Source organism: Pontibacillus salipaludis, assembly GCF_014642405.1.
GTDB lineage: Bacteria > Bacillota > Bacilli > Bacillales > BH030062 > Pontibacillus > Pontibacillus salipaludis.
Genome location: NZ_BMIN01000008.1, coordinates 57,672 through 114,822, shown reverse-complemented (window position 1 = coordinate 114,822; position 57,151 = coordinate 57,672). Strand labels below are relative to the sequence as shown.

Annotated in this window: 66 protein-coding genes and 2 riboswitches (1 of these 68 running past the window's edge); of the genes, 11 read left to right on the top strand and 55 right to left on the bottom strand. The window is 41.8% G+C overall.

The window, feature by feature from the left end; translation table 11 throughout:
- Nucleotides 1-609: 609 nt before the first annotated feature.
- From IEW76_RS10610 to trxA, 8 genes are all read right to left on the bottom strand, one after another.
- Nucleotides 610-993: a hypothetical protein gene (locus tag IEW76_RS10610; RefSeq protein ID WP_188653616.1), complete on the bottom strand. Its 384-nt coding sequence runs from the start codon at nt 991-993 to the stop codon at nt 610-612.
- Between the two features lie 147 nt (nt 994-1,140).
- Nucleotides 1,141-1,326, bottom strand: coding sequence for a hypothetical protein (locus IEW76_RS10605; protein ID WP_188653614.1), 186 nt, complete (start codon nt 1,324-1,326; stop codon nt 1,141-1,143).
- A gap of 17 nt (nt 1,327-1,343) precedes the next feature.
- The gene (locus IEW76_RS10600; RefSeq protein WP_188653612.1) at nt 1,344-2,306 is read right to left on the bottom strand and encodes a sensor domain-containing diguanylate cyclase; all 963 of its coding nucleotides are present in this window, start codon (nt 2,304-2,306) and stop codon (nt 1,344-1,346) included.
- A 467-nt stretch (nt 2,307-2,773) separates the two neighbouring features.
- Entirely contained in the window at nt 2,774-3,232 is a 459-nt protein-coding gene (locus IEW76_RS10595) for a nucleoside deaminase (RefSeq protein ID WP_188653610.1), read from the bottom strand.
- Between the two features lie 85 nt (nt 3,233-3,317).
- Nucleotides 3,318-4,847, bottom strand: coding sequence for a histidine ammonia-lyase (gene hutH, locus IEW76_RS10590; protein ID WP_188653608.1), 1,530 nt, complete (start codon nt 4,845-4,847; stop codon nt 3,318-3,320).
- A 1,175-nt stretch (nt 4,848-6,022) separates the two neighbouring features.
- Nucleotides 6,023-6,463, bottom strand: a complete 441-nt coding sequence (gene hutP, locus IEW76_RS10585) for a histidine utilization transcription antiterminator HutP (protein WP_188653606.1) — start codon at nt 6,461-6,463, stop codon at nt 6,023-6,025.
- A 159-nt stretch (nt 6,464-6,622) separates the two neighbouring features.
- Nucleotides 6,623-7,495: a DMT family transporter gene (locus IEW76_RS10580; RefSeq protein ID WP_188653604.1), complete on the bottom strand. Its 873-nt coding sequence runs from the start codon at nt 7,493-7,495 to the stop codon at nt 6,623-6,625.
- A 285-nt stretch (nt 7,496-7,780) separates the two neighbouring features.
- On the bottom strand, nt 7,781-8,095 hold the full coding sequence (gene trxA, locus IEW76_RS10575) for a thioredoxin (RefSeq protein ID WP_188653602.1): 315 nt from the start codon (nt 8,093-8,095) through the stop codon (nt 7,781-7,783).
- A gap of 113 nt (nt 8,096-8,208) precedes the next feature.
- Here trxA and IEW76_RS10570 point away from each other — a divergent pair, with 113 nt between their 5' ends.
- Complete coding sequence (locus IEW76_RS10570) at nt 8,209-8,769, top strand: CGNR zinc finger domain-containing protein (protein WP_188653601.1); 561 nt, start codon at nt 8,209-8,211, stop codon at nt 8,767-8,769.
- Between the two features lie 591 nt (nt 8,770-9,360).
- On the opposite strand, the gene IEW76_RS10565 is transcribed toward IEW76_RS10570, so the two are convergent.
- From IEW76_RS10565 to IEW76_RS20845, 14 genes are all read right to left on the bottom strand, one after another.
- Nucleotides 9,361-9,660 (bottom strand): hypothetical protein, encoded by a 300-nt coding sequence (locus IEW76_RS10565; RefSeq protein WP_188653599.1) that lies wholly within the window; start codon nt 9,658-9,660, stop codon nt 9,361-9,363.
- 703 nt (nt 9,661-10,363) lie between these two features.
- Nucleotides 10,364-10,729 carry a hypothetical protein gene (locus tag IEW76_RS10560; protein ID WP_188653597.1) on the bottom strand — a complete coding sequence of 122 codons (366 nt, stop codon included), beginning with the start codon at nt 10,727-10,729 and terminating at the stop codon, nt 10,364-10,366.
- 40 nt (nt 10,730-10,769) lie between these two features.
- Nucleotides 10,770-10,985 carry a hypothetical protein gene (locus IEW76_RS20860; RefSeq protein ID WP_229721203.1) on the bottom strand — a complete coding sequence of 72 codons (216 nt, stop codon included), beginning with the start codon at nt 10,983-10,985 and terminating at the stop codon, nt 10,770-10,772.
- 91 nt (nt 10,986-11,076) lie between these two features.
- Nucleotides 11,077-11,553 carry a hypothetical protein gene (locus IEW76_RS10555; protein ID WP_188653595.1) on the bottom strand — a complete coding sequence of 159 codons (477 nt, stop codon included), beginning with the start codon at nt 11,551-11,553 and terminating at the stop codon, nt 11,077-11,079.
- Between the two features lie 569 nt (nt 11,554-12,122).
- Complete coding sequence (locus IEW76_RS10550) at nt 12,123-12,713, bottom strand: hypothetical protein (protein ID WP_188653593.1); 591 nt, start codon at nt 12,711-12,713, stop codon at nt 12,123-12,125.
- A gap of 121 nt (nt 12,714-12,834) precedes the next feature.
- On the bottom strand, nt 12,835-13,032 hold the full coding sequence (locus IEW76_RS10545; protein ID WP_188653591.1) for a hypothetical protein: 198 nt from the start codon (nt 13,030-13,032) through the stop codon (nt 12,835-12,837).
- A 46-nt stretch (nt 13,033-13,078) separates the two neighbouring features.
- On the bottom strand, nt 13,079-13,423 hold the full coding sequence (locus IEW76_RS10540) for a hypothetical protein (RefSeq protein WP_188653589.1): 345 nt from the start codon (nt 13,421-13,423) through the stop codon (nt 13,079-13,081).
- A gap of 173 nt (nt 13,424-13,596) precedes the next feature.
- Nucleotides 13,597-13,890 carry a hypothetical protein gene (locus tag IEW76_RS10535; RefSeq protein ID WP_188653586.1) on the bottom strand — a complete coding sequence of 98 codons (294 nt, stop codon included), beginning with the start codon at nt 13,888-13,890 and terminating at the stop codon, nt 13,597-13,599.
- A 96-nt stretch (nt 13,891-13,986) separates the two neighbouring features.
- Nucleotides 13,987-14,196 (bottom strand): GNAT family N-acetyltransferase, encoded by a 210-nt coding sequence (locus tag IEW76_RS20855; protein WP_268235060.1) that lies wholly within the window; start codon nt 14,194-14,196, stop codon nt 13,987-13,989.
- A 9-nt stretch (nt 14,197-14,205) separates the two neighbouring features.
- Complete coding sequence (locus IEW76_RS20850; protein WP_229721201.1) at nt 14,206-14,505, bottom strand: acetyltransferase; 300 nt, start codon at nt 14,503-14,505, stop codon at nt 14,206-14,208.
- Between the two features lie 189 nt (nt 14,506-14,694).
- Nucleotides 14,695-15,453, bottom strand: a complete 759-nt coding sequence (locus tag IEW76_RS10525; RefSeq protein WP_188653584.1) for a kanamycin nucleotidyltransferase C-terminal domain-containing protein — start codon at nt 15,451-15,453, stop codon at nt 14,695-14,697.
- A 342-nt stretch (nt 15,454-15,795) separates the two neighbouring features.
- Complete coding sequence (locus tag IEW76_RS10520; RefSeq protein ID WP_188653582.1) at nt 15,796-16,839, bottom strand: Gfo/Idh/MocA family protein; 1,044 nt, start codon at nt 16,837-16,839, stop codon at nt 15,796-15,798.
- A gap of 15 nt (nt 16,840-16,854) precedes the next feature.
- Complete coding sequence (locus tag IEW76_RS10515) at nt 16,855-17,835, bottom strand: Gfo/Idh/MocA family protein (RefSeq protein ID WP_188653580.1); 981 nt, start codon at nt 17,833-17,835, stop codon at nt 16,855-16,857.
- 733 nt (nt 17,836-18,568) lie between these two features.
- Complete coding sequence (locus IEW76_RS20845; protein WP_268235061.1) at nt 18,569-18,706, bottom strand: DUF3953 domain-containing protein; 138 nt, start codon at nt 18,704-18,706, stop codon at nt 18,569-18,571.
- A gap of 847 nt (nt 18,707-19,553) precedes the next feature.
- Nucleotides 19,554-19,662: riboswitch (TPP riboswitch) on the top strand.
- Nucleotides 19,663-19,780: 118 nt separating this feature from the next.
- On the opposite strand from IEW76_RS20845, the gene IEW76_RS10505 reads away from it, so the two are divergent.
- From IEW76_RS10505 to IEW76_RS10490, 4 genes are read left to right on the top strand one after another with little or no spacing between them, the layout of a single operon-like run.
- Nucleotides 19,781-20,770, top strand: a complete 990-nt coding sequence (locus tag IEW76_RS10505; protein ID WP_229721200.1) for an ABC transporter substrate-binding protein — start codon at nt 19,781-19,783, stop codon at nt 20,768-20,770.
- 5 nt (nt 20,771-20,775) lie between these two features.
- Nucleotides 20,776-21,069, top strand: coding sequence for a thiamine-binding protein (locus tag IEW76_RS10500; RefSeq protein WP_188653578.1), 294 nt, complete (start codon nt 20,776-20,778; stop codon nt 21,067-21,069).
- Nucleotides 21,066-21,836, top strand: coding sequence for an ABC transporter permease (locus tag IEW76_RS10495; protein ID WP_188653576.1), 771 nt, complete (start codon nt 21,066-21,068; stop codon nt 21,834-21,836). Before IEW76_RS10500 ends, IEW76_RS10495 begins: the two co-directional genes overlap by 4 nt.
- Entirely contained in the window at nt 21,829-22,569 is a 741-nt protein-coding gene (locus tag IEW76_RS10490; RefSeq protein ID WP_188653574.1) for an ABC transporter ATP-binding protein, read from the top strand. The genes IEW76_RS10495 and IEW76_RS10490 overlap by 8 nt, the downstream gene beginning before the upstream one ends.
- Before the next feature lie 318 nt (nt 22,570-22,887).
- Here the strand turns inward: IEW76_RS10490 and IEW76_RS10485 are convergent, their stop codons facing one another.
- Together IEW76_RS10485 and IEW76_RS10480 are read right to left on the bottom strand one after the other, a co-directional pair.
- Nucleotides 22,888-23,238, bottom strand: coding sequence for a hypothetical protein (locus IEW76_RS10485; RefSeq protein ID WP_188653572.1), 351 nt, complete (start codon nt 23,236-23,238; stop codon nt 22,888-22,890).
- Between the two features lie 121 nt (nt 23,239-23,359).
- Complete coding sequence (locus tag IEW76_RS10480) at nt 23,360-23,584, bottom strand: hypothetical protein (RefSeq protein ID WP_188653570.1); 225 nt, start codon at nt 23,582-23,584, stop codon at nt 23,360-23,362.
- 732 nt (nt 23,585-24,316) lie between these two features.
- Here IEW76_RS10480 and IEW76_RS10475 point away from each other — a divergent pair.
- A complete protein-coding gene (locus tag IEW76_RS10475) occupies nt 24,317-25,102 on the top strand; it encodes an SDR family oxidoreductase (protein WP_188653568.1) in 786 nt (261 codons plus the stop codon).
- 245 nt (nt 25,103-25,347) lie between these two features.
- Nucleotides 25,348-25,995 (top strand): peroxiredoxin-like family protein, encoded by a 648-nt coding sequence (locus IEW76_RS10470; protein ID WP_188653566.1) that lies wholly within the window; start codon nt 25,348-25,350, stop codon nt 25,993-25,995.
- Nucleotides 25,996-26,218: 223 nt separating this feature from the next.
- Here the strand turns inward: IEW76_RS10470 and IEW76_RS10465 are convergent, their stop codons facing one another.
- The 3 genes from IEW76_RS10465 to IEW76_RS10455 are packed head-to-tail and all read right to left on the bottom strand — an operon-like array spanning nt 26,219 to nt 28,084.
- A complete protein-coding gene (locus IEW76_RS10465) occupies nt 26,219-26,584 on the bottom strand; it encodes a GntR family transcriptional regulator (RefSeq protein ID WP_188653564.1) in 366 nt (121 codons plus the stop codon).
- Nucleotides 26,584-27,237 carry an ABC-2 transporter permease gene (locus IEW76_RS10460; RefSeq protein WP_188653562.1) on the bottom strand — a complete coding sequence of 218 codons (654 nt, stop codon included), beginning with the start codon at nt 27,235-27,237 and terminating at the stop codon, nt 26,584-26,586. Before IEW76_RS10460 ends, IEW76_RS10465 begins: the two co-directional genes overlap by 1 nt.
- Nucleotides 27,230-28,084 carry an ABC transporter ATP-binding protein gene (locus IEW76_RS10455; RefSeq protein ID WP_188653560.1) on the bottom strand — a complete coding sequence of 285 codons (855 nt, stop codon included), beginning with the start codon at nt 28,082-28,084 and terminating at the stop codon, nt 27,230-27,232. Before IEW76_RS10455 ends, IEW76_RS10460 begins: the two co-directional genes overlap by 8 nt.
- A 374-nt stretch (nt 28,085-28,458) precedes the next feature.
- Here IEW76_RS10455 and IEW76_RS10450 point away from each other — a divergent pair, with 374 nt between their 5' ends.
- Complete coding sequence (locus IEW76_RS10450; protein WP_188653558.1) at nt 28,459-28,932, top strand: DUF4830 domain-containing protein; 474 nt, start codon at nt 28,459-28,461, stop codon at nt 28,930-28,932.
- A gap of 271 nt (nt 28,933-29,203) precedes the next feature.
- Here the strand turns inward: IEW76_RS10450 and IEW76_RS10445 are convergent, their stop codons facing one another.
- Both IEW76_RS10445 and IEW76_RS10440 read right to left on the bottom strand, forming a co-directional pair.
- Nucleotides 29,204-29,512: a putative quinol monooxygenase gene (locus tag IEW76_RS10445; protein ID WP_188653556.1), complete on the bottom strand. Its 309-nt coding sequence runs from the start codon at nt 29,510-29,512 to the stop codon at nt 29,204-29,206.
- A 165-nt stretch (nt 29,513-29,677) separates the two neighbouring features.
- Nucleotides 29,678-29,836, bottom strand: a complete 159-nt coding sequence (locus tag IEW76_RS10440; RefSeq protein ID WP_188653554.1) for a hypothetical protein — start codon at nt 29,834-29,836, stop codon at nt 29,678-29,680.
- A gap of 225 nt (nt 29,837-30,061) precedes the next feature.
- Between IEW76_RS10440 and IEW76_RS10435 the strand changes: the two genes are divergently transcribed.
- Nucleotides 30,062-31,303 (top strand): dicarboxylate/amino acid:cation symporter, encoded by a 1,242-nt coding sequence (locus IEW76_RS10435; protein ID WP_229721199.1) that lies wholly within the window; start codon nt 30,062-30,064, stop codon nt 31,301-31,303.
- A gap of 352 nt (nt 31,304-31,655) precedes the next feature.
- On the opposite strand, the gene IEW76_RS10430 is transcribed toward IEW76_RS10435, so the two are convergent.
- From IEW76_RS10430 to IEW76_RS20840, 6 genes are all read right to left on the bottom strand, one after another.
- On the bottom strand, nt 31,656-31,898 hold the full coding sequence (locus IEW76_RS10430; protein WP_188653552.1) for a hypothetical protein: 243 nt from the start codon (nt 31,896-31,898) through the stop codon (nt 31,656-31,658).
- A gap of 188 nt (nt 31,899-32,086) precedes the next feature.
- The gene (gene lysA / locus IEW76_RS10425) at nt 32,087-33,373 is read right to left on the bottom strand and encodes a diaminopimelate decarboxylase (protein WP_188653550.1); all 1,287 of its coding nucleotides are present in this window, start codon (nt 33,371-33,373) and stop codon (nt 32,087-32,089) included.
- Between the two features lie 100 nt (nt 33,374-33,473).
- Nucleotides 33,474-33,649, bottom strand: a riboswitch (Lysine riboswitch).
- 272 nt (nt 33,650-33,921) lie between these two features.
- Nucleotides 33,922-34,371: a YkvA family protein gene (locus tag IEW76_RS10420; RefSeq protein ID WP_188653547.1), complete on the bottom strand. Its 450-nt coding sequence runs from the start codon at nt 34,369-34,371 to the stop codon at nt 33,922-33,924.
- Nucleotides 34,372-34,934: 563 nt separating this feature from the next.
- Nucleotides 34,935-35,150: a hypothetical protein gene (locus IEW76_RS10415; RefSeq protein ID WP_188653545.1), complete on the bottom strand. Its 216-nt coding sequence runs from the start codon at nt 35,148-35,150 to the stop codon at nt 34,935-34,937.
- 69 nt (nt 35,151-35,219) lie between these two features.
- A complete protein-coding gene (locus tag IEW76_RS21085; protein WP_373285976.1) occupies nt 35,220-35,282 on the bottom strand; it encodes a hypothetical protein in 63 nt (20 codons plus the stop codon).
- Nucleotides 35,258-35,404 (bottom strand): hypothetical protein, encoded by a 147-nt coding sequence (locus IEW76_RS20840; protein ID WP_229721198.1) that lies wholly within the window; start codon nt 35,402-35,404, stop codon nt 35,258-35,260. The genes IEW76_RS21085 and IEW76_RS20840 overlap by 25 nt, the downstream gene beginning before the upstream one ends.
- 148 nt (nt 35,405-35,552) lie before the next feature.
- Between IEW76_RS20840 and IEW76_RS10405 the strand changes: the two genes are divergently transcribed.
- A complete protein-coding gene (locus IEW76_RS10405) occupies nt 35,553-36,110 on the top strand; it encodes a DJ-1/PfpI family protein (RefSeq protein ID WP_188653542.1) in 558 nt (185 codons plus the stop codon).
- A gap of 40 nt (nt 36,111-36,150) precedes the next feature.
- Here the strand turns inward: IEW76_RS10405 and rbsB are convergent, their stop codons facing one another.
- The 6 genes from rbsB to IEW76_RS10375 are packed head-to-tail and all read right to left on the bottom strand — an operon-like array spanning nt 36,151 to nt 41,806.
- On the bottom strand, nt 36,151-37,083 hold the full coding sequence (rbsB, locus tag IEW76_RS10400; RefSeq protein WP_188653540.1) for a ribose ABC transporter substrate-binding protein RbsB: 933 nt from the start codon (nt 37,081-37,083) through the stop codon (nt 36,151-36,153).
- Nucleotides 37,084-37,093: 10 nt separating this feature from the next.
- Nucleotides 37,094-38,050 carry a ribose ABC transporter permease RbsC gene (rbsC, locus tag IEW76_RS10395; protein ID WP_052115123.1) on the bottom strand — a complete coding sequence of 319 codons (957 nt, stop codon included), beginning with the start codon at nt 38,048-38,050 and terminating at the stop codon, nt 37,094-37,096.
- The gene (locus IEW76_RS10390) at nt 38,043-39,533 is read right to left on the bottom strand and encodes a sugar ABC transporter ATP-binding protein (RefSeq protein ID WP_188653538.1); all 1,491 of its coding nucleotides are present in this window, start codon (nt 39,531-39,533) and stop codon (nt 38,043-38,045) included. The genes rbsC and IEW76_RS10390 overlap by 8 nt, the downstream gene beginning before the upstream one ends.
- 16 nt (nt 39,534-39,549) lie before the next feature.
- Nucleotides 39,550-39,936: a D-ribose pyranase gene (gene rbsD / locus IEW76_RS10385; RefSeq protein WP_188653536.1), complete on the bottom strand. Its 387-nt coding sequence runs from the start codon at nt 39,934-39,936 to the stop codon at nt 39,550-39,552.
- Entirely contained in the window at nt 39,933-40,823 is an 891-nt protein-coding gene (gene rbsK, locus IEW76_RS10380; protein ID WP_188653534.1) for a ribokinase, read from the bottom strand. Before rbsK ends, rbsD begins: the two co-directional genes overlap by 4 nt.
- Before the next feature lie 5 nt (nt 40,824-40,828).
- Nucleotides 40,829-41,806 (bottom strand): LacI family DNA-binding transcriptional regulator, encoded by a 978-nt coding sequence (locus IEW76_RS10375; RefSeq protein ID WP_188653532.1) that lies wholly within the window; start codon nt 41,804-41,806, stop codon nt 40,829-40,831.
- Nucleotides 41,807-41,998: 192 nt separating this feature from the next.
- On the opposite strand from IEW76_RS10375, the gene IEW76_RS10370 reads away from it, so the two are divergent.
- Nucleotides 41,999-42,184 (top strand): hypothetical protein, encoded by a 186-nt coding sequence (locus IEW76_RS10370; protein WP_188653530.1) that lies wholly within the window; start codon nt 41,999-42,001, stop codon nt 42,182-42,184.
- Between the two features lie 81 nt (nt 42,185-42,265).
- Here IEW76_RS10370 and IEW76_RS10365 read toward each other — a convergent pair whose 3' ends face one another.
- The 14 genes from IEW76_RS10365 to IEW76_RS10300 form a co-directional block, all read right to left on the bottom strand.
- On the bottom strand, nt 42,266-42,466 hold the full coding sequence (locus IEW76_RS10365) for a hypothetical protein (protein ID WP_188653528.1): 201 nt from the start codon (nt 42,464-42,466) through the stop codon (nt 42,266-42,268).
- 68 nt (nt 42,467-42,534) lie between these two features.
- On the bottom strand, nt 42,535-42,717 hold the full coding sequence (locus tag IEW76_RS10360) for a hypothetical protein (RefSeq protein WP_188653527.1): 183 nt from the start codon (nt 42,715-42,717) through the stop codon (nt 42,535-42,537).
- 93 nt (nt 42,718-42,810) lie between these two features.
- The gene (locus tag IEW76_RS10355; RefSeq protein ID WP_188653525.1) at nt 42,811-43,155 is read right to left on the bottom strand and encodes a hypothetical protein; all 345 of its coding nucleotides are present in this window, start codon (nt 43,153-43,155) and stop codon (nt 42,811-42,813) included.
- A 303-nt stretch (nt 43,156-43,458) separates the two neighbouring features.
- Entirely contained in the window at nt 43,459-43,884 is a 426-nt protein-coding gene (gene arsC, locus IEW76_RS10350) for an arsenate reductase (thioredoxin) (protein WP_188653523.1), read from the bottom strand.
- A 14-nt stretch (nt 43,885-43,898) separates the two neighbouring features.
- Nucleotides 43,899-44,048, bottom strand: coding sequence for a hypothetical protein (locus tag IEW76_RS10345; protein ID WP_188653521.1), 150 nt, complete (start codon nt 44,046-44,048; stop codon nt 43,899-43,901).
- A gap of 28 nt (nt 44,049-44,076) precedes the next feature.
- Nucleotides 44,077-45,369, bottom strand: coding sequence for an arsenic transporter (locus IEW76_RS10340; RefSeq protein ID WP_188653519.1), 1,293 nt, complete (start codon nt 45,367-45,369; stop codon nt 44,077-44,079).
- Between the two features lie 15 nt (nt 45,370-45,384).
- Entirely contained in the window at nt 45,385-45,729 is a 345-nt protein-coding gene (locus tag IEW76_RS10335) for an ArsR/SmtB family transcription factor (RefSeq protein WP_188653517.1), read from the bottom strand.
- A gap of 442 nt (nt 45,730-46,171) precedes the next feature.
- On the bottom strand, nt 46,172-47,677 hold the full coding sequence (locus tag IEW76_RS10330) for a glycoside hydrolase family 32 protein (RefSeq protein ID WP_229721197.1): 1,506 nt from the start codon (nt 47,675-47,677) through the stop codon (nt 46,172-46,174).
- Between the two features lie 25 nt (nt 47,678-47,702).
- Nucleotides 47,703-48,308 (bottom strand): YesL family protein, encoded by a 606-nt coding sequence (locus IEW76_RS10325; protein ID WP_188653512.1) that lies wholly within the window; start codon nt 48,306-48,308, stop codon nt 47,703-47,705.
- A gap of 32 nt (nt 48,309-48,340) precedes the next feature.
- Nucleotides 48,341-49,369, bottom strand: coding sequence for a LacI family DNA-binding transcriptional regulator (locus IEW76_RS10320; protein WP_229721196.1), 1,029 nt, complete (start codon nt 49,367-49,369; stop codon nt 48,341-48,343).
- 250 nt (nt 49,370-49,619) lie between these two features.
- Nucleotides 49,620-52,670 (bottom strand): GH32 C-terminal domain-containing protein, encoded by a 3,051-nt coding sequence (locus IEW76_RS10315; RefSeq protein ID WP_188653510.1) that lies wholly within the window; start codon nt 52,668-52,670, stop codon nt 49,620-49,622.
- On the bottom strand, nt 52,671-53,660 hold the full coding sequence (locus IEW76_RS10310; RefSeq protein WP_188653508.1) for a hypothetical protein: 990 nt from the start codon (nt 53,658-53,660) through the stop codon (nt 52,671-52,673).
- Nucleotides 53,661-53,698: 38 nt separating this feature from the next.
- Nucleotides 53,699-55,888: a LamG-like jellyroll fold domain-containing protein gene (locus IEW76_RS10305; RefSeq protein WP_188653506.1), complete on the bottom strand. Its 2,190-nt coding sequence runs from the start codon at nt 55,886-55,888 to the stop codon at nt 53,699-53,701.
- An 80-nt stretch (nt 55,889-55,968) separates the two neighbouring features.
- Nucleotides 55,969-57,151, bottom strand: the 3' portion of a protein-coding gene (locus IEW76_RS10300) for an ABC transporter substrate-binding protein (RefSeq protein WP_188653504.1). The gene runs 416 nt beyond the window's last position; the window shows 1,183 of its 1,599 coding nt (coding positions 417-1,599); its start codon lies beyond the right edge, outside the window; the stop codon is at nt 55,969-55,971.

Genomic DNA, 57,151 nt, shown 5'->3' with positions numbered 1-57,151 from the left:
GGACAACTCGCTTTCCTGCGGGGAGCTGGGGAGCCTCCTCAATCGCTACGCGCTTTCCGGGGTCTCCCCTAGGCTCCTTTTCCCGCGGGAGTCTCGCAGTCCCCAAGCCTGCCCTGACGCTAATGAGGTGAACGGATCCGTTAATTTAAGTTGCTCTTAAGCCCCCCACCTCACAAATATGGCGCGTTTCCGTCTCTCCTCATATGGCAGAGGTGGGCCTGGAAATTGCGAGACTCCTGCGGGAGAAAGAGGTAGACGAGACCCCGCAGGGTGGTTTTCCCGAGGAGGCTTTTAAAGATAGAGGAAGTTCGACTAAGATCGTCACGTCGTGTGACAACGTCGAACGACCCCACGTCGTGTGGGGCCGCGGAAAGCGAGTGATTTCCAGGCCCACCTTACACTCTATTCAAGCTGACGGAAATGTCTCTATCTATCGCAATGCGAACCATCTCGGATCCAAGTGTTCCATATAAGGTGGGCTTATATGGAACAAAATAAACACTAAACATTAACAGCGCCTAACATATAAAAAAGTAGCTCAATCCATTGGATACAGGTGGTGCTTTGTACCTCAACAGTTGAACTACTTATTAGATTCATAGTGTTCTATTATAATGGAAATCCTCTGAAGTCATAGGTGTCCTCGAATACATTCATATCGACTTCTTCCTCGTCAGCATTAGTAAAGGTGATCGTTTCTTCACCTGTCCACTTGATAGGATGATCTTCTTTCATCCAAATCACATTCCGAACGAACGTGTCCTCTTCATACAAGGCTCCAATGTACGTCAGCTTTTCGTTCACTGGCGCTCCATTCTTTTCTAAAATTCTTATGGTTAAGTTACCCTTATCTGATTGGTACTCAGCCACTTTCTCCATGCGATCAATCGGCATATCATCAAATCCGAACGGCCCACGGAACATGACAGCAAATGTATAGAGTCCAAGTAGTAGTAAAGGGATTAGTACAAGAATCGTTATATATTTCTTCAAAGCTCTACTCCTCCTACAGCTTACTTCCACACTTATCTTATCATGTTTAATTATAAAACCGTAAGAGCTCGTTTAGCAACGTATAGACTGAACTGAGCGGAGGAACGATCCAGGAAACAAAAAAAGTTATTCAGACAGTATGTACCTTCAATTATTAGGTTTTTGAGTTCCAAGATGAAGAATCAAACCTATTGCACTTGTCAGATTGAGTATCAGAGCAATAATGATTAATACCCAATCCAGCGCTTCTGGCAAAGGTGTATTTTGACTAACCAGTAATGACCCAAGACCAATCAAAAGCATCGATATGAGTAAAGGAACGTTTTTTACCAAAAATAATCCTCCTTCCGTTATGAATACGTATAAACATCTTTTTTTGAACGCTTATGCTGATACATTCTTTGATCCGCTTCGATAAATAGACTCTCCATTTTTCCTGTTGAATGGGTTGTGAACGCATACCCCATAGATAAGGACAAGCGAGAATTTGGATGACACTCATTGTGATCATGAACGTGCTTTTGTATCCGATCAAAAACGGACTCAACCTCTTCTGGTGTGGTGTCATTCAGCAAAATGGTAAATTCATCTCCACCAACCCTTGATACAGCCGCATTAAGAGGGGTAGATTCAAGGAATACTTCAGAAGCTTTCTGAATGTAGGAATCCCCATGCTTATGGCCATACTGGTCATTCATATCCTTCAATTTATCCAGGTCACATAAAATCATCCCAACTGCACAATTGATCTCTTGATCATATTTCTCCATCAATCCGTCAAAATAATCGCGATTATAGAGGCCTGTCAAAGCATCATGTGTACTTCGATACTCTAAGTTTTGCTGTAGTTGAACTTTTTCATCAATATTTCGCAAGATGCCATGCAGCTCCACCAAATCTCCATCATCATTATAGATAGGCGAAGCATACTCCTCAAACCACCGGTATTCCCCTAACCGATTGCGCCAGCGTTGAACAAACGGCTTTGAATAATCAAGCTGATCTGTTATCTTCTTTTCTAACGTGTCTAGATCATCAGGGTGAATGAGTTGTAATGGAAAATACGGGTCTTCTAATGAGGCTTCTACGATACCCTTGCCTAAATAAGAATCAAGCGCTGGACTGATGTATATGTGCTTCTGTTCCGGTTGAAGTTGAACAATATAAATAATGTCTCTTGAATTTTCAACAAGCTGATAAATTTGCTTTTCCTTCTCATTCTTTTCTTTCCAACGATGTTTAACATATGAGGTATATACACTAAATAAGAAAAGTCCGACGGCGAGACCTGCTACAAAATATAATTCCTCCATCGTATAACCCCTAGCTTTTTGAATATCCTCTTATTTTACTATAAAAACAGAGACTTTTGGCTCATTCGACAGAATATTCTATTATATTTTTAACTATGTTCCCACATGCATCATTGATTTTATAAAGAGAGGTTCCGTCATCTATGGTGAAGCGGAAGGTGGGCCTGGAAATCACTCGCTTTCCGCGGGCGAGCTGTCGAGCCTCCTCGGGAAAACCACCCTGCGGGGTCTCGTCTACCTCTTTCTCCCGCAGGAGTCTCGCAATTTCCAGGCCCACCTTTGCCCAATTGAGAGAGACGGAAACGCGAAAAAATTGGAGGAAAGGCTTAAGAAATGCGCTTTAAGTCATTTTTACTACCCCCATTTATTGAAAACACCTATGTAAATACCGACTCTAAACGTGAACAGAGCAAGTAAAAAAGAGCAGTTCAGTATCGAACTGCTCAAATCATTATTTAAGTTGTGTGTTATGAGAAAGAATATCCTTCAAATACCTTTAGCCCTTCTTCATTTAACACTTCCCCAACAACATCAGGTTTGTTCGGACTTTTGGCAAAGACCTCTTCACATGAAATCATAATATTATCTCCTGCAATCTCAGCTAATTGGTCATGGCTTACGCTATAGACGACTTTGCCGAGGTTCGCCCAGACCATTCCGCCTGAGCACATCACGCAAGGTTCACAGCTCGTGTAAAGCGTGTATTCGCTTAAGTCGAATAGGTTCTGTTCTGAGCAAAATTTTCGGATCAGGCCGATTTCTGCGTGGTGAGTTGGGTCACAAAGGGAATTGATCTGATTTTCTCCAATCATGGCAATCTCGTCATCTTTCACAAGAATCGCCCCGAATGGTTCGTTCCCCTCTTCACGCGCCTGTTTCGCCATCTCAATCGCCTTTTTCATAAACTGTTCATCTGTATGCTTCATTCATAATCCCTCCATCCAATGCTACTATACAGCATTAGGATGAGATTCACGAACCAGAATCATACAGTTAAATCGCCGTCTCTCATTATTCTTTATAATGTGTTAGATCGTTCGCTTTTACCATATCCCACTCAAAAGGAGTGCGCTCAAGCCAGCCAGTTAACGCTTCAATATCACGGGCAAACACCCGATCTTCTTTAATGGAAGCAACTACTTTTCTTGCCTCTTGATATACTTCTTGTATCGCTTTAGATGCTTTTTTTACCCCTCTGTATTCCAAAGCCTGGAGAGCGCATATGAGTTCGATTGCGAGCACCTTTTCTGCATTAAGGATCATTTGATAAGCGTGCCGCGCTCCAATTGTGCCCATGCTGACGTGGTCCTCTTGGTTTGCAGATGAAGGGATCGAATCGACACTCGCCGGATGAGCGAGTGTTTTGTTTTCTGATACGAGAGAAGCCGCGGTATACTGCAAAATCATCGCCCCAGACTGGAGACCTGGGTCAGGACTTAAGAATCCAGGCAGATCATTAAGCTGCGGATTGACGAGGCGCTCGATTCTGCGCTCTGAAATGTTCGCAAGTTCCGCTACTGCAATCTTCATAAAGTCCATCGCCAACGCAATGGGCTGACCGTGAAAGTTCCCACCTGATACAACGGTTGCTCCGCCGTCTAGTATAAGCGGGTTATCGGTGGCTGCATTCATTTCAATCTCGAGCTTTTCTTTTACATAGGCCAAACTCTGCCGTGATGCTCCATGAACTTGCGGGATGCAGCGGAGAGAGTAAGCATCTTGAACACGCTTCTCCCCTTGCCTTGTTATGAGTTCACTCCCGTTTATAATGGTACGAATTCGCTCTGCAACCTCTATTTGTTCAGGATACCCACGGGCTTCGTGAATAGCAGGATGAAAAGCGTCGATAATCCCCTCAAGTGCTTCTAACGTCATTGCCGCAATCCAATCACACTGTTCAATAAGTCGCTCTGTCTTTAAATAATTCAGCACCCCCATCGCCGTCATGGCTTGGGTTCCGTTAATGAGCGCTAAGCCCTCTTTTGCCTTTAATTCAAGCGGCTCCATTCCTTTTTCTTCGTAAACTTCAGCCGTCGGTTTTATATGTTCCCCATCATAGACCTCCCCCTCTCCCACGAGCACAAGAGCAAGATGAGATAAAGGCGCAAGATCTCCAGAAGCACCTAGTGAACCTTGGGACGGAATAACAGGAATCATGTCTTCATTAACCAGATCCCTCAACCGTTCAACAAGACAAGGACGAACCCCTGACACACCTTTTAACAAAGCATTTAACCGCAAGACCACCATCGCTTTGCAAACAAGTTTCGGAAATGCCCCCCCCACTCCGCACGCATGCGATCGGATCAAATGAAGTTGGAGTGAATTCACATCTTTCTCATGAATTCGCACATCACTAAACTTCCCAAATCCCGTATTAATCCCATAAACCGTCTTCCCATCCGCCACAATCTTCTCCACCACCGCACGACTCTTTTTTACGTTCTTTAAGCTTTCAGGAGCAATTTGAATCTTCTCTCCGTGGAAGCATATATCTCGCATATCTTTTAAGTTTAACGTTGATCCTGTTAATTCAATCATGCTGATCGACTCCTTTCTTTTGATTGATTTTGTCTAATTTCTATTTGAACCTGTTGAATCGAGGTGGGGTGGGTTCATGTTTTTCGAAAACTGGCTCAAGTACGAGTTAGCGGATCTGGCCAGGGCGGGAACTGGCTCAAGTTAGGCATAAGCGACTCATGTCTACCTCGAAACGGCTCATGTTTTCTTGAGACTGGCTCAAGACGTGAAAAAAGCGGCTCCACTTGACTGTGATCGGCTCAAGTTGAAGGATTGCGGCTCAAGTACGCTCGTTCTGGCTCATGTTTTCCGAAAACCGGCTCAAGTACGAGCGAGCGGATCTGGCCAAGGCGGGAACTGGCTCAAGTTACCCATAAGCGACTCATGTCTACCTCGAAACGGCTCATGTTTTCTTGAAACTGGCTCAAGACTTGAAAAAAGCGGCTCTACTTGACCGTGATCGGCTCAAGTTGAAGGATTGCGGCTCAAGTACGCTCGTTCTGGCTCATGTTTTTCGAAAAACGGCTCAAGTACGAGTGAGCGGATCTGGCCAGGGGCGGGAACTGGCTCAAGTTACCCATAAGCGACTCATGTCTACCTCGAAACGGCTCATGTTTCCTTGAAACTGGCTCAAGACGTGAAAAAAGCGGCTCCACTTGACCGTGATCGGCTCAAGTTGAAGGATTGCGGCTCAAGTCCGTTGGTACTGGCTCATGTTTTCCGAAAACTGGCTCAAGAACGAGTGAGCGGATCTGGCCAGGGGCGGAAACCGGCTCAAGTTAGGCATAAGCGACTCATGTCTACCTCGAAACGACTCATGTTTTCCGAAAACTGGCTCAAGAACGAGTGAGCGGATCCGGCCAGGGCGGGAACTGGCTCAAGTTAGGCATAAGCGACTCATGTCTACCTCGAAACGGCTCATGTTTTCTTGAAACTGGCTCAAGACGTGAAAAAAGCGGCTCCACTTGACCGTGATCGGCTCAAGTTCAACGATTGTGGATCAAGTCCGCTCGTTCTGGCTCATGTTTTTCGAAAATCGGCTCAAGTACGAGTGAGCGGATCCGGCCAGGGGCGGAAACCGGCTCAAGCCAAGCAAAACCTCTCCATACTAACCCATTTTCCAAACAAAAAGAGGCGACAATGGCATAGAAATACCATTGTCGCCTCCTCATAACTAATGACTATAGGCAACGCGTTTATCCAATATGATTAATACCAAGGCCAAATGCCTCGTGCTCAAGTCCTTTTACAGGCGCGCCGATCGTGCCGTAAAAGGCCACGGCAATCCATTCGCCTTCTTCTAAATCTTCATAAGGGGAGCCTCTTACGATCGCAAACTTCAATCCGACCGTTCGCATCATATCCCCTGCTCCAATTTGTCCGCGCATGACTCCATTCAGAGCTTCTAGAATGGCATGATAAAGAGCGTGTGTTTCGCGGTAAACATTCTCTACTATAATATGATTTCGCTTCGCTGCTGTTTCCACGGCAGCGATAATTTTTTGCATATTCATGGAGCCTGCTTTCCCTGTGCAGTAATCGACATCTTTTAACTGATCAGAAAAGGGCTCTAGTTCATCTTCGGTCATGGAGGATACCAATAAAGCTAACTTTCCAATCGGAATCTTTGGACTCATTTGCTTCACCTAAATTCCCTATAAACTATAACGTTTGACTATTAGCTAACTTAAATTGTAAGCGTTTCCTCAATATTCTGTCAATATTATTTCAGTCTATGATCCTCCCTACAGATCTAGAACACTCTCCCATATGCCTTCGACTTTCCCGCAGCACCTTTAACCTGATTGCTTCACACTTAAAAAGGTAATGGTCGCTAAGATTAGCCCCATTCCGGCATACTGCATAAGCGTTAACTCATTTCCAAGGAGCACGATCCCGAATAAGGATGCCGTTACAGGTTCCACCATGGCTATAATCGAAGCTGTGGAGGGAGCTGTTCGTTTCACCCCACGTACATAAAGGATAAATGAAAGGCCAGCGCCAATAATCCCTAACAGGATAAACCATCCAACATCACTCGAGCTTACGACTGAAATAGCTTCTCCAAAGTTTATACGTAGCATAAGGATTAGAATAAAGAAGAAGAAAGCGACTGTTAATGTAGCTTGGGGGCTTCCTAGTTTAGCGGCCTTCTTGAACCCAAATATAAATAAGGCATAAGAAACACCCGAACCAAGACCGGCGATTAATCCCATTAACGAGACCGCAGTACCAGAGGTATAAGCTCCTGTTAATAAGATAACCCCAACAAGAACAAATGCAATACTTGTCCATTTAAATAGTGTAGAACGCTCAATTCCTAGCAAGAACGAAACAAGCAACACAAATATTGGTGCTGTATACATTAACGTAGCTGCAATTGCAATCCCTGCTGATTCAATGGCTAGGAAGTAAAACGTGAAGTTCCCCGCCACACTTATTCCAGCAAGTGCTGCCCATGTGTAAAAATAAGGGTTCTTGTTCTTAATCTTAATTTTTTTACGTCTAAATAAGTACCAAAATGCAAAGAAAATAAACCCTACAAATCCTCGATAAAAGGCAATAGTCGATGGGCTCCAACCTTTATTCATTAATATTTCTCCAAGTCCGCCTGTAATTCCCCATAACACTGCTGAAGTTAGAATAAATAGTATTCCAGTATAACTCATAGGCTCCCTCCTTTTTATTCTTTCTTTTAACAACTCTTTCAATAGTTCGCACTTAGAGAATTTACAATCCTACTAGTCTGTCGCTCTATTCAAGGTCTAACCTACTAATTCCATGTATCAAAGATTTTAAAACCTATTTCTTGTTAACACTGAGAAAAAAGGGAATTAAGTTATGTTAGTACACCAATTTTCCATATAAAGTCCTATATAAAAAAGAGCTGCCCATACAAAGGCAGCTCTTCAAATCGTTCGGTTTTATTCAGTACCTGGATTTACTCTGAAAGATTAAACGTGCTTCTCGGCAATAGACACGATTTCTTCTTTTGGCTTGAAGCCAACAGACTGGTCAACAAGTTCACCGTCTTTGAAATAAAGAAGGGTTGGTACACTCATTACACCATATTGTTGCGCTGTTTCAGGGTTGTTATCTACATCTAACTTAACGATGCTCATCTGGTCACCTTTTTCAGCATCGATCTCTTCTAAAACAGGAGCGATCATTTTACATGGGCCACACCATGGTGCGCCTAAATCTGCAATGACAAGCCCTTGTGCCGTTTCGCTTTTGAAAGTTTGATCTGTTACATCTTTTATAGCCATCTTATCTCTCCTCTACAAAAAGATTTTCTAACCACTAAATAATTAATTTAGTGGTTAGAATGTTACATTATGTTATACTAGGTGTCAATCAATTAGCTACAAGGTGGGTTACCATGACATTAGAAACGAGATTCTCCCATTTTTCTGATTACCTATTTATTAACCTTTTAAATACAGTGAACTCAAAGAATAAGACAAAAGCTGACTTGTTAGATGAAGAGGGAATGATGGACGAGTGGCTCTCCCTGATGAAAGAGAAAGAATTACTCTCAGAACAACAAGTGAATAAGATAAAAGAAAAACCTGTAGATCGTACAGAAATGAAGCAGTTCCGCGATACGTGGAGGTCTTATTTCACGTCATCCCAGTATGATGAAGATGGGCTCCAATCACTCATTGACCTAACCAAAAAAACGCCCCTTTCCTTTGAAATGAATGCAGAGACTCTCATGCCGATTCCAGATAAAGGCGGTACAGCAGGCCTTCAATCGTTACTCGCTTTCACGATGCTTAACGCATATCAAGATGGGGTTTTTGAGAAAGTAAAAGGGTGCAGCAATGAGACATGCCTCGCCTTATTTGTGGACCCTAAGGGCAAGCGGAAGTGGTGCTCTATGAAAGTATGTGGGAACCGCGCCAAAGCGCAGAAGCATTATGAGAAGAGCAAGCAATAATGAACGAATACAGGTTTTGTGCCCAAGAAAATTAACTATTGTTTGTATACCAGAACCAAACGCTTTTAAAAGTTAAAACTGACCTATTGCCGTTACAATGGAGAAGTTAAGTAAACAAGTATTTCTACGTAATTTCATAAAAAGACGATCTTTCGCTCTTAAAGGAGCTAAAGATCGTCTTTTATGATATATAGGTTAATTTGCATCGCAACAACACACCATTAGTTAAGTATGGACCATTATTTTCACAGATACCGATTTTATATAAACATGTGAGCTGCTAATTTTTTTGAGACACTTTCTTGTCTATAAAGCGCACAGTCATAATACTAAAAAAGACACTTCCTCCAATTAGACCGGACTGAACAATGCCTGGTGGAACAAATATGACGATTAGAATAAAGGGGATGAGATATGAAATGAGTGACAAAAGTATTCGCTTGCCGTGGCTCATATTTGGTAAATCCTCCTTTAGTTGAAGATCATTCCATTCCAAGAGCAACGAGTAATCAAAAATATTAATTTCTGATTGTTTCTTATACATCATGTGTCTACTATGAATTTAAATTTATTTATTCTTAAATAGCCCCGTTAGCTTAATAGTGAACCTAAAATAAATGGTGTAATAATTAGCATTATTGAAGTGAAGAGCAGTGTAACGGAAACATTTCTAGACAGTTTCTTTCTACCTTCTCCCTCATCCCAACCAAAGAACTGTAATTTGTTTCTATATACTACAAAGAGTAAAACGAATACCGCTAATGCACCAAACCACGAATAGCCCTCAGTTGCTTCATTGATTGTATAAATGTTTTCTATCAACACCCAACCTAAACCACCCAATATCACAAAAATAAATAGTATGCGTAGTAGTTCTAGTAACGTCCTCATTTTTTTCTCCCTGCCCCTTTTATGTACACCTTTTAGGAAAAGAACTTACTTTTGGTTTGAAATGAACTCTCTCAATTCATCAATCTTTTTATCCATTTCATTGAGTTTGTTCTTAGTATTGTTAAAAAAGTGAGCAACTCTTGAAATTAGGAAAACAATTATGACTAAAACCACTATGTTTAAAATGCTACCAACTAGACTCACTATACCCCCCTTAAAAATTTTTCTTATACAATAACCCTGCTCGTTAATGAAAGAAACGACTGTTCTTATTCAACAATCGTACTTGTTAATGGAATACAAGTTTTTAATGTAGTCCATACTTTAATATCTGATGTCTGATCACCTCGTTGCCCAATGTGAACCATAATAAAAGCAATAAAACTATAATGCCCATCATCAAACTAAACCAAGCAAAGTATTTATTCTCCTTATTTATTAAGGGATATAAAACAATTAGTAATGCTCCAAAAGCAAACGTAATCACAACGGAAAGTTGCCCTATTAATGTCTCAAAAACCATATATTCCCTCCCTTATCCGTAGGGATATTTTAACACTTTTATAAATACCCTATTGCCCTAACATGCTCCATTAATGAAAGAAGTGAATGCTCTTGTTCAGCAATCGCAGCTGTTAGTTGAAGAACTTTTATTTTCTAAATAAATCGCTTCTCTTCGTTGATATCGAGAATTTAATTTATCTCATACTGCCTTACTGGGTTTATTAAACATCGTTCTTAACACTTCATCTATTACGAAATATCCAACAGCCACTGGTGTAGCTAAATAAAGGGTGACTTGGAAGTAACCACTTCTAACAAAAATAGCAGGTAAGAGTAAAGCTATACTAATATGTAGGATAAATCGCAAAGAAACACTATTGAGATTCACCTTGCTTTCAAGATAACCAATGGAAATCGATAAAAGTGTACCGCATGTAATGGCAGTAGTTAAAATTACGAAATACATACCAACGTAGTCAGAGGTGGTTCCTTTAGAAATAAAACTGTATAAAGGAACTGATAGTACTAGAGTGATTAAAGCTGTAAACAGTTTTCTTTTTACCATCGTCTTCTCCCTTTTATTAATCCTTAATGTTTTAAGATTTTCAACACCCGTTAGCACCACAAAACTTATTTAGTTTCTTCAGTATTAGAAACGTACAAACTGACAATATACTCGCTAAATAAAGCATAGAAAATCCAATAAAACCTAAGTAAGAACTCCCAATGGTTGGTGAACCCGCCATGAAGATTGACGCTAATAAACTACATAGGATAAACCCCAAAACGAATGTTCCAAAACCAATACCTACTAATTTCATTTTAACACCTCATCTATCATTCCTATTTCCTTCTACTTGGCTGCCCTGACAATAAAAAAAAGCGACCGCTCTTTTACCACAATCGCAGCTGTTAGTTGAAGAACTTTTCTTCACTAAATAAATCGATCTTCTCTTTCATTGTCTTATTTTTTTCTTCCCATTCAATTATCATATAAATATCATTAATGTCCTCAAGGTTTTTATACAGAAAAGCGCCTCCTCCTGATGCTCCCATCGAAGTTTGGGAGATATCCGATTCACTTCCTGAAACAGACCTTGCTTGAATAACCTTATCTTTATTAGCGATAACTGCAACTACCTTAACATTAAAGAAATCGGTACTATATTCGTTCATTTTGTTCATAGTAAGGTTTCCATTTCCCGCCTTAAACGTTTCGGGTTTAATGATTATTTCGTAAGAATCTACTTTCCAAGTTTTACTCTCACCTGATAATGATAAATAATAATGATTTACTATCTTTTTTTCATTACTAACACAGCTTGAAAGTAAACATATAACTGCCAATAAACTAAACGAAAATAATTTCATTCCTTTTTTCCGCAGCAAATACTCACCTCTTGATGTTGTTTTAACGCTTCACATTATTAAATTTAACTCCACTGTTCATTCAATATGACTACTGCAAAATACCGAATACCCATATAATCAAATACAAGATCATCAACAAATCTCAACACATAAAACCTCTCCTAACTTAGTCATACTAGTTCTTTTTTATTCCACACCCGTGCTCTGTTAACGAAAAAAGCGACCGCTCTTGTTAGCAATCGCACCCGCTAATACTTTAAGGAAAAATTTCTATTAGATATAATAGATGCGTTATGCTATACTAATCTAGCGATGAGCTGAATTGCATAAGTCGAGATTGACGCGCCTTTATGGCAAGGCACAAATGTGGAGTGCTGTCTCTCGCCGCAATACGCCAAGACGTCCTTTATAGGACGTCTTTTTTTTTGGAAACATATGCTCTTCCATATGTTTAAACCTATGTCCCATTTGTCGTAAACATAATTTCTTCATCTATCAATATTAACCGCCACATTTGACAGTTCCTTGTTCAACTATTGCACCCGTTAGCACAATAGATTTTCATTAAATCAATGCTTATTTTAAATTCACAGATTTGTTTCTTCTATCATTTTAAATACTGAAGAATACATTGAATATAGGTTTTGTTCTGTTTTCTCGCCATCTCGCAAGTAAACGCCCATATGTTTAAATGACCCGTATTCTTTTGGTTTATATATCACTCCAGAAGTGTACATCGTTCCAGATGTCCATTTCCAAAACTCGCTATACTCTTCAGATTTTAGAATAAAAGGGATTGAGTTTTTAGCAGCTATAAAAAAGAATGGGATTTCATGTTTCTTATAAACATTAACATACTGACTTTGTGAAGCTTCGGCAAGGTTCTCTTTCATAACAAAGACTGCATCATAAGTAGACAATTCTCCATTTCGCAATTTCTTAAATGAAATTTCATTAAAACGGACATTATCTTCTCTAACTTTTGGAGAAGTTCCAACCACTGCGACTTTTAACGTTTGTCCATTGTACGGTTCGACGTCCGCATTTTTAGAACTATCTACATGATTTATTTCAGAATCACTTTTGCTCGGTTCATTAGTTTTTCCGCTCTCATCTTCATTTTTGCAACCAACTAATACAAATCCTATTACGATGAATAAAATAAAAAGTTTCTTCAAATACACCCTCCTATATATAACTTATCATCATTTTTTCATTCTTAATGAAGAATCTTGCCCCTTCAACACAATAGGAACTGCCGCATCGACAACTCCTTGTTCCACTATTGCGCCTTTTACATTAATAACTGCTTCCGCTGAAGCTTTGATTGCGAAGTGTAATAATAAAATTTATCAGAAAACCAAGTATTAAAAATACAAGCAGTAATATAGGATTAGCATCTTCCCACAAGAGTTTTACAATTAAGAATGCAATGATTGACCAAAATACTGCTCCTAACCATAATTTTAATTGAGATTTCCTCTTTTTATCTTCCATCTATAACACCACCCCTGTTCAACTATCGGGCCCGTTAGCAAAAAATTTATTTAACATTTTCTATTAAATAACTCTTAGCTCTTTCAAAATCTGCACCCTCAAAAGCAATGTTATCTTGATCTAATATGTAAATGTAGGGAGCTTCAGTAACTTCTAGAGACGGATATTCTTCCTGTGTTAATTCCAAACCAAAAGCAATTAAGTTAACCCCCATATGTTCATTTTGAAATTCTTGAAACCATTGTAATTTATCTTCATTCCCTTGCTTTGGGACTACATATATAATGTTGTGTTGTTTGGCAGATAAAGCATAAGGGAGGTCAGCTTCTTTTTTTGAACAACCTAGTAAAGTTACTACTAAAACCACAAGTATTATTGTAATTTTCTTCATTGAATTCACCTCTAGCTCTATATATTACCACATCATTTATTACCCTTTATTAAGCTAAACTGCCGTATTAACACAATAGGAGCTTCCGCATCGACAACTCCTTATTTCACTATCGCACCCAATAGTTTAATAAGTTATGGAGAAATTTTATCCCTTTTCCAAAGAGAGTTAATTTACTTTTTTATTACAAATTTCGAATTTTCGTATGTTGTAGCACCGTTTTTTTCAGGATCCATATACACAGTAATTTCTACTTTGTCTCCTATTTCATATTTTTCAATATCATCAACAGGAATTTTGTTTCGGGTATTAGAATTATCCAGTACTAATATCATATTTTGTTGTGGAAACTTTTCTTCAATAGTACCTTTAATTTCTCCCTTAACTGTATCTTCTTTTAAGCAGCCTATTAAAGAAACTGTAAGTAGTAAAAGCGTAACGACGAGTAATGCCTTTTTCTTTACCATATAATCCCCCTAATTATGCCTGCTGATCTATTGAAAGAAGCGACTGTTCTTGTTCAACAATCGCACCCTTTAGTTCAATAAAATAAGTTAGTAAAACTATCTAATACGATGTTCCATAAGCCAATTATTACCATCGTTGATTTTTTTTACTTTCATAAACCCACATTTTTCATAACACCTTACTGCTCTATAATTTGATACTTCAGGGTCCAAAATAATAATATTTGCATCTGTACCTTTAGAAATAAATTTTATGAAGTCGGTAACCATATTTGTACCTATACCTTTGTTAAAAAGATTTGGCACACCAATAAATTAGTCAATTCCATATATCTGATAATTTATAGAATAGTTATATTCAACTTTCTTTTCTTCACTTAACTGATATTTCTGCATAAAACCAATAGGGATATTTCCTAGCTCCACTATATAAGGAGTTATGGGTATTTCTCCAGCAACTCGAGGTCCATATTTTTTCTTCACTTTTTCCAAAGAAAACAGGGAATTAACATCTCCATAGAACTCGAGAACTTCTTCAGTGCTTAGCCATTTAGCCACTACTCCATAATCATCATGATTCATTTTCCTTATAATTAAATCTTCAGTAGTTTCCATAAAACCTCCCCCTCGCTAACAATTTAAAGAATTCTACTAAATAAATATTATTAGAAAAACTCTTATACCCCTTATCAAAATATTGAACTCCCTCTTTTGAAACCTTGTAACATTTAATGCCTCTCTAATGTAACAAAGTCATAGTATAAACGTTATTTTATTTTTTTGTGGGCTATTAACCTATACAAATTACAAGAAGGACAAATCCGATTGTTCAAGATTTAAATTAAGATCCTGAACCCAATTAAGAGTTGACACCCATAATTCGCCTACATTCTGTTTAATGCTATTTACATTAGTATTCAGAGATAATAAGCCATGAATATGTTGTTCAAACCCTTGAGGCAATGAATCCAAATTAAAACTTTCTTTGTACATTGTCCGACTCGATAAAAATTTGTGCTTATTTTTTAATCCAACTGACATTACTGCCCAATATGCTACTTGTCTAGCTTCTTGAGCAGCTAATAAAGTATCTGTATTCTGTAATGCAAAAACTTTGTAAACATGTTCGTACATATCTGTTATTGCATCTTTAATTAAAATATTAAAATCGGCTTGCTCTTCTACTCCTTTTGCAGTATCCCTTAATTCTTCATATAGATTAGTTGGGTCATATAAAACTTTACATGTATAAAGAGCATCATTTTTCACTGACCATTCAAAATCAATATTCTTTGCTTTTGACTTCATTTTTTCTAAGGTGCTAAAGCTTACTCCTACAAACATTCCCTTGTAAAAAAACGCTTCCCAACTGCTTTCTCGCTCTTTTATAACCACTCTTAATTCTAAATCTGATTCAGGGAGGTCCAAACCCTTTGCTGTGGACCCTTCTATTGCGACAGAAACAAGATTACTTTTGTATTTGCTTAATAACTCATTAAGAATTTCGTCTGCAATTTCAAACCTTTCTTCAGTTTTAAACTTATTTGGCTTCCAAGTAATCATTTTTACACTCACCTTCATAATAAGTAATTGCCTATTCAACTAAACTGCCCTGTTAGTTTAAGTATATTGGTTCACAAACTCCACAATCATTTTAACATAAAATAACAATTACCTACTTTAGTAATTAGTCTTCCAAATCACATTTCCACATAGGAAATAACAAAGCTCCCTTATCTGTCGGCATTATGCTATTTGGAGTGTGGTGATTTTGTACAAAGGTTCAAATACTACTATCTAACAATCGTTACAATTAAAAAAAGACCAAATCTAACCGATTTGGTCTGCCAAGTAGGTTGCTTTATTGAATGTTCCTCCATAAAAACGGAACCGCACTATGCCTTTTTACATCTCCACTGCTTCTCCAGTTGAAGCTGACTCGTATAAAGCCTCAATAATTCGTTGAACAAGGGTTCCTTGATTAGCGTGTACGTTCGTTTCTTTACCAGCAAGGATGGAGTCCACAAAGTGGTGCACCATTTCTTTATGCGCATTGCCTTTATCCACATAGGGAGCAGTAAGGTCAAGAAGTGTACCGTGCTTCTCTTGATACATGTTCAGCGGAAACACGTCAGCTCCCCCGTGGTCTCCCATTACTTTAAGGACTCTGTCATCCTTCTCAGCAATGTTCGCGGCGAAGGAAGATTCAAATAAGAGGGAAGCGCCGTTTTGGAATGTGATCATGCCGCGAGCCATGTCTTCGACTGAGAAGTTCTCGTGATCCCACTCACCCAGGAGCCCAACCCCTGGCCGCTTCCCAATCTTATCGTATGTAACGCCTAGGACCGTTTTCGGCTCAGGATAGCCCATTAAATAAAGGGCCGAATCAAGCATATGAATGCCATTGTCGATTAATGTGCCGCCACCTTGAAGCTCTTTATTCGTGAAAACACCCCAACCCGGAATGCCGCGCCTTCTGTTCCATTTTGCTTCAGCTGCGTAGATCTCTCCCATTTCGCCTTCATCTATGAAACGCTTCACCGTTTCTACTTCAGGACGAAAACGAAAGTGGAATCCGTACATAAGATGCTTGCCTGTATGATTCGCGATTTCTTCCATTCTTTCTGCATCACATGATGAAATCGCAGGTGGCTTTTCACATAAAACATGGCACCCTGATTGCATCGAGTCGATCGCTTGCTCGGCATGGAACGCGTTCGGCGTGCAGATACTAACGGCGTCTAGCTCCATTTCACGAAGCATATCCCGGTAGTCTTCGTATGCATGGGGAATCGAAAATTCTTGCGCGCAGTCTGCAGCCTTATCTTTATTGTGATTCGCCACCGCAACGACTTCTACCCCATCGCCGTAATTTTGGTAATTCGGAATGTGAGCACTTCTGGCAATGCCCCCTGCGCCGATAATTCCAACTCTGAGTTTTCCGTTCATATGAATCCGCTCCCTTTATCCCTTGTAGTAATCTTGAACCATTTTATCCATCACTCGGTTCGTGCGCAGTGCTGAACGCCCTGTGCTAGGCGACTGTCCTTTTCCTATGAGTTCATCTACAATCGTTTGAATGAGCTGCTGCTGAATCGGACTTGGGCGATCGATATGGAACTCCTCTGTACCAAATTGGTTCATCAATTTGACCGGTACTTCATCAAACGTTGAGAATACGATTTCCCCTTTTGTACCAACAATTCGGTTCTGATCCTCATTCTTATAAGAAGCGAAATTCCAAACGCCTGTCCCCATAACTCCACTTTCAAATTGGAAGCTACCACTTACGCTGTCTTCAGCAGGATATGAGTCTGATTGATTGGCTGCATACCCCTTCACGTCTTCAATGGGTCCTAGCAAATAATCAAAAAGGTCGAGCGTATGAGAGGCAACATCATAAAATAAACCTCCACCACTCACTTCAGGGCGCACCCTCCAAGGCCATTCTCCGTTTTCGTCTTTTTCTAATAGCTGTTGCGTCTGCTCCATCGTCACAAAACGAACATCGCCAATTGCGCCCTCATCGAGTAGCTCTTTTACTTTGAGAAAACGCGGCAAGCGTCGACGGTAATACGCAACATATAAAGGCACACCATGCTCCTCGCAAACGTCAATCATAGCCTGGCACTCTTCGGTATTTAGCGCCATTGGCTTCTCAACGTATACGGGTTTCCCCGCTTTCGCTACCATTTCTGTATACTCCTTATGTGAGCCTGGTGGGGTGGCGATGTACACCGCATCTACCTCTGTATCATGGACAAGGTCCTCCGCTTTGTCGTACCACTTTGGAACGTTGTGTCGCTCTGCGTAATCTTTCGCAAGCTCTCCATTTCGTCTCATCACAGCCACGAGTGAACTATTGGCAGCTAATTGAAATCCTGGTCCACTCTTTACCTCAGTGACATCCCCACAGCCAATAATGCCCCAGCGAATGATTTTCATATGTATACTCCTCCGATCACGTTTCTTGTTATGTCGCTCATACAAAAAAGAAGCAGCTCCCATTATTTTGCCACTTCTTTGATACAGAGTTATTTTAACATACCATCTTCAGGGAAAGAGAAGTTATATATAAAAGTGCCAGCTTCTAGTTGCAGGAGGCTGGCACTTGTTTAGTATTTCGTATATTCAGGATTAATAGATAAGATTTTATGTAATCGTTTTCTGGGTTTATATTAACGAATAAATAGGACATCCACGGAAAATTTGCACTGTCATTCTCTACGTTATGCGTCATAAGATATATACAGATATCAAAAGACTGATTGCAAACAACACATACGCGAAATTAATAGTGATGTACATGATTAATTCAAAGGAGGAAAGTTTACTTTGCTTTTTTGTCTTAACTAAATGCCGCAAGTAAAAACCGGAACTTATAATAAGGATGAAGTAAGAAATGGCGCGTATTGATTCTGCAAAAGTCAACAAGCTCATCTGTTCCACCTCCCCCTATGACACGAAACTTCTCTCACATTCTCCCTTAAGGTCGTTGGCCATATAGCATTTATTGCTTAGGATTTGAACCTGCTTTCCATAATGTTAATGCGATGGCAATGGCTGATAAACTTTAATAGAAGAACTCCCACCTCACTTAAAACAAGACATCCGTTAAATCCACCTAGCAAAGTAAATGGATTGTTATAGACAATAAATTAATGAACATCGCACCCTTTCATTCTAAGAAACTATGAACCGATACAAATAAAATAAATGTACTGATTACTATTCTGACCCATCCATTGCCTTTTTTGCCATCTCGAAGTTCAATTAATCCACTCACCAACACCATTAAACTAAAAGACAACAACATATAGGATTGAAACCTGTGATTTACAATCAACCCATACACTGCAAGCGAGACAGCTATGATTGAAAATATAATTTCCAAAAGCTTTAACAAAGTAAACCCACCTCTAACCAATGCGATTAATGATCCTTGCACCTAACCTCCCGTTGCTTTAATAAGAATAGGCGATTTGCGAATCTGAGTAACACTCGATCCTTTAGAAAAGGAGCACCAAAATAGATATGATAAATAAAATAATCGCCAAAAGAAACCGAACAACTACATTCCTTATTTCTTGTTCTCCTTTAGCTTTCTGTATTTCTCTTCTGTAATCGAACCAACTATGAACAGTAAATATAAAAATTAAAATCACAAATAGAAGTTGTTGGAACAAAATGAGTTCACCCTTCCCGCTACAACTCCTTGGACATAATGCCCCGTCACAAACTCTTTTCTTGAAAACCATTTTAACATAAAATCCCATAAAACGTTTCAGCAAATCACCTTGAGGCGTCGGGACGGTTCTTGCGCTTTCTCAAGTTAATATGTTGGGTTCTATCACCTTTTCAATGCTTTTTCATGCAAAAACGGCAGAGATCAAGTGCTTCTCTGACGTTTTTTGTGCTTTTTTCTATAAAAGGGCATTGATTGGTGCGATCTCTTACCTTATGGTCATGAATCTTAATGAAACAGTCATAGATCGAGCGTTTCTCTTACCTTTTTACTGGTATGCGATGTGTAAACGTCACAGATGGAAAGCGGGACAAGGTACCTGTCCCCTTATCCCTGTCCCCTTGTCCCACTTGCAATTCTGAAACAATTGTGGCAAAGTCTTAAGTGAAAGAGCGTTAATCATAATTTAATAGAAACACGTAACATGTAGGGGAACCAGTGCGACTGGTTGAGACGTCCTGTAGACAGACGGACCCTTAGAACCTGATCTGGTTGAGACCAGCGTAGGAAACATATCTAACGTTTTTTAATGATATGCACCCTAGGTATGGTACCTGGTGCTTTTTTTATTGGAAAATTTTCTACGATTCTCTAAAAATCCCTTACCGTTTCTTAACGCTCTACTTACAAAAGGGAGGAATCATCTTGAAGAAACTTATGATCTGGACTTGTCTTTTAGTCCTCTTAACTGCTTGCTCGAGCACGAGCGGGGAGAGTGGCGATGACGGTGAGTCCCTACAAGACGTGACGCTTGTCCTTGATTGGACACCAAACACGAATCACACCGGGCTTTACGTAGCCAAAGAAAAAGGTTTTTTCGAAGAGCAAGGCCTGAACGTGGAAATTATTATGCCAGGTGAAGCCGGGGCTGATCAGCTCGTCGCCTCAGAAAAAGCTGACTTTGGCATTAGTGCTCAGGAAGCTCTGACGAAGGCGCGCGTACAAGATATCCCTGTCGTGTCGATCGCAGCGATTATCCAGCACAATACATCAGGGTTCGCATCCCCTCAAGACAAAAACATAGACTCACCAAAAGATTTCGAAGGAAAAACATACGGCGGCTGGGGCGCGCCTGTTGAGAAAGAAGTCATCTCATCTCTTATGAAACAAGAAAACGCTGATGCGGAGAAGGTTGAGATTGTGAATATGGGTAACACCGACTTCTTCACAGCCGTTGAGCGAGACGTCGATTTCGCGTGGATTTACTACGGATGGACAGGCGTTGAAGCTGAACTTCGTGGCAAAGACTTAAATATGATCTACTTAACCGACTACTCTGAGAAACTAGACTACTATACACCTGTTCTCACAACGAACCAAAAACATATTGATGAAGAACCTGAGCTCGTAAAAGACTTCACGAAAGCTGTGTCACAAGGCTACCAATATGCGATCGATGAACCAAAGAAATCAGCTGATATTTTAATAGACGCCGTACCAGACCTTGACCCTGAACTCGTCAAAGCCAGTCAGGAATGGCTGTCCCCGAAATACCAGGACGACGCGGAGCAGTGGGGCATTCAGGAAAAAGACACTTGGCAAAACTATGCCGATTGGATGTATGAGAACGGTTTGCTCGATCAACAACTTAAGGCGGATGAAGCCTTTACAAACGAATTCTTACCAGAGGAGTGATCAGAATGGCCAATTCATTAGTCAGTATTCAAATTATCCCGAAGACCCCAAACGGAGAACCAACGATCCCAATGGTGGACGAAGCGATTTCGATCATTGAAGAGTCAGGAGTGAAATACGAGGTCCATCCCCTTGAAACGACGATGGAAGGGGAACTTGCTGAGTTATTTCACGTGATTGAAAAGATGAATGAGCGCATGGTGGAACTAGGATGCCTGAATGTGATCTCCCAAGTGAAAGTACTCTATCAACCAAGCGGCGCTTCAATGGACGCTCTAACGGAGAAGTATTCACAATGAAACAAGTAGTCTTAAGAGGATGGCGGCCCACGTTGGTCATCATCCTTCTCTTTATTTTATGGGAAAGTGCTAGTCGAGTATTCGAAATCCCTGAGTGGCTCATCCCCTCTCCTTCTCAAGTGTGGGAAGAAGGAATAGCTGGATGGGCTGTGTATAACCACCATTTATACTCTACCATTCTCCTAACCGTTACCGGATTCCTAATCGGGTCCTCGGTCGGAATTATTGTTGCGATCTTGCTTCACGTCATTCCCATCTTTCGCAACATGTTCTACCCGCTTATTATTTTCTCGCAAAATATCCCGATTATCGTGCTTGCCCCGTTACTCGTGATTTGGTTTGGATTCGGAATGTTGCCAAAGCTAATCATCATTACACTCGTCTGCTTCTTCCCGATTGCTGTTTCAACGATGGACGGATTGAGGCAAACAAGTACCGAACTGCTTCACTATATGAAAATGGCGGGCGCAACAAAGCGACAGACGTTCTGGAAATTAGAATGGCCGCACGCGCTGCCTTCGTTATTCTCCGGGTTAAAGATTTCGGCTACATACAGTGTGATGGGAGCTGTTATTTCTGAGTGGTTAGGGGCTAAGGAAGGAATCGGTGTGTATATGACGCTCGCTTCCTCTTCCTTCCGAACAGATCGCGTCTTTGTGGCCATCTTCTTGATTATGCTATTGAGCTTACTTTTCTTTGCTCTGATTACACTCATTGAGAAACGGGTCGTTGCCTGGAAAACGAAAGGAGTCGAGACAAATGGCTGAACTCACTTTACAAAATGTATCAAAGTCGTTCGACAATCAACCCATTTTAAGCGATATTAACCTTAGCGTCGGAAACGAGGAATTCGTGTCTGTCCTCGGCCCTTCCGGCAGCGGGAAAAGTACGCTTTTCAACTTGATCGGAGGCCTATATCAGCCCAATCAAGGTGAAATCACATTAGATGGGGATACCATTACAGGCACAAGAGGATCGATTAGCTACATGCCACAAAGCCCTTCCCTCTTCCCGTGGCGGACGATTGTTGAAAACGTAATGCTTGGGAGTGAGATTATAGGAAAGACAGATAAGCGTGCTGCGCTCTCTATGCTTGATCGGGCAGGTTTATCAGGATATGAGAACGCTTATCCTCATCAGCTATCTGGTGGAATGAAGCAACGAGCCGCTTTTGTCAGGAGTTTACTTAGCCCACAACCTTTGATCTGCTTAGATGAACCCTTCTCTGCACTCGATGAATTCACAAGGCTCGAGATGCAGAAATGGCTCCTTGATCTTTGGAGCGAGCATAAACGTTCTGTTCTGTTTGTCACGCATAACATTGAAGAGTCGCTGTTCTTATCTGACCGGGTTGTGGTGTTATCAGAACGACCGGCTACAGTACAAAGGGAATTTCAGGTACCGTTTCCTCGTCCGAGGGAAGAATCGCTTCTTTTATCAGAGGAGATGCTTCGGTGGAAGCGGGAGATTTATCAGGAATTGAAGGGAACAATACAGTGAAAAAAGCATTCCAACCATGTTTAAGTAGTTCAGTTTTGGGGCACAAAAAGCGAAAATGTATTATAAAATGAGCGTTGAATTGCATAGCAATTTGATGCTCATTTTTTTGTTGGTATATCAATGGTCATAAGTGTTTCAAGTAGTTATTTGCACAAGAAAACGCAAACCAATTTGCACACATGAAATAATTATTGAAGACCTGTAATTTTAGGTGCAAAAACGAATGCAATTTCGTCTACAAAAAAAGAGCAAATTCCTTATCGGAAAATGCTCATTCTTCTTCAACTAACGCACCCTTTAGTTACACAACTACTCTAATTACATAGAGGTAATGAATAGTAGTAAAAGGTTGAGAATTGCTAACAAAATACTTAAAAAGATAGTTAACATAGATACAATTACATTGTTTTTAATTTCCTTTATTCCGATAGCGAGACCATAAATAACTGTACCCCACCAAAGAATATCAACGAATACCTCATTAAAACTTACTAAAATTTCAGTGAAGAATAATACAAATAATACTAATTGCAGAAAAAGCGAACTAATCGCCAGTAAAGGAGGTTTATTTTGAGTAGTCCTTTGTTTACGGTGAAAAGTAACACCGACTGCTATGAAAATAAAAACCAAAAATAGAACAAGCAACATAACTAAACTGGTAAAAGACATATCTCTTCCCCTCTTTATATCTTTTATTCTTCTTCCACATTACTGCCGCTTTACTAAAAGAAGCGATTGCACTTGTTCAACAATTGCACCCTTTAGTTGAACCAAGCCTAATACCTTAACTTTAGTGTTCAAGTTTTTGCTTTCCACTTTTATGTAACCCAAACAAGCTTTGGATGGAAAATAATATACCTATTGATAAATAAAGTGGTGCCCTTTCCATATCATCAAAACCTAAAAACGATGAAGCTATTAAACATAATGCAAAAATGAGAATAATGGAGTGAAACACTAATTTAAACCTTCTGTACCCTTCATTGGATTCAGTTATTTTTTCATCTTTTTTCAATTCATTCACCTCTTTCTCTTAATCGTGCAAGTACAATAAACTAGGTATAGCTTGTTGAACAAACCTGCCGCGTTAGTTGAATAACGCTTCTCAACTCATTTTACCATATAAATTCCAAAAATCCTCTCAATCACATAATTAGTGATGCAAATTAACATGCAGTTTAACCTGCAAGTTCGACTACATTTTCCTATGAAAAAGTAGTTCAATTAAGGGGTACAAATTACAATATTGTACTCCAAAACTGAACTACTTACAACCATGTTGGAGTGCTTTTTTTTTGCATGGAACGATCGCTTATGAATTCTAGTAAGACATTAGTGGAGCGGGAATAGCACCCGTTAGGTTAAACGAGCTCCTCATAAGAAACCGTCTCGTATCTCACTCATACTCCTTGAGCGTTTACTAAAGAAATAACCCTAATTCATCAAAAAATCGTAATGATTGCAATCCACATAAAGTGATGCTATTATTTTCAACAGTTCAACAGTTTCCGAACCATAAAACCACTTAAGAGAAATAATCATGGAAAACATCTTAGTCATCAATGGACATGAATATTGATCATTTGCACCAGGAAGACTGAACAAAACGTTATTTGAAGAAATCATAAGCCTCACAGAACTTCGCGTACACTTAAAAGAGGTATTCAACGTTTAATTTAAATACAATTATGGCAGATAGAAATGTTTCTAATAAACAAATTCTAATCTCTTATAGGAGGAAATCAGAATGAGCAAAACTGTTTTTATCACAGGCGCAGGAAGCGGCTTAGGTAAAGGTACAGCTATTGGGTTAGCAAAACAAGGACATCGCGTAATCGCTTCTGTTGAAATTCTTTCCCAAATTACTAGCTTAAAAGAGGCCGCTTCACTAGAAGGTGTAGAGTTAGAAATCATCAAACTCGACATCAATAATAAGCGTGATCAGGAATTAATCCGTGAGTATGATTATGATATTTTTGTAGCCAATGCAGCGATTGGTGAAGGTGGTCCCATCGCAGAGATCCCCGTTGATCGTGTACGGAATATCTTCGAAACGAATGTGTTTAGTACTTTGGAAAATGCTCAAATTGCAGCCAAAAAATTCGTAGAAAAGAAAGCAGGAAAAATTGTATTCCTTAGCTCTATTGCTGGTGCCGTTAGCATCCCTTACCTAGGACCTTATGTAGCATCTAAGCATGCAGTTGAAGCGATAGCGAAGAACATGAAGGCTGAACTTGAAGAGTTTAACGTCCAAGTCGCCACAATCAATCCTGGTCCATACGAAACTGGTTTTAATGACCGAATGTTTGAAGAGAAGCAGAAATGGTATGATGAAGACAAAAACTTTACACCTAGCGAATCTATGGCTGGAACAGGAGAAATGTTAGAAAATCAATACCATCCTCAGGAAATGATCGATAAGATGGTAGAGGTAATCGCAGCAGACCACCATGCTTTCCGAACCGCATATCCACAAGATGCAGAAGATATGATTAAAGAAGCAGAAGCGCAGAATTGGGAAGCGAAAATATAAATATAGCCGGGCTACAGATTCCTATAATAAGCTTTTTGCAATCAAAAGTTTGATTGTTTTTGAATTATAGAACAATTACGCAGGCCTTAAGCTACTGAAAAGTTCGGAGTTCACACGTTATGAAGAACCCTGCATCAACAACTATTTAACAGAACTTCGATCGTATTTGACGTTTCATTCATATTGAAATAGATTAAAGTATTTTTTTGAGAGATACCATTCAAAAGAAATCTTGAGGTGAGAGTATGTTAAAGGATGAACTACAAGCAGTTCGGGAGAAGTTCTTTTCAAAAGCTCCTGAGCACGTGACAAATAACGTAACACAAGCAACTAACGAGCTTATCGAGTCGGGAATGGCCTCTGGATTGGCGGAAGATGATATAGCCCCAGATTTCACATTGGAAAACGCCAGCGGGGAATTCGTTACTTTATATGATGAACTGAAGAAAGGCCCTGTTATTTTGAATTTCTACAGAGGAGGTTGGTGTCCTTACTGTAACCTTGAGTTGAGAGCTTATGAAGAAATTCTGAATGATATAAAAGCTGAGGGGGCTCAATTAATCGCCATCTCCCCTCAAACTCCTGACCAATCCTTGACTACACGTGAGAAGAACAACCTCTCATATGAAGTAGTAAGTGATCCAACACAAGAAGTTATCAAGCAATACAACTTGTTGTTTGAGTTACCCGACTACCTTGTCAAAACGTATAAAGAAGATTTCAATATCGACTTGAATCTCTACAATAGTCAAGATAATCCTTGGAGATTGCCTGTTGCTGGAACGGTTGTCATCAATCAAGATGGAACCATCATCAAGTCGAGTGCAAATGTTGATTATATGTACCGGACTGAACCAAGAGAAGTTCTAATGCATCTCAAAAGCTCGAAATAATAATTAAAACCAAAAAAAGGTTCATCTTGTTCCTTTTTCTGGTTTTATATATGAATAGTGAAGCGCGAGGACGGTTTTGGCGCTTCGTGAGGTTAATATTTGAGGGGTGATCCGTTACCTTTCCAACACTTTTTCATGCAAAAACGTCAGAGATCATGTGATCTCTGACGTTTCTTTGTGTTTTTTCTACAAAAGATAAGGAACAAAGCTCCCTTACTCCTCTTTAATAAATCTTCTTCAAAAGTTCGATAACCTCTTCTAAAGTCAGTCCAAAGGATTTGTAATACGAAATATCAACAGCCATTTGCTTTTCGATCATTTCGTTACGCTTTTGAAGGATTTCTTCAGATGAGAGTTCGGCTACAAAGCAACCCTTACCCGTTACAGTGTAGATCAACCCGCATCGTTCAAGCTCTTCCCAAGCTTTCTTGATCGTTATAATGCTGACACGTAGTTCCTTCGCGGCTTGTCGGATTGATGGTAAGCTATAGCCTTTTTCAATCTCACCTTTAAGAATTTGAGCACTGATTTGGTCAAAAAGCTGTTGGTAGATCGGTTTTTCAGAGGTATTAGATATGGCAACATTCATTAGATATCCACTTTCATAAATCGTTTAATGGCTATATGATAAGCAATAATCGTAAATACTGCAAATATAACAATCCCTGTGAGCAGGATCGGTACGTGAATGGCTAAATTGTCCGCACCACTACCTTTAAAAAGGTCGAAAATCGTAGAATTTTTGATCCCTAACCATTCAGCACCTCCTGCAAATAACATAGCAGCTGTAATGGCCACTATGGTTGGTGCGCCAAATTTGTAGGCTGTTTTGAAATACATCGAGATAAATATTAAGTTAAAGATCGCTAGCATGATAAAGCCAAGTCCCCAAAACCCTACGGTTGGCCCAAAGAAGAAGTTTGTGAAATCGGGATATAATTGAGTATTAATGAAGCCAAAAATCACGGCAGTTACAATGTGCAACAATTCTAGTATTACAATGACAGCAACTTTCGCTTTTACAATATCCTTTTTCGTGACAGGCATCATTAAAGAGAACTGTAAATCATTCTGAGATTTATAAGCCCCACACATATTTGGTACCGTTATCCAGCAAAAATAGAGGAGTACAATGAAGTATAGCCACCCTGGAATTAACATTAACGCTCCTGTTAGAAAAGGTAATATATAAAAGAAAGGACTTACTCCTAGCTTTAATTCCTTCAAAAGTAAGTTATACATACAGACCCTCCCTTTTTGAAAAATAGATCATGATTTCTTCAAGATTAGGACGCGCTGAGTTAATCTCTAACGTTGGATCGAAATCTTCCTCATGGATCAATCCTGTAAAGCCAAACGAATTTTCCTTATAAGAAATTAAATCGTCTTTCACTTTTTCAAGTTGACTTTCACTCCCATTCAACAATCGATATGTGTTAATGAATTCTTCTTTCTCAGCACTATTAATGATTTCTCCGTTATGGATATAAGTAATATAATCCGCACATTTTTCTAAATCAGAAGTAATGTGAGTTGAGAAAAGAATACTGATTTCACCATCTTCCACAAGCTCTTGAAATAGATCCAACAAATTGTCTCTTGCTACAGGATCAAGTCCACTGGTTGGTTCATCAAGGATCAGTAGCTTTGAACCATGCGATAAAGCAAGGGCCAAATTGTACTTCACTTTCATTCCTTCTGACAATTGGGCGATTTTTTTATTCTCATCCAAGTCAAATCTTTTAAGATAGTTGTTATAGGTATCCTCATCCCAATGCTTATAAAACTTCTTAACCACATTCGTCACGTTTTTGATTTTGCTTCTTGTATAATAATTGACTCCACCGAAGGCATACCCGATGACTTGCTTCATTTCGAGTTCGTGCTCAATGAAATTCTTCCCCAACGTACTAATATCCCCACTATCAAAATGAGTCAGATTCAAAATTGATTTTATTGTTGTTGTCTTCCCAGCACCATTCGCGCCGATAAACCCCATAATGTATCCTTTCTTTAGTTGAAAAGAAACATCTTTTAACTGGAATTGCTCATATTTCTTATTCAGATTTTTGACATCCAAAGCCATCATAGGAAAGCTCCCTCCCACAACCGTGTATACTGTATATACACACTATACTCTCGAAGTGAGATGAATGTCAATTACATTTTGGAATTTATTTCACAATCGATGAAAAAGGGCAGAGAAGCGCGGGGACGGTTCTGGTGCTTCCTGAGGTAAAGGGATCTATTATTCTTTCAATGATGTTTCATGCAAAAACGTCAGGGAGGGATATGCGGGACAAGGGACCTGTCCCCTTACCCCACATGTCCCCTTACCCCACAAATGTTACGTATTAAGAAGGGATTTTGGATAGGATTGTTAAAGTTGTTAGGGTACGGACAATTCGAATTCGTTCAAAGAGATTGTAGTTTTTAACCCTGTTGTGTGAAGGAGGTTATTCCTTGCGATACTTCATTGTACCTGCATTTCTGTTCATCACTTTGTCTATACTCATATGGATTAATCTGGAGTCTAATCCTACAAACGAAGAATCAAGTTATGGAGAGTGTAACAAGAAGAGTGAGACCATCTCTAAACATCATCAAGATTACTTGCTACAATACGGGTGGCATATTCAATCAAAATGTACCTCAAGAACACAAGTGATCCATTACTACCCAGAACGTATAGAAATGTTGCAAAATGCGGGCTTAGATATAGAGGCGTATAACAAAGAGGAGCAAGTTGCTACAATAACCACCTATACTCTAGAGGAAAAGCAGCCCAATGGTGACCAGCTATCAGCCACTCTTTATGAAATCAATGAGGAATTAGTAGGCGGCTATGGTGTATTAGAAAACTGGGACCCGGGAATTTTTTCTTTAGAAGATAAAGATAGACTGATAGAACAGGAGAAAATACGGAGTGAGCGATGAAGCTCCGGACGGTTTTGGCGCTTCCTCAGGTTAGTATACGGGTATCTGTTACCTTTTCAATACTTTTGTATGCAAAAACGTCAGAGATCAAGTGTTTCTCTGACGTTTTTTGTGTTTTATTTTATAAAAGGTCATAGATTCATGCGATCTCTTACCTTATGCTCCGGTAATCCATTGAAAGTGTCATAGATCGAGCGTCTCTCTTACCTTTTTACTGAGATGTGAAGTGAAAACGTCACAGAGGGACAATGGACCTGTCCCCTTATCCCTACTATGAAATCCCCTTCCCACCTTCTGTCGTCAGGGTATTAACTCTCTCCATTCCAGTTATAAGTGGTTTTGCGCGACTAATTAACGTTTGTGTAGTTTCAAGAGTTAGAGAAGCTTGATGAGCCTCTTCGCTACTCCATACTTCATAAACATAAACAGAATTTGGTTCACTTTCAGAAATATTTACGAGATACACTTCACATTCCTCAAGATCCTCCAATGATTCTGCTGCTTCTAACAAAATACTGACCATTGTGTCACGCTTACCTTCTTGTACGATAAACTTACCAAACAAACTGAATTTGCTCATTAGTGTCCTCCTTCATTTTACGACCAGTTACATGTTTCTACAACTTTATTCCATTAACCTTTTAGTTCTATAAAGAAAACGAATGAAAAGTTTCCCTGTTTAACTCTCCACACTAGATTGCCCCTTCTATCCCTGCGGCGCCTTCACCGCTGATCGCTGATAATACTACGATTTCTTCAACCCTATCCAAATATTCATTACACCGATTGGGATGCTGCCGATCTCGCTAATCCAGGCTAGTGCTAATGAATTTGTCGTGTAAATATGGATAAGCGTTAGGATTAACAGAATAATACCTGTGACTAATGTTCGTTTCTTCTTCAATTCCCACTCCCCCGCCTTGCATGTTAATAAATAGAATATCAATATAAGTAAACATTTGGAATTCGGAATCTTGCATTTACCCTCTAGTAAAATATTCCTCCACCCGTTTCGCTTTCTGTACTCTTCTTTATTAAAGTAGATAGCTATCTCTTCTGTACAATCCATGATAAAATTCGTAAGGACATCTTACTTCGTATTTATTATAAAGAAAAAGGAGGAAATTCGTTGAAATCACTCTTCAACAAATACATAGAAACATCTTTCGTTCTTAAAATGTTTATTGGTTTTCTTGCAGGTACACTGCTTGCCTTAGCGATTGGCGAACAGGCAACGGTTGTTAAGCCCCTAGGAGATCTATTAATCAACCTATTAAAACTCATCGCCATCCCGGTCATCTTCTTAACGGTTGTCTTGGCAGTGGATCAGATGAACTTACCTACACTTGGTCGCATGGGCGGGAAACTCATCCTTTACTACATCGCCACGACAGCAGCAGCGGTGTTTATTGGACTTGGACTGGCTTTCTTAGTCGACCCAGGTAAGAATCTAGAGCTTCCAAACGCTAACGTCGAGAAACCGGATACGCCTTCATTTGGTGATGTGTTGATGAACATTATTCCTGATAACATCGTCGCACCATTTGTGAATGGTGATCTCATGTCGATTCTTTTCTTATCTGTCATTATCGGTATCGCGATCTCGACGATGAAATTCTCTAGTGAAGAGAAGATGAAAGGCTACGGGGAGTTGTTAGATCGGTTCTTCCAGGCGCTGAATGAACTCTTCTATAAACTTTTAAATGGCGTTCTCTTATACGCTCCAATTGGGATCTTCGGAATTAGCGCTTCTTCGTTTGGCGGCCAAGGTTGGGAAACGCTTCAGTCCTTACTTAGCTTTACGGCTGTCTTTTATGCAGGGGTTGCTGTTCTTTGGGCACTTGTTTACACAACATTCCTGAAGCTATCAGGTCATCCGTTGAAGCCGTTCTTCTCGGCAACGAAGGACGCTTATACGACAGCGTTCTTCACTTCAAGCAGTGTCGCTACTTTACCAGTTGCGATTGATACGGCGAAGAAAGCTGGTATATCAGAGCGCGTCGCTCACTTCACCCTGCCGCTCGGTGCGGTGTTTAACTCCGATGGCGGCGCTTTGCGTATGGGTGTGTCGATCGTGTTCGCAGCGAACATCACAGACTTATCCTTGTCTGTCGGCGACTTCTTTACAATCGTTGTGATTGGTACGCTTCTATCTGTCGGGACAGCTGGTGTTCCAGCAGCTGGACTTGTGACACTCTCTGCTGTCTTAACCATGTTCAACTTACCACTCGAGATTGTTGCACTAATTGCAGGTGTTGACGTTCTGATTGGTATGGCCGGTACAGCTTCGAACGTATTCGGAGATATTGTTGGAGCTGCAGTTGTGGATAAAGCGGAAGATCGGAAAGGTAAGACGAAGAAAACAGCTTGATTTTTATAGATATTTGTATAAGAGCAAGAAATATCTAGTGAAAATCTAACCTAATCACACAGATCTGTTACCTTTTTAATACTGTTTCATGCAAAAACGTCAGAGAAGAAGCGTTTCTCTGACGTTTTGTGTGGAATTTTTCTATAAAAGGTAAGAGATAGGCCCGACCTCTTACCTTTTGCCTCTATAATTCAATCAAAATGTCACAGATCGAGCTTCTCTCTTACCTTTTCAATGTGATATGGAGCGAAAACGTCACAGAGGGCGGGGTAAGGAAGCTGTTCCCTTCCCCTATTAAGCCAGAAAAAGCGGCCTCGTCTAGTAAACCTGACGAGGCCGCTTTTCTATAGGGTTACATGGTCTCTCGCACTACATCGACAATGACGCTCGTTATAAGAACGAGGGTGGTAACAATATATAAACCCCCGCGCAGTTTCTTCCTATCTCTTAACTCTTCAAGGCCAAAAAAGAAATACATCAATGCCACTAGGGGAAAAATAACCTCAATCGGCCAATCTCCAGAGTTAATAAAGAGCTCATAAATGCATAACACGAGCACCAGGCCTGGCAATACCATATTCACTTTTCGTACCATAGATTGACCTCCCCCATATTCGTCAACAACAGCATAATCGATTCATGAAGAACCTTTAAGGAGTGTTCTTCAGTAAACCCTTATGTATGTGCTGCTAAAAACCCAACTTCAGATCACGAAAAATCCAGATGATGGTAATTACAGCTTAACATAACGATATTCACTTGAGAACACAAAGGGGCTTACATCTACTGATCCTTCCTCACCAAATCCTCATACGTCTCTCGCTCAATCACAACACGCGATTCCCCGTCTTGTGCAAACACGACAGCCGGACGCGGAATACGATTATAGTTACTTGCCATCGAATACCCGTAAGCTCCTGTACTTAACACAGCGAGAATATCCCCGTAATTTGTAGGGGGTAACATCAGATCCCAGATCAGCATATCACCTGATTCACAGCACTTCCCGGCTACGCTCACGAGTTCTGTTGCCTCTTCATCAGGACGATTGGCTAACATTGCCTGGTATCTCGCTTGATAAAGGGCTGGGCGAATGTTATCGGTCATTCCTCCATCAACCGTGATATACGTACGGAGATCTGGAATGATTTTCTTAGAGCCGACTTTATATAAGGTTGTACCCGCTTCTGCTACCATACTTCTACCTGGTTCAATCCACACTTCAGGGAAGGGCAGTTCATGATCGGTATAGTGCTTTTTCACACTTGCTGAAATGGCTTGAACGTATTCAGAGATAGCCAGTGGCTGATCGTCTTCTGTGTACCGAACGCCAAATCCGCCACCGACGTTTAGAACCGGTAATTCTAGACCGTATTTCTTATTCATCTGATACACAAATCCAGTTAAGATCTGAATGGCCTGGTCAAATCCATCTGTCTCAAACATTTGCGAACCGATATGAGAATGGATGCCTAACAGGTTATACTGTGGTTTACGAGTCGCAATTTGGACCGCTGTTTCCGCTTGCCCGTTTGATAAACCAAATCCGAACTTCGAATCTTCTTGCCCGGTCATAATGTATTCATGCGTATGAGCTTCCACCCCTGGCGTCACTCGTAGCAAAATGTTCACTTCTTGATTGCGTTGATTCGCAAGGTCATGTAACATCTCAAGCTCAAGGAAATTATCAACGACAAAGCAGCCGATGTGTGCATCAAGCGCCATCGCTAATTCCTCTTCTGATTTGTTGTTGCCGTGAAAGTGAATACGACTTGCCGGGAATCCTGCTTGGAGTGCTGTGTATAATTCTCCACCTGACACGACATCAAGGGAAAGCTTCTCCTGTTTAGCCAAGCGCGCCATCTCTTTACACAAGAACGCTTTACTCGCATAAGCGACTTGGAAATCAAGACCACTCGACTTAAACGCGCCGCGAAATGCGCGGGCATGCTGACGGATCATCCCTTCGTCATAAACCATAAGAGGCGTTCCATATTCTTCAACAAGCTTCTCCGTACTCACACCACCAATTTCCATATCTGTTTGTACGTTCGCTTCTACTGTTTGCATCTATAAATCTCCTTTTGTCTCCTCTGCAACACAAAAAAACCGTATGAAGCGATGTTCATACGGTTCTTCTAGAAATAGACCTTGAAGATATGTACAACATCTCTTCAATAGTGCTCCACAACCTTAGCATTGCGACAGTCTGGCATTTGTTCAATACCAGCCCAACAAAGAATAGAATGGCTACTCTTTATCTCGGCGATCTGCCTTTCCCTCCCCATCGCTGGACCCATTGTCCTCCGGAGAGCTACTCATCATACTCGCGCCTCTATTGTCAGAGAGAGTTATTATTATTTTTATATTAGTTAGAAACTATATCATTATGTTTTAACAAATGTCAATAACACGACCAATGGGAAAAGTCCCCTACTTTAAGAAATACTCGGTCGCTGCAATAAACAGAACGACCACTACCGCCGTCATCCACACATACCAGTCCGGGACGTATGCCCATTCAAACATCATTCCCACGCCCTTCCCGAATTTCAATCTACTTCCATCATACCGAAAAAGACTTTCCTAAGTAACCCTACTCAGAAAAGTCTTGGTGATTATCCTTCAGCCGGGCGGTCCGATTCCTTAGGATCCTCGAGCTCATCCACATCAATCGAATCCCCGAACAGCTTCTTCACACGTTCCTTTGCTTGAGCGCGAACGTCGTCATTGATATGAGACAACACCTGGTATACTGCGTAAATAATTACGGCACTGTCATCAGCAAAACCAACGGCCGGGATTAAATCGGGGATGGCATCTACGGGCAGGATTAAGTATCCAAGCGCACCGGCGATCGTTAGTTTTGCTTTCTTTGGTGTATCAGGATTTTTGAATGCGTAGAAAAGGAGCAAGCTGTAGTATACGCCTTTCTTTCCTAGACGGCCGCTATAGGCGCGTACTTTTTCTCCGAATTCTTTTTCAGAGAAATAAGCTTGTCCTCGTTCTATTGCACGGGCTGGGTTTAAATTTTTTAGTCGTTGTTGATAGGTCTTCTTTTCCTCCATGGTCCCTCTCCTTTAATCGAATGATCTTGATTTCTGTTTTCCCTGAATAGGGTGGATTTATTCCTGATCATTTAGCAAGGAGGAAGCGAAAATGGGAATATACTTCCGCTAGCTTAGGTTGAGTGTAAGGTGGTTCGGGAAATCACTCGCTTTCCGCGACCCCACACGACGTGGGGTCGTTCGACGTTGTCACACGATGTGACGATCTTATTCGAACTTCAGCTTTCTTTTACTAGGCTCCTCCTGCCGCAGGAGTCTCGCAATTTTCCGAACCACCTTTGCCATATGTAGAGGAACGGAAGTATACTGTACAAGGAAGCGAGGTTGGAAAATAACCCCCACTAATCGCGCTGTGCGCCATTTTACAAAATGGCAATTAAGATATGCTTATCAATCCATAATACGACTCATGTAATAGAGGAGGAAAAAACATCCAGTACTTATACAGCTTTCGTGGAAGCTATCGCCCCCGTAAAAAAGGCGTATTCACCTCCTAAGCGAATACGCCTCCTAGTAGAGAGTACAAAGCTAACATACTATGTACGTAATTACTTGATCGTTCTTCACACTACGTTTGTTCGATAATATATCCGGTCAAATAGATAGCAACAAATCGCAGCAATGACTATAGGCAGAATGGAACCACCTACTGTGATCCCTGAAGATGTTTCTTCAGAGTAAGAAAGCATAAGGAGCTTGATTCTGAATGAATAACCAATGAACACGAGAAGGCCACTAATGCCAACCATCATCGCTCCCTGTAGGAACACTCTTTTCAATTGCCTACACCTCCTAGAGAAGCTATTTTACTTATTGTACCAAAAGATCCTTGATTCATGGATCGAATTTCAATGTTCCCGAACGAAAAAACTTGGATAATCGACCACTATTCCATCTTCATCAACTGTAATGATTCTTTCAAAATCCCTGCATTTATAGTGAAACCTTCGGTCCCTAGAATGGTGTAATACTGTTTCACTTTCTCAAGTTGAAATCTCATAATGGTAACAAACACCATTTCCACCTCAATCACATCTTCTACCTACTATACTATTAGGACTCGTTCCATACAGCAGAAAAGGTTCCCTTCCTTATTTTTCTAAATGTTTCAACAATCGCTTTGCTTTATGTTAGAATTTTCAATATATTGTATAAACGATCCAGTAGAAAGGATGGATTCATTGAAAGCATTATTCTTATTATACGAAGGCTATGTGGATTGGGAGGTTAGTCCCTTATCCTACATCCTAAGCGTTACAGATTGTGAGATTGAGACGACGGCTCTTCAGTCAGAAGTGACGCACAGCGGTCAATTTACGGTGAAGGTCACGAAAACGATCGACGAATGCGCGGCCGGGGAGTACGATCTATTAATCCTTCCAGGGGGAGATCCTGAGCCACTCTTAGAGGAAAGTAAAATCACTACCCTTATTCGGGAATTTGATGAAAAGAATAAGTGGATCGCCGCGATTTGCGGGGCGTCTACACTCTTAGGGGCAAGCTCTGTATTACGAGAGCGGGAATATTCTACTTCGATTGAAATAGAAGAGTTCCCTTCGTGCTTTAATCCGTCTTATAAAAGCAAGGCTGATGTGACGGTGTGTGAGAACCTAATTACAGCTGAAGGAAATGCGTATATCGAATTTGCGGTTGCGGTTGGTAAGGAGCTTGATCTGTTTGAAGATCGGGAGGATGAACTAGAGACTGTCTTGTTCTTTAAAAATCAGTTGAGAAGTTAACAATAAACCCGGGTGCCTGACACCCGGGTTCTTCAAAACCTTATTCTTCTACATTCTCTTCCGTCACAAGCTTAAGCGGCACTGGAATTGTGTCTTCTACTTCGTTCCCTTGAAGAACATCATCCCCCGCCTGGACAGCTAGTTTACCAATCTCAATCGGCTGTTGGGCTACGGTTGCGGAGAGGTTTCCGCTTTTGATACTGCTCATGGCATCGTCGTTGCCGTCAAATCCTACAACGAGAATATCGCGGCCTGAGCTTTGGATGGCTTGGTAGGCGCCAAGGGCCATTTCGTCATTGTGGGCGAAGACGGCTTCAATGTCAGGGTTCCCCTGAAGCATATTCTCCATCGTCGTTAATCCTTCAGTACGGTCAAAGTTTGCTGTTTGTTTGGCGACAACGTCTAGCTGTTCATCGGCGATGTTGTGGAATCCTGCTCCGCGTTCGCGGGTTGCAGATGCGCCTGGTACGCCTTCTAGTTCAGCGACTTTGGCCCCTTCACCAACTTGTTCAACGATATACTCTCCAGCGATTTCGCCACCTTTTTCATTATCCGAGCTAACTAACGTTGCGACTTCTCCTTTTTCAGCGGAGCGATCAAGTGTAACAACTGGAATGCCAAGACTATTAGCAAATTGAACGGCTGTTGAGATGGCTGCTGAGTCTGTTGGGTTGATGAGTAGAACATCAACACCTTGTTGGATTAAATCTTCTACATCATTTACCTGTTTCGCTGCGTCATTTTGCGCGTCCACGACAACAACTTCCATTCCTTGTGCTTCAGCTTCCTGCTCGACTCCTTCTTTCATTGATACGAAGAAAGGATTATTTAATGTTGAAACGGATAGTCCGACTTTCACGTCCCCTTCTCCGCTGCCTGAGCTTGGCTTCGCCCATTCTGGCGGTTGCAGGGAACAGGCGCTTAGGAAAATAAGGACGAGGCTCATCATAGTTATAAGACGTAATTTTCTCATGTTTATCCCCCTATGCTGCTTTCTTTCGGTCAATTAATACGGCGATGATAATAACGACACCCTTCACAACCATCTGGAAGAAGGAAGAAACCCCAAGTAGGTTCAAGCCATTATTCAGTGTACCGATAATAAGTGCACCAATCAGTGTTCCTATAATTAATCCACGACCACCTGATAGGCTCGTACCACCTAGTACAACAGCGGCAATCGCGTCTAACTCGTACGCTTCACCGGCTGTTGGCTGAGCCGAATCAAGACGGGATACTAGAATCGCACCTGCAAGGGCAGATAATAAGCCTGCAAGCGAATAAACCATAACCTTAACGCGAGACACATTAATACCTGAAATAAGAGCTGCTTTCTCATTGCCACCAATCGCATATGTCTTACGACCGAATGGCGTTTTGTGTAAAATCACCCAAAGAACGGCGAAAGCAAGAAACATCGTAATTGCTGGTACCGGAATACCTAAGAAATACCCACGTCCGAATAGCTGGAATGCGTAGCTATCGCCAAGTCCTGTTATCGGATTTCCGTCTGTATATACGAGCGTCAATCCTCGGAACATCGTCATTGTTGCAAGTGTTGCGATAAACGGTGCCATTTTCCCTTTTGTAATAAGAAGACCGTTTACGGCTCCCATCACAGCACCTAGTAGACACCCAATAATAATCGCTAGGATCGGATCAAGACCCGATACCATCATGCCGGCCATTAAAGCACTCGATAACGCGAGTACAGAACCAACAGATAAATCAATTCCACCTGTTAAAATAACGAATGTCATTCCATAAGCGATCAACGCATTAATCGCGACTTGTCTTAATAGATTTAATAAGTTCAACGGTTCTAAGAAACTAGAATTAAAAATCGATACAACTACGATAAGAGCGAGCAGCCCGACAAACGGACCTAATTTTTGTGTGATATTTCCTACCTGTTTTGCCCCTTTGATTGCACTATCCATTGACTTGACCCCCTGTTGCTAATGTCATAATTTTCTCCTGGTCGGCTTCCTCTCGGTTGAGCTCCCCAGCAATGGTCCCCTCATGTACAACGAGAACCCGGTCGCTCATCCCTAGAACTTCTGGTAGTTCAGAAGATACCATAATGATTGCGACGCCGCGGTCTGTTAGTTCATTCATTAACTGATAGATCTCTCTCTTCGCCCCAACGTCTACACCGCGCGTTGGTTCATCTAGAATTAACACTTTCGGTCCAATCCCAATCCATTTGGCGATGACGACCTTTTGCTGATTTCCGCCTGATAAATTCTTGGCTTCTGTTTTAGAAGATTCCGTTTTAACCGTTAGGCGTTTGATAAGCAGATCAACGAATTCTTGTTCTTCTTTTTCCTGAATCAAACTATTCTTTGTAAAGCTCCTTAAGCTTGGTAAAGCAATGTTGTCTTTAATCGGGAAATCCAGGACAAGTCCTTCTCCTTTACGGTCTTCTGTGATAAACCCTAGACCAAGCTTTACGGCCTGACTCGGATTCTTCACGTCTACTTTCTGACCGTTTACAAAAATCTCGCCATCATACTTCCCGTCTAAGCCGAATAGGGTTCGCATAATTTCTGTGCGTCCAGCTCCCATCAATCCGGCTACCCCGACAATTTCACCAGCGCGAGCGTTGAAATTCACATCCTGAAAGACCCCTTTTCGGCCAAGCCCTTTCACTTCAAGTACCGCCTCACCAGAATCTGGCGTTCTTTCTGGGAACCGGTCTGTCAGCTCTCTACCGACCATCTTCCTAACCACATCATCAAAGCTCGTCTCTGGAATCGGTGTTGTATCAACGGTGTGTCCATCGCGCATCACGGTAATCCGGTCGCAAATCGTAAAGATCTCTTCCATACGGTGCGAAATGTAAACAATCGATACGCCTGATGCTTTCAACGAGCGAATCACATCAAATAGCTTCTCGATCTCCCGGTCTGTAAGAGCAGCCGATGGCTCGTCCATAATGATCACTTTCGCATCGGTCATGAGTGCCTTGGCAATTTCGATCATCTGCTGTTCCCCGACCGAGCACTCTCCGGCTTCTTTATGAAGAGGAATCGAAACGGCTAACTTCTCAAATTGCTCGTTCGCAATCGCTTTCATTTTTTTCGTTTGAATAAGACCGAACTTCGTAACAGGCTCTTTGTTAATAAACAGGTTCTCTAATACCGTTAAGTCCGGCCACACATTGAGCTCCTGGTGGATAAACGCAATCCCAAACTGCTCGGCTTCTTTTGGATTAGCAAATGTCTTCTCTTCTCCGTCGATCGTGAAGGTCCCTTCGTCTTTCTGATGAAGGCCTGTGAGAATCTTCATTAACGTCGACTTCCCCGCTCCATTCTCTCCCATTAGAGCGTGAACCTCTCCATCTTTAATTTCCATATCCACACCTTCGAGCACCTGATTGGTCCCGAAGGCTTTGTGGATGTTCTCCATAGAGATCTTCATGTTTCATCCCCCTTTGTTAGAACGTGACGCCAGCGTGTAGAATACAGTTTGCATAAGGTGTAACTTCTCCTGTGCGGATAACGGCTTTTGCGTTCTTCAATTGTTGTTTCAATGATTCGTGTGAGATGTACTCCACATCATCGAACGATTCCCTAAACCCATCATGCACTTCTTCATTCTGTTCCATTTCGTTCGCAACCGTCGTTTTCTCGACAACCATTTCTTCATTTAACAATGCCACTACATCTAAGAAACGTGGCACGCCTTGCTGTAAGGATAGATCGATCTTCGTGACCCCGTCTGGTATCGGGAGACCGGCATCGGCGACTACGATTGTATCGGTGTGCCCAAGATCAGCGAATATTTTTGCGATATGGCTGTTTACTATGCCGTGGCGCTTCATTTGTTCAACTCCCCTTCTACCTCAGCTCGTGTTGGCATTCCGCCCTGAGCTCCAAATCCAGTGACAGATAAGGCCGCTGCTTGGTTTGCGAAACGCAAGGATTCAAATAGTAATTTCCCTTCGGCGATCGCTGTGGCAAATGCTGCGTTAAAGGTATCTCCAGCTCCTGTTGTATCAACAGCTTCTACTGGGAAGGACGGGACAAGCACTTCTTCTTGGTTATTAAAGAATCGAACGCCCGCTTTTCCTTCTGTAATAAATAACTTATTTGGGAAACGCTTCAGAATAGCTGAAAGGGTTTCTCCCTCAAATAACTGTGCGGCTTCGTGTTCATTTGGTGTAAGATAACTCACTTGTTCAATGACCTCTTCAGGGATCTCTCTCGCGGGTGCCGGATTTAATAAAAGTGGAACATTTAACTCCTTGCACAACCTCGCTGTCTCGATCACTGTTTCTTCTGGGATCTCTTGTTGAATGAGAACCAGATCACACTCAGCTAGTCGAGCTCGAGCTTGATTCACATAGTCTGGCGTGACGTGATCATTAGCCCCTTTTACAACGACAATGCTATTATCCCCTTCAGCTAATATAATGTGGGCTGTTCCACTTCTCACATGTGTAACCGGTTCCACATGGTCGGTATGAACTCCTTCGCGTTTCAGGTTCTCCAAAATTTCCGTCCCATATGGATCATCTCCTACACGTCCAATCATGTAGACGTCAGCTCCAAGTCTAGCTGCCGCAACAGCTTGATTGGCTCCTTTACCTCCAGGAACGGTTTCAAAAGACTCTCCTAAAACCGTCTCCCCTGCTAATGGACGTCTGTTCGAGGTAACCACTAAATCCATCGACGAACTGCCTATAACTGCAATCTTTGGTTTATTCATAACCTTCATTCCTTTCTAGTCGTATCTCGTTCTATAAATTCTACAGGCATCTCGATTGTCGTTTCGACCCCTGGTTCTTTTTTAATCGTTTGTAAAAGTAGCTCCGCTGCCGCCTGACCCATTTCGTAAGCTGGCTGTCGGATCGTTGAAAGCGGCGGATAGGATAGGCTGCTTTGCGGGATATCATCGTACCCGATAATTTGCAGATCTTCTGGAATTCTCTTACCAAGCCTTAGCGCTTCATGAATAATGGCGATCCCTACAATATCGTTACTTGCGATGACGCCGTCTGTGTTCGGGTATTTCTGAAACAGTTCCTCAGCCCACCCTTTGGCATCTTCGAAAGAATAAGACGTGGTCGCAAGCACGGAAAAATCAATATCCGTTTCACTCAACACATCAACCGCTCCCTTAAAGCGATCCTGTGCTGGTTTCACGTGGGCTGGCCCTTTCATCAACGTAATTCTTTTGGCTCCCTTTTCAATCAACGTACGCGCCGCAAGTCTACCACCTTCCCGTCCGTCGCTGTAGACAGAAGGATACTGATCTGTCGTACGGTCTAGTAGGACAAGTGGAATTTGTAAGGCGTCATAAATATTTTGATCGACATGGTTTGTCGCTGAAATCATGCCAACGACGTTATTCTGGACGAACGTCTGAATATAATCAAGTTCTTTCTCTAACTCCTCATCACTATTTCCGAGTAACAGCCGATACCCTGACTGATTCACGGTATCTTCTATGCCCCTGGCAAGTTGAGGAAAGAATGGGTTTGTTATGTCTGGTAGCAATAGTCCAATCAGTTTCGATTCCCGTTTATACAGGGAGCGAGCTACTTCGTTTGGACTATAGTTTAATGTATTCATGGCCTTCTGGACTTTCTTTTTTGTTTCCTCTCCTACATAGCCATTTTCATTTAGCACTCGTGAGACGGTGGCTACTGATACACCTGCTTCACGGGCAACGTCTTTTATGGTAATCATCTTTTCACTCCCTGCTATGTGTAACCGGTTACACATAAAGTAACATATATTTGTAATCGTTTTCAATAAAAACTTGATAATTAATTTTTTGATTACTTATGGAGTGATTTAGAAACAGCATACGTTTTATGGTAATTTTTGTATTCTCTGTGGTAACATAAATATGAGAGATTGTTGTATAGGAGGTTCTCTATGGGAAAAGGGGTACGTTATATCTTTGGAATGATTGGCTGTATCTTGTTATTTGCGCTTGGACTTTTTCAACTGGTATTTGTTTCTGAGGGTAGCTACTCTGAATGGTTTGCGTGGTTTTGTGTAATTGGTGCTCCCATATCTGCGATGGGAATGTACAGGAATTTCAAAAACGCTAGCGTCTGATGCTTGGGTAATAGAATGCCCAAGCATTTTTATTGGAAACAGTCCGATATGGGCTTAAGTCGATGATGATTTGAGGAGTTTCTACTTGCTATTTAACTTATCTGTGATATCCCATAACAAACCAACTATAACACCTAATAATATCGATATACCATAGTACTCAGTCATGCTAGAATCTGCCATCAAACTTAACCCAACGTTTACTACAAATCCTGCCATCCCTCCTGCAAATACGGATAAGACTGTAAGCTTTTCTTGTCTGCCGTTTTCAACTTTAGTCACTTTTTCAACCCTCCTCGTTACATCTTTTGCAATGAAATCGATGATCTCAATCGCACGTGTTTATGAAACTATAACAACAAGTCTTGGAAAAGGGTAAAGGTTATAACGAATGTAGTTAAAGTCCCAGCAGATAGTAATGTGATCATTTTCCACCAGTTTATTTCTTTTGAAGGTTTTATAGCCTCTCTAGATACCGTAACCCATATAGACATAGATACTAGTACTAAGATAAAACTAACTTCCTGAGACACATTTCACACCTCCATCATTTATACAGCTTAACTTATCAAAGTAAACAACCCATTACTAAAGAAAGAGTTGTTCTCAACAATCGCACCCGTTAGTTAAGTATTGCTGTTCTTAAATTTATTGTTATCGTGGTAAATTTGTATCCACTTCTTCCGTTTCAAAAGTGAGATTGTAATCAAAAGACCTTCGCCTGCTACTAATAAACTTATGCCTAAAACCAAACCTCCAAATAGTAAAAATTCATTTATACCACCAGCAAAGAAAAACCAACCGATTATGGCACACAGACCTAACAAAAAGTTGATCGTCCCTGCAATGAAGACTGCTTGTTGAAAAAATCCCGTTCTTTTAATCATTGTCGAGCCATATGTAAAACTTATAAAAGTCGCCCCAATCATAAAAACAATATAAATAGCCATCGCAATATCGACCTGATTCATATAGCTCAGTCCTTTATTTTTTTCAACTTATAAATCATACGTATTAAAGATCATGCTCCGATCGTATAAGTACATGCTTCCACTAACCCTACATTAATTTTAACATAAAATAACAATTACCCACTTGTTTTATACATCAGGATTGCAAAAAACACCCCAGAAATTAGCAAATTAAAAAGCAGCTCCTGACGTTATGTTAATAAGGTTTCAAAATCATATAAGTACTAGTATCCAATAGTCTTTGACACAAAAAAGAGACCAAATCTATGTGATTTGGTCTCTTTATTTTGTTTCTTCCTACTCTTATTCCCCTGTCTCAGCAAAAAGCTTGATACGATCGCCAATTTCATCACGAACACGTTGGAAGAATGCCCATTTCTCTTCTTCTGTTCCTTCTGCTTTGGCTGGGTCGTCAAAGCCCCAGTGTTCGCGGCGAACGTGTGGTGGTGTCATTGGGCATTTGTCGTTGGCGTCACCACAAAGAGTTACGACAAATTCAGCGTTATTTAGGATTTCCGGGTCAATGATGTCTGATGTTTGATCTGTGATATCCATGTCGACTTCTTTCATCGCTTTTACGGCATTTGGGTTCAGACCGTGTGCTTCAATACCAGCACTTTTCACGTCCCACGTGTCTCCAAGGTAGTGTTTACCCCACGCTTCAGCCATTTGGCTACGGCAAGAGTTTCCTGTGCATAAGAAGTATAGAACGGGTTTTTGGTTCGTCATGTTGATTGCTCCTTTTATTTGTCATTGTTTTTAATGATTATTTTAAGAAGAGACTTGATCTCCTCTTGTTCTTTTTGTTGTTGTTTCAGCATCGTTCCAATATGGTGTACTTTAAAAGTTAGATAGATGAATAATGCAAATGAAACAAGTATAACGAATGGCATTCTTTTCTCCTATCCAAAGCTAATGGACTTACATCAATAACAACGTGAGATAAAGCCCCACTAGCGTAATAAATAGCGTCGGCACCGTAAGGATAATCCCAATCTTGAAGTAGTACCCCCACGAGATCTTCACACCTTTTTGCGACAGAACGTGTAACCATAAAAGCGTCGCAAGAGATCCAATTGGTGTAATCTTCGGACCTAAGTCACTTCCGATGACGTTGGCGTAAATAAGTCCTTCTTTCATAATCCCTGTCGCGTTTGAATCGGCGATGGCAATCGCATCAATCATGACAGTTGGCATGTTATTCATAACAGATGAAAGAATGGCAGCAATGAAGCCCATTGCTACTGTCCCGACGAATAACCCTTGATCAGCAGCTGCTTCAATGACACTCGCTAACACATCGGTTAATCCAACGTTACGAAGACCGTACACCACGACGTACATTCCGATTGAGAAGAACACAATCGCCCACGGTGCCCCTTTTACAACTTTAGCTGTCTCAACGACCGAACTTCTACGTGCCATTAGTAAGAAGAAAATCGCTACAATTCCAGCAATGATCGATACCGGAACGCTCAAGAACTCACTGGCGAAGTAGCCGACAAGTAAGACACCAAGCACCCACCAGGACAGGCGGAACATGGTGTGGTCTTGAATCGCCTCTTTTGGTTCACGCAACTGAGTAGCATCGTATTTACGCGGAATATCTTTTCGGAAGTACAAGAAGAGCACAATAATACTGGCTACTAATGAGAAGATATTCGGAATAATCATGCGCGAAGCATATTCGATAAATCCGATATCGAAAAAGTCCGCTGACACAATATTTACAAGGTTACTTACTACAAGCGGAAGTGAAGTCGTATCGGCGATAAATCCACTTGCCATAATGAAAGGAAAGATCTTTCTTTCCTCAAAATTAAGTGCCCGCACCATCGCAAGCACAATCGGTGTTAAGATGAGCGCTGCACCATCATTGGCGAAAAGCGCGGCTACTCCTGCTCCGAGCACCGATATCAAAACAAACATTTTCAATCCATTACCGTCTGACAGGCGAGCCATATGAAGAGCGGCCCATTCGAAAAATCCAATTTCATCTAAAATTAATGAAATAATAATAATGGCAATAAACGCTAAGGTCGCATTCCACACAATGCCTGTCACGGTTGCAACGTCACCAAAATCCACAACGCCTGCTACTAATGCCACAATCGCGCCCGCGCATGCGGTCCAGCCGATGCCAAGGTTCTTCGGCTGCCAGATGACAAAGACAAGCGTAATGAGGAATATGGCGACAGCAATTCCTACATCCATTCTCGTTAACTCCTCCTACTCACACACAATACGTTTACCAGATTGCTCAAGAGCGATGATCTTCTCTTTCTGATCCGGCATGTGTTCTAGAATACGTGAGATTAAATCAAAAGCAGCATGATCCTCATTCAAGGCATAAAACATCCAGTGTCCCTTCCGCTTCTCCTTCACAATTCCTGCATCACGCAGTTTCCTCAAATGCTGGCTAATGGAAGGCTGAGACATGTCTAAGATCTCGACAAGCTCACACACACAGCACTCCGTATCCTTAATGAGCCCAACAATCGTAAGTCGAGTCTGGTCTCCTAACAATTTCAATACTTTAGACGTTTCCTCTACTGATAAAAGCGTTTGATTCAAGTCCCTCACCTCCTGACACCGTTTGATATGTAATTCATTTAGCCAAGACCATTATATAAGCATACGTTTATATAAGTCAATGCTTATATATGAATACAAAAATCCTTTTCTATCCTTTTTTAATCAACCTATTCAATCTTGCCGCCCTTTTTAAGCATAAAAGTGTAGAATGATCTGTGACCTTTTGGAAGGTATGCTTGTACAAAAGGTCACAGATCGAAGGGCTCTTTTCCCTTTTACGAGCACTTATCTGTCAAAAGGTCAGAGATACAGGGCTTCTCTGACCTTTCACCCCTCTCAACCTGTGAAAACGTCACTGATAAAGCCTCTCTCTTACCTTTTAACCATATAATCAGTCGAAAAGGTCACAGATCACCCGTCCTGCTCGAAGCTGTCCGCACAAAAAAACACCCTGGCCACTATATGACCAGGGTGCTTCTCCTTATTCAGCCGCTCGGTTCCACACCGATCTAAGCGGCGAAACCTTCGCTTTATGCACATATACCGTTCCATCTGTCGACAGCTCAAGCCCCTGACTCTCTTCACTAGGAAAGACAAGGTTCGTCAACACAACCTCCCCGTCCCCGCCAAAGACCTCAACGGAAGACCAATCCACAAAAATACGGAGCTTCAGGCGCCCTTTTGGAGCTTGTAACGTAATCGATTGCGTCATAGCAAAAGATTTATGAAAAGAAGCATCTCCTGAGCGTCGTCGATCAAATAAAAGCGTACTGTTTTTACCATCATACTCTAACACAGTCTCTTCTTGCTCAGATTTCAAAAGCCCCAAGCGAACGTTGTTGGCCCTCGAAACATCAAGGTCAAGCTCAAGATCAACCGCATTCCCTTTAAGCCCTTTGAACAAATTCCCACCTGACTTTAACTCAACATCTTCAAACAAATAACCGTCTTCCTGAATGGATTCAATATCAGGCACCGGTGTTTGAATTAACCGAACGCCAGACTCCGTCGTTTGCAAAGAGAGTTCTCTAGGCAATGTCATCGCACTTCGCCAAACAGAAGTCGGTGTATCAATCGCATAGCGCCAGTTGCTCATCCATCCCATAAATACACGTCTTCCAGAAGCCATCGGCAGGTCAGACCATGTCACTCCAGCGTAGTTATCCCAGCCTCGATCTACCCACAACACCTTATCATGAGCGTTGTCATTCACAAATGTTTTCCCGTCGAATTCTCCAACAAAGTACTGGGTTTTCGAGCCTTCCTCTAGTCCAGGTTCATCCCCAAGGCTTACGAGCATGACCCATTTCTTCACATCCGTCGAGTGATCTACAGGAAGCTGAAACAGATCTGGGCATTCCCACACCCCTTGATGAGACCCTTCTCCTTCACCAAACTCACTCGCAAACTCCCAGTCTTTTAAATTAAGAGAGGTGTAGAGGCTGACCGTTTGACCAGATGCGATGACCATCACCCAGCGCCCTGTGTCTTCGTGCCAGAACACTTTCGGATCACGGAAATCTATGATACGCGGCTCAGAGAGAACGGGATTCCCTTCATAAAGCTTCCACGTTCGTCCATTGTCTTTACTATAGGCAAGACTTTGACGCTGACGCGGTTTATCTGTACCAGGGTATTCATCTGCATGAGTGAAAATAGCCACAAGCCCGCTTTCACCCCCAAAGAATCCTGATGTATCATGCCAATCAACGACTGCACTTCCCGAGAAGATCATCCCGTTCTCATCTGGTCTAAGCGCAATCGGCAGGTGCTCCCAGTGGACAAGATCTTCACTGACAGCGTGGCCCCAGTGCATGGGACCCCATACGTTACTATTCGGATGATACTGATAGAATAAGTGATACTCGCCGTTGTAATACACCATCCCATTCGGATCATTCATCCAGTTTTCTTCCGGTGTGAAATGAAACTGTGGCCGGTATTGCTCACGGTAATAGTTTGTTGACGCTTTATGCTCGACTGTCATGGCAAACATCCTTTCTACTCCATCGTTATGATTCATATACGTTCAGCGTGTTAAACGCTTTTAAAAAGATGAAACAAACAAAATAGGCAAAGAAACTCGTTATGAAGAATAAGCCTGCGGGATTCATAAGTAAGAAGTACCCCGTTCCAAGTGTTACGATGCTTAAAAGGATGGTATAAAGCGGGTTCGCAATAAGTAAGAGAAGCGCATTTCGTATTAAGAAATACCAGGTCGTTTGAACATGTGCCATCATCGGAAACAAATACATCGTCAGAAGACCATACAAGAAGGCAACGAAGACCGTTAACACAAATAGGATCGTTTGAACGATGGACGCTGACGGCTCGATCAGCTGAACGTTTCCGTAAAGAGAAAGCCCAATGATCGTCCAGACGATCGAAAGACCAACCCCTTGTCGGAAGTTTTCCTTAAAGAGCTTAAAGAAAGGACGGAAAACGCCGTCTTCTTTATTCTCTAGCTGCCATCCTCTCACGACCCCGAACATTGCCGCAGTAGAAGGGAAGATGGTTATGACCGGAATACAAGCAACCGCCCATATGACGCTTAATAGTAAAAAATCTACGAGCTTCTCAATATACACAAATAGCTTACTTTTATAAATCCCCATCATTCTTTCCTCCCTCTACTTATGGCTTCCATTCCCTAGCACGATTGTCTTTCTTCAAGGCGTGAAGGTAGGCTAATATGCTTTGTCTCCGCCTCACGATCTTCTAATCTGGCAATTAATAATTCAGCTGCTTGTTCCCCGATCTCATTAATTGGCTGCTTAATAACAGTCAAAGGTGGATTCGTAGCTTCCGTCCACTCGTAATTGTCGTACCCAATCATAGCGAGGTCGTCAGGTACCTTGATCTTTCTTTCGTTTAACGTAACGACAGATCCTAATGTTAAGATATTGTTCGCTACCATCACCGCTGTACAGTTTGTTTCCTCTAGCAATTGCGCCATTGCCTTCTTGCCCGCTTCTAAAGAAGGCTCTTCAATCACAACGTGCTCTTCTTTAAAGGGAAGGTCATGTTCTAACAATGCCTCTTTATATCCAGCCATTCTCTCGTTACTTGTTGTTAATCCGAGTGGCCCGGATATATAACCAATTTCTTTGTGCCCTTTTTCAATCAACAAATGAATGGCGTCGTATGTGCCTTTATAGTTATCTACGAGAACACAGTCACAATCGATGCCCATTGGCTCCCTGTCGATAAACACGATCGGCATTTGCTGCTCAAATTCTTTCAAATAACTATGGTCTCCGTATGTCGGTGCCATAATCAGACCATCGATCATTTGGTTTTTGAACATGTTGATCTGCTGCATTTCACTCTCTATATCTTCATTAGAATTGCTTAAGATAAGCTGATACCCAACTTCCTTCAACTTCTTCTCAATGCTATGAGCCACAGCCATAAAGAAAAATCCGGATGTATCCATTTCTTTTGCAGGAATAATTAAACCGATCGTTTTAGAAGCATTGCTCCTAAGACTTCTGGCAATAAAGTTCGGGCTATAATTCAGTTCTTTCATTGCGGTGTATACTTTTTTCTTCGTATTTTCAGCTACATATCGGGTTCCGTTAATGACATGAGATACGGTTGCCGTAGAAACACCTGCTTGCTTTGCCACGTCCTTCATTCTCGATCTCATTCCGTTCCCATCATCTCTTATGGTGCTCATAGCGTATTCTCCTCTACATAAAGACTCTTCTATCATCTCATTAGACCTACATCTAAAAAATCTAGCACATAATCTAGCGGTCTAACGTAATCGATTACGTTTCAAACAAAAAATTTTGGTAGTTTTAAGGAAAACGTTTACATAATTATTATACCAATAATGGTACGGCTTTCATAGTCTTATTATCAATCGTGGTTCATTAGAGGAGGAGAGAGCATGAAAAACGCTCACTCCTCTTCACATATAAGACTTAAGGCTTTACAGGGACATTGACATCATCCACGTTCAAATGCCCCCAACCACCAGTAGACTGATCAACGATCTTTATATACATCGCTTCACCAATATACTCTGAAGCATCCCAGTGAATGCGCGTATAGCCCTCTTGGTTGCCACCACTTACTTTCCTGACTACTTCATCATCCGAAGCACGCACCAGGCTTACATAAAGGTTATAACGATCATTTCCACCAGACACGAGGAAGTCAATCTGGCCGTTACCACCTAATGTGAAGGTGTCTGACCGGATCGTTCCTGTTTCCCCATCTCCTCCGTTTTGAGCTCCAAATACATGATAGCTTCCGCTTTGATTAAATGGTCCACCCCAGCCCCAGTCGTCACGATTCGTAACGTCTCCTGAGCTAAAAGCATTCCCAGTAACGGTCCATCCTGATAGATCACCAGCTTCAAAATCATGATTTTGAAGCTCGCCGTGGGCTGGTTCTGGTGACACGGTTATCGCACTTGTGGCAGTATGTCCTCCATCTCTTGTTTTGGCTGTGATGGTTGCTGTTCCAGGAGAACGGGCGGTTACCTTCCCATTGACAACAGTCGCTACACTCGTATTATCTGAAGACCATACCACTTCTTTATTCGTAGCTTGTAACGGGATCACATTTGGCGTTAATCGCTCTGTATCCCCCTCTATCAATTCTAGAGATACAGGGTTTAAGGAAACGCCTTCAGCTGCAACTGGTGTATACGCCGAATTCATCTCCCACACTTTCAATGACTTCACCACAACTGTTTCACTGTTTTCATTCGCCCAAAGCTTTAATCCAAGTGCATCATCTCTTGTTGGATAGGCTCTTGTTGTTAATCCTTTAAGTCCATTTAAATAAGCATTAATCTCAGAACGGTCGACATAGATATGAAGTTTCGTATTCTCTTCACCTATATCAACCACTCCACCCTGGTACCATTTCTCAAGATCAGGGTCTAATGTGGAGTGTGTCCGATCTACCCATAACTCATCGTTACTTTGTTTATAATACACAATTGTTTCTTCTTCCCCATCAGGAGAGCGTCGTAAGCTGATTCCTGCTTCATTTGCAGCACCCTGATCGAGCTCGAGCTCGATTTCAAGCATATCTCCTTGAACCGATGCTAATGCATCATTCGCCTGATTAAATGTCAGATCAGAGGTCACATTCACAAGCTGATTGCCTCGCAAGTTTTGAAGCTCACCAATCGGCTGGACTCCAAGTCGCCCATCACTCCTATAATACACTTCAAGAGGCAGACCGTAGTTGTGAGCGTATCCTGCATCGTAGTCCTGCGTTGCCGTGCGCCTTCCTTGGGTAATGCTATGGATCACTGTTCGGCCATCAGGCGTTACCATTCCAGCAGGTCCTGTGAAATGATCGCCAACATCAAGCAGCGTTGGCGCTTCCTGATCAGGGATAAAGGAAGCAGTATGTCGATCCCACTCTCCAATCCAATAGTACGTGTAGCGTGACTGATACTCCTCACGCTCCATCTTAGCTGGATTGATTAAGAGGATGTGCTTACCGCTATCCCCAAGCGGGAGCAAGATGGGAAGCTCCCAGACTCGACCTGTTTCAGGGAACGCATCGTAATCTCCTACCATCAAATCCCCTTCGAAGGTCCAGTTTTCAAAACGAGTATCTTTCGTGGAATAGACAAGTGCTGTTCCACCAACCGGATCGCCATTCGCATCCTCTTTCCCAGAAGTGACGAGCATATACCACGTGTCACCGTCTTTAAAGACGAATGGGTCACGGAATTCTCCTAGAATCCCTTCCCCTTCTCCTTGGTCTACTACGACTTCATCACTCTTCTCCCACCTGTTTAGATCAAGGTCTCCGTCTTCTGGGTACGTGCTTCTTGCGATGTTAATACGTTGATTCGGTGTATCCCGGTCATCGCCAGCTGTGTAGAATATAACTGGCACTCCGTTATCATCGACAACAGCCCCGCCAGCCCAGGCACCGTCTGGGTCAACGTCATGTCGACCGGGCACAAGAGCATCATCTACATCACGCCAATGCACCATATCATCACTAACAAGATGCCCCCACCGAATGTGGTTCCAGTAAGGCCCTCTTGGATTGCTTTGATAAAACACATGGTACTGGCCGTTAAAGTAAATCGGGCCACCTGGTTCGTTCCCCCAATGATTTGGAGGCGACATGTGGAATTGCGGACGATGCTTGTCGTCTGCTAGCACGCTCCGATCAATCACCATATCCGCCGTTGGCACATTTCCATTTAAGGTACTCATATAGCTGTTATAAGATTGAGCGACTTCTGTTGAACTAAGAGCCTCGTGATACAGTTTCACCTCATCGAGTAAACCGCTGTACATATTTAAATGGAAGCCATACAACCACATGCCGTCATTGTTCTTCCCAATGAACAAATCCTTCACGCTAGGAGCGATTTCTTCTCCTGGAGCAAAGTTCCTTGAAGCAACCTTTTCTCCGTTTTGGTACAATACCGCTTCCCCTGTCGCGCTGTCATACGTAGCTGTAACGTGCGTCCATTCATTTAATGGAAGTAAAGAATCAGATATCACCTCACGCCACTCACTACCTGTTCCAAACTGTAGCCCCCACGTCCCGTGACGACCATGGCCAAATAGGAAGCCCTCTTTCTCCTCACGATCATGTTGATTAATAATGGCAGACAATCGTCCCTCATCCCCATGTTCGAAGTTGCGAGGAGCGACCCAGGCTTCTACTGTAATAGCGTCACTTGGTGCTGCAATTTCATTTGATTCCTTCGTCACAAAGCTTGAATAGCCATCGAATAATAAGGCTCCACCTGATACTCCATCCGACTTCCATAATGGATCTTGAGCAGATTGATACACGCCTTCATTCAGATGATAAGCAATTGGGTCAGAAGTGTTTGTCACCTGCTCATTCGTTTCGGTCCCCGATCCTTCATCAAATGACCAGTGTCCCAATAATCCATCCGTAAAATCGGAATCACTCACATGGAAATCATCTACATTTATGTGACCCCATCCGCCTGTTGCATTATCAACGATTTTCACTTAAACGTCTTCTCCTACATATGAGGTTGTATCCCAATACACACGCTGATAGGTTTCTGTGTCTCGACCGGTAGCTTTCATTAATTCAGCTCCGTCTGACGTCCTGACAAGCGCAACATATAAATGGTCTAGATCTTCCCCACCACTAATTAAGAAGTCCATGCCGTTTCGATCTAACTTAAAGGTCTCGGAGTGAAGCTCTCCAACTTCACCATCGCCACCTTCCTTAAAGTTCCACAAATGATAAGACCCATTTTGCTGAAAGTCGCCTCCTTTGCTCCATTCTGTTTCATGGACAAGGCTATTTGGACCAAATGCATCACCGCTGACAACTTCCCAGCCTCGTACCTGATACGGTTGCAGCACCGTGTATTCAAAATCATGATTATAAATGGCAGGCTCCACATGTTCATTTAATGACGGCGTAGGTGGTACATTTACATCGTCTAAGTTAATATGACCTGTTGTGGACTGATCGACGATTTTGATCCGCACGGTTTCCCCTATAAACTCCGAGGCATCCCAATTTACTTTCTCGTACGTGTCCGTCCCATTGCCAGTTGCTTTCATTAATTCAGCACCGTCCGATTCACGCACAAGAGCAACGTATAACTGATTTAAATCTTCCTGACCTCCTGTTAGGAAATCAATTCTTCCATCTCCACCAAGGGTGAAGGGCTCTGATCTCATAACGCCTACTTTACTGTTATCACCACGCCCTCCCCATATATGCCAGAAGTTGTGCTGATCAAATGTCCGTTTGTCCCAGTAGGTACTTGTAGTGGTTACATCACCATTGTCGAAAGCAGTTCCATTTACAATGGTCCATCCACTTAAGTCACCTGTTTCAAAATCTGGATTACTAAGCGTCGTTTGGGCACTCGATACCGGAGTAACTCCACTCATCGGCACGGTTCCCATTACGATCAAGCAAGAAAGTGCAAGCGTCCCCAACCGCTTCCTCGTCTTCTTTCCCCCAACACGTTTCATCTCCTAGCTCCCTTCAAAAGATCCCTTAATCTTTAAAGCTAGTGAATCGAATGCATCTCCCAAACCTCTAAAGAAACAATAGTTATGTCGTCTCCCCCCCACAACTCCAGTCCTTCTGCTAATACATTCGGATATGTCCTTGTGGTGATGCTTTTCAAACCATTGGCATAACACTCTACCATCGAGCCATCCACATAGATATGAAGGTCAATGACATCCTCCCCAATTGAGAGCGTTCCTCCTTGTTCTTCACCATTTACCTTTCGTACATTCAATGTCTCATTCCGCCGATTGTAATAGACAAGCGTCTCCTCTGATCCGTCGTTAGACTTGCGTACTTTCACTCCAGCTACGTCTCCTCTTACCTTTAAGCGAATCTCAAGCTGATCTCCTTTTACATGAGCTACCTGCTCATTCGCCTCACCCAAAGAACCATTTTCAAACGAGAGTAGCTTTTCCCCGCGTAACCCTTGAAGTTCTTCAATCGGCTTCATTCCTAACTGACCATCTTCCCTAAGCCACAGTTCAACAGGAAGCCCGCCATTATGCGCCCAACCGGCGTCAAATTCCTCTTGCAAACTCCTCCGACCCTGAGCAATTGTGAACAAGATGACTCTGCCCGTCTTCGGGTCTTTCATTGCGCTCGGGCCTGTGAAATGAAAATCTCCCAAGTCCATGAGCTTAGGCTCCTCGAAGTCAGCAGCAAAGGTGAGCGTACTCGCGTCCCATTTTCCAATCCAATAAAAAACTTCCACATCCGCACCATTTCCAACAGGGCTAATGATGAAGATGTGCTTCTCTTCACTGATCGGAAGTAAGATCGGCAGTTCCCATACTTCGCCTAAATAAGGGTATTTCTTCTCTCGATCTGCTCTTAGGATCCCTTTATACTCCCAGTCCACTAGATTCGTTGACGTAAAGAGAAGGACAGCCCCCGATACCCCTTCAAGGCCAGATGCCACTATTTGATACCACGTGTCGCCATCTTTCCATACGAATGGATCTCGAAACCCGTCGTGATGAAGGCCTTCACCCTGTGGTTGTAAGGTTACAGGTTCAGGGTGCTTCTCCCACTTTGTTAACATGAGGTCCTTGTCTTCGGTGTATGTACTCCGAGCGAGACCTGTCATTTGATTAGGGGCTTTTGCCTTGTTACCTGCTGTGAAGAACAAGACAGGCGTACCATCTTCTGCGTAAGTCGCATTCCCAGACCAGATCCCATCAGGAGCAAGATCGTCATCTTCTGTCTCAATCGCTACAGGAAGATCACGCCAATGGACGAGATCCTTACTTACCCAATGTCCCCACTGAATGTTGCCCCAGTAAGGGCCTTGAGGGTTATGCTGATAGAACAAGTGATAATAACCATTGAAATAGAGCGGCGCATGCGGCTCATTCATCCAGTGACCTGGTGCTGTTATATGATACTTTGGTTTATGAGGGTCCTGATCATAAACCTCACGCCGAATCGCTATCTCCTCATGCGAAATAGCAGGCATCGCCTCATCTGTATTTTGTAGCTTTTTGTCAAACTTTTCTTTAATATCCGTATCAGACAGAGCCTGATCTTGTAACGAAACCTCATCTACTAATCCAGCAAATGTATTGAGATAGAAGACATCGCCAATAGAAATCGGATCATTATGCCTTCCTATATAGAAGGTGCCATGAAAGGGTTCCATCTTAATTTCATCGGAAAACGATTCATAAGCGACCCGTTCTCCATTTAAATAAAGGGCAATGGCTGCTCCGCTAAAAGTCGCCACCACATGAGACCACTCGCGAATCGGTAGTGACTTAGAAGACCACACTTCCATCCAATCCTCACCTGTACCAAGTTGGAGACCCCATCTCCCGTGCTGATGCAGGCCTAAAATAAACCCTTGTTTGTTCTTGCGATCATGTTGGCTTACGATTCCTGTTAGACGTTCATCTTCATTCCCACCGAATGAACGAGGTGCAATCCACGCTTCAATTGTGAAAGCATCTGTCATAGCATCGCTCATGTTTGCTTCTCGCTCAATCCAGGTCGAATACCCATCAAACAGCAGGGCTCTATCTGCTATTCCTTTTCGCCACTGAGGCTCACGTAATCCCTCAATTGAATGATTGGAAAAGACATAATGAATGGGATCTTGCTTTTGAGTGATCGCATCATTTACTTTGTTTCCTCTTCCCTCATTAAAGACCCAATGAGCAAGAGCATGCTTTGTTTCATTAAAAATCACTTCTCCACCTCCTCCATTATAGAGAAAGCCAGAACACGTATAAGTCTGTTCCAGCTTTCTCTTTCTGTCTTATTCGTCCATTACTGGTTCTCGTTGAAACGATCTAATCCATCTTGATAAATTTCCATCATGCGCTCAAGTCCCATAGCATTTAACTGATCAACGTATTGATCCCACTCTTCGTTGACGCCGCCCTTCATTAACCAAGTTGCTTTCTTTTGATTCACGAATTCTTTAATATCAACTTCTAGGCGGTTTAACTCATCAAGCTCTTCAGGTGTGAAGAAGATCATTGGATAATTCTCTTCAGCTAAATGCGGAGCATAGATTTCATTTAAGTCTTCAAGACGTTGCTTCGCACGTGGTTCCATTTCAACCGTGTTCTCGAAATCTTCTTTTAAGATGGCGATTGGTCCGTTTGGCGCTACCTTTTGACGAAGTTCACCCATGATGACGTCGTCTGGCTGCTCTTTTAGGACAAGTTTGTCGCCTTCTTCTTCAAAGATCGTACCAATTGGACCCCAGTTAACCTGAGCGGACATCTTCGTATCGTACAGCTGATCGACCCAGCGCATTGTAATCGCAGGATTCTTGTTCTCAGATGTAATCGCGAATGCACCACGACCATAATCAGAGTTATTAGCACGGCCGACAAGTACATCACCGTTTGGTCCCTCTAGTGGTGGAAGCAACACGTAATCGTCACGTAATTCTGGTCCTACTACTTCAGCTGTCTCCCACCAGATGTAGGAGCCGTAGCGTTCGCCTTTCCCTTTTGCAAAGTACTGAGATACGTCTTGTGTGAAGGACTCTTTATCAATTAACCCTTCTTCTACCCAACCATGATAATAATCAACAGCTTCTTTAAACTCAGGTTGAACCGCAGTGAAGATGACTTCTCCATCACGAACAATGCGGTGTTCTGTGTTATCAGGAATACCGAATGCTGCAAACATATCACCAAAGTTTCCAGTCCAGAAGTTATACATAAAACTTATTGGGAGTTCATCTTGTTCTCCGTTTCCATTTGGATCTTGTTCTTTAAACGCCACTAACACTTCTTTGTACTCTTCAAGCGTTGTTGGCATGTCTAAACCAAGCTGATCTAGCCACGCTTTATTGATCGATGTAAAGTTCGGTACAGCTCCAAGCCCAGCTTCTTCAGCTCTTGGAAGGGTATAGATATGGCCATCTGGTGCTGTGACCATACTCTTTAATTCAGGACGACGTTCGAACAGCTTCTGAATGTTTGGAGCATGTTCT

What these genes read in the sequence shown, in the direction of transcription:
- IEW76_RS10600 (WP_188653612.1), bottom strand. Translation starts at nt 2,306, where the DNA reads ATGGAGGAATTATATTTTGTAGCAGGTCTCGCCGTCGGACTTTTCTTA.
- IEW76_RS10595 (WP_188653610.1), bottom strand. Translation starts at nt 3,232, where the DNA reads ATGAAGCATACAGATGAACAGTTTATGAAAAAGGCGATTGAGATGGCG.
- hutH (WP_188653608.1), bottom strand. Translation starts at nt 4,847, where the DNA reads ATGATTGAATTAACAGGATCAACGTTAAACTTAAAAGATATGCGAGAT.
- hutP (WP_188653606.1), bottom strand. Translation starts at nt 6,463, where the DNA reads ATGAGTCCAAAGATTCCGATTGGAAAGTTAGCTTTATTGGTATCCTCC.
- IEW76_RS10580 (WP_188653604.1), bottom strand. Translation starts at nt 7,495, where the DNA reads ATGAGTTATACTGGAATACTATTTATTCTAACTTCAGCAGTGTTATGG.
- trxA (WP_188653602.1), bottom strand. Translation starts at nt 8,095, where the DNA reads ATGGCTATAAAAGATGTAACAGATCAAACTTTCAAAAGCGAAACGGCA.
- IEW76_RS10570 (WP_188653601.1), top strand. Translation starts at nt 8,209, where the DNA reads ATGACATTAGAAACGAGATTCTCCCATTTTTCTGATTACCTATTTATT.
- IEW76_RS10565 (WP_188653599.1), bottom strand. Translation starts at nt 9,660, where the DNA reads ATGAGGACGTTACTAGAACTACTACGCATACTATTTATTTTTGTGATA.
- IEW76_RS10560 (WP_188653597.1), bottom strand. Translation starts at nt 10,729, where the DNA reads ATGGTAAAAAGAAAACTGTTTACAGCTTTAATCACTCTAGTACTATCA.
- IEW76_RS20860 (WP_229721203.1), bottom strand. Translation starts at nt 10,985, where the DNA reads ATGAAATTAGTAGGTATTGGTTTTGGAACATTCGTTTTGGGGTTTATC.
- IEW76_RS10545 (WP_188653591.1), bottom strand. Translation starts at nt 13,032, where the DNA reads ATGGAAGATAAAAAGAGGAAATCTCAATTAAAATTATGGTTAGGAGCA.
- IEW76_RS10540 (WP_188653589.1), bottom strand. Translation starts at nt 13,423, where the DNA reads ATGAAGAAAATTACAATAATACTTGTGGTTTTAGTAGTAACTTTACTA.
- IEW76_RS10535 (WP_188653586.1), bottom strand. Translation starts at nt 13,890, where the DNA reads ATGGTAAAGAAAAAGGCATTACTCGTCGTTACGCTTTTACTACTTACA.
- IEW76_RS20850 (WP_229721201.1), bottom strand. Translation starts at nt 14,505, where the DNA reads ATGGAAACTACTGAAGATTTAATTATAAGGAAAATGAATCATGATGAT.
- IEW76_RS10525 (WP_188653584.1), bottom strand. Translation starts at nt 15,453, where the DNA reads ATGATTACTTGGAAGCCAAATAAGTTTAAAACTGAAGAAAGGTTTGAA.
- IEW76_RS10520 (WP_188653582.1), bottom strand. Translation starts at nt 16,839, where the DNA reads ATGAACGGAAAACTCAGAGTTGGAATTATCGGCGCAGGGGGCATTGCC.
- IEW76_RS10515 (WP_188653580.1), bottom strand. Translation starts at nt 17,835, where the DNA reads ATGAAAATCATTCGCTGGGGCATTATTGGCTGTGGGGATGTCACTGAG.
- IEW76_RS20845 (WP_268235061.1), bottom strand. Translation starts at nt 18,706, where the DNA reads ATGTTGTTGTCTTTTAGTTTAATGGTGTTGGTGAGTGGATTAATTGAA.
- IEW76_RS10500 (WP_188653578.1), top strand. Translation starts at nt 20,776, where the DNA reads ATGGCCAATTCATTAGTCAGTATTCAAATTATCCCGAAGACCCCAAAC.
- IEW76_RS10495 (WP_188653576.1), top strand. Translation starts at nt 21,066, where the DNA reads ATGAAACAAGTAGTCTTAAGAGGATGGCGGCCCACGTTGGTCATCATC.
- IEW76_RS10490 (WP_188653574.1), top strand. Translation starts at nt 21,829, where the DNA reads ATGGCTGAACTCACTTTACAAAATGTATCAAAGTCGTTCGACAATCAA.
- IEW76_RS10485 (WP_188653572.1), bottom strand. Translation starts at nt 23,238, where the DNA reads ATGTCTTTTACCAGTTTAGTTATGTTGCTTGTTCTATTTTTGGTTTTT.
- IEW76_RS10475 (WP_188653568.1), top strand. Translation starts at nt 24,317, where the DNA reads ATGAGCAAAACTGTTTTTATCACAGGCGCAGGAAGCGGCTTAGGTAAA.
- IEW76_RS10470 (WP_188653566.1), top strand. Translation starts at nt 25,348, where the DNA reads ATGTTAAAGGATGAACTACAAGCAGTTCGGGAGAAGTTCTTTTCAAAA.
- IEW76_RS10465 (WP_188653564.1), bottom strand. Translation starts at nt 26,584, where the DNA reads ATGAATGTTGCCATATCTAATACCTCTGAAAAACCGATCTACCAACAG.
- IEW76_RS10460 (WP_188653562.1), bottom strand. Translation starts at nt 27,237, where the DNA reads ATGTATAACTTACTTTTGAAGGAATTAAAGCTAGGAGTAAGTCCTTTC.
- IEW76_RS10455 (WP_188653560.1), bottom strand. Translation starts at nt 28,084, where the DNA reads ATGATGGCTTTGGATGTCAAAAATCTGAATAAGAAATATGAGCAATTC.
- IEW76_RS10445 (WP_188653556.1), bottom strand. Translation starts at nt 29,512, where the DNA reads ATGAGCAAATTCAGTTTGTTTGGTAAGTTTATCGTACAAGAAGGTAAG.
- IEW76_RS10430 (WP_188653552.1), bottom strand. Translation starts at nt 31,898, where the DNA reads ATGGTACGAAAAGTGAATATGGTATTGCCAGGCCTGGTGCTCGTGTTA.
- lysA (WP_188653550.1), bottom strand. Translation starts at nt 33,373, where the DNA reads ATGCAAACAGTAGAAGCGAACGTACAAACAGATATGGAAATTGGTGGT.
- IEW76_RS10420 (WP_188653547.1), bottom strand. Translation starts at nt 34,371, where the DNA reads ATGGAGGAAAAGAAGACCTATCAACAACGACTAAAAAATTTAAACCCA.
- rbsB (WP_188653540.1), bottom strand. Translation starts at nt 37,083, where the DNA reads ATGAGAAAATTACGTCTTATAACTATGATGAGCCTCGTCCTTATTTTC.
- rbsC (WP_052115123.1), bottom strand. Translation starts at nt 38,050, where the DNA reads ATGGATAGTGCAATCAAAGGGGCAAAACAGGTAGGAAATATCACACAA.
- IEW76_RS10390 (WP_188653538.1), bottom strand. Translation starts at nt 39,533, where the DNA reads ATGAAGATCTCTATGGAGAACATCCACAAAGCCTTCGGGACCAATCAG.
- rbsD (WP_188653536.1), bottom strand. Translation starts at nt 39,936, where the DNA reads ATGAAGCGCCACGGCATAGTAAACAGCCATATCGCAAAAATATTCGCT.
- rbsK (WP_188653534.1), bottom strand. Translation starts at nt 40,823, where the DNA reads ATGAATAAACCAAAGATTGCAGTTATAGGCAGTTCGTCGATGGATTTA.
- IEW76_RS10375 (WP_188653532.1), bottom strand. Translation starts at nt 41,806, where the DNA reads ATGATTACCATAAAAGACGTTGCCCGTGAAGCAGGTGTATCAGTAGCC.
- IEW76_RS10370 (WP_188653530.1), top strand. Translation starts at nt 41,999, where the DNA reads ATGGGAAAAGGGGTACGTTATATCTTTGGAATGATTGGCTGTATCTTG.
- IEW76_RS10355 (WP_188653525.1), bottom strand. Translation starts at nt 43,155, where the DNA reads ATGAATCAGGTCGATATTGCGATGGCTATTTATATTGTTTTTATGATT.
- arsC (WP_188653523.1), bottom strand. Translation starts at nt 43,884, where the DNA reads ATGACGAACCAAAAACCCGTTCTATACTTCTTATGCACAGGAAACTCT.
- IEW76_RS10345 (WP_188653521.1), bottom strand. Translation starts at nt 44,048, where the DNA reads ATGCCATTCGTTATACTTGTTTCATTTGCATTATTCATCTATCTAACT.
- IEW76_RS10340 (WP_188653519.1), bottom strand. Translation starts at nt 45,369, where the DNA reads ATGGATGTAGGAATTGCTGTCGCCATATTCCTCATTACGCTTGTCTTT.
- IEW76_RS10330 (WP_229721197.1), bottom strand. Translation starts at nt 47,677, where the DNA reads ATGACAGTCGAGCATAAAGCGTCAACAAACTATTACCGTGAGCAATAC.
- IEW76_RS10325 (WP_188653512.1), bottom strand. Translation starts at nt 48,308, where the DNA reads ATGATGGGGATTTATAAAAGTAAGCTATTTGTGTATATTGAGAAGCTC.
- IEW76_RS10320 (WP_229721196.1), bottom strand. Translation starts at nt 49,369, where the DNA reads ATGAGCACCATAAGAGATGATGGGAACGGAATGAGATCGAGAATGAAG.
- IEW76_RS10310 (WP_188653508.1), bottom strand. Translation starts at nt 53,660, where the DNA reads ATGAAACGTGTTGGGGGAAAGAAGACGAGGAAGCGGTTGGGGACGCTT.